The 57,671-nt window shown below is 63.7% G+C and carries 41 protein-coding genes and 2 pseudogenes (1 of these 43 running past the window's edge); 29 read left to right on the top strand and 14 right to left on the bottom strand.

Going from position 1 to position 57,671, the window contains the following annotated elements; all coding sequences use genetic code 11:
- Nucleotides 1-52: the 3' portion of a TenA family protein gene (locus M5G17_RS03055; protein ID WP_273891538.1), read on the top strand. Its footprint begins 596 nt before the window's first position; only the last 52 of its 648 coding nucleotides appear in the window; the start codon falls outside the window, past its left edge; the stop codon is at nucleotides 50-52.
- 3 nt (nucleotides 53-55) lie between these two features.
- Complete coding sequence (gene tenA / locus M5G17_RS03050; RefSeq protein WP_273891537.1) at nucleotides 56-718, top strand: thiaminase II; 663 nt, start codon at nucleotides 56-58, stop codon at nucleotides 716-718.
- Between the two features lie 311 nt (nucleotides 719-1,029).
- Here the strand turns inward: tenA and M5G17_RS03045 are convergent, their stop codons facing one another.
- The 5 genes from M5G17_RS03045 to M5G17_RS03025 form a co-directional block, all read right to left on the bottom strand.
- Nucleotides 1,030-2,454, bottom strand: a complete 1,425-nt coding sequence (locus M5G17_RS03045; protein WP_273891536.1) for a sigma-54-dependent transcriptional regulator — start codon at nucleotides 2,452-2,454, stop codon at nucleotides 1,030-1,032.
- Nucleotides 2,423-3,916, bottom strand: a complete 1,494-nt coding sequence (locus tag M5G17_RS03040; RefSeq protein ID WP_273891535.1) for a sensor histidine kinase — start codon at nucleotides 3,914-3,916, stop codon at nucleotides 2,423-2,425. The genes M5G17_RS03045 and M5G17_RS03040 overlap by 32 nt, the downstream gene beginning before the upstream one ends.
- A gap of 112 nt (nucleotides 3,917-4,028) precedes the next feature.
- Nucleotides 4,029-4,964: an SCO family protein gene (locus M5G17_RS03035; RefSeq protein WP_273891534.1), complete on the bottom strand. Its 936-nt coding sequence runs from the start codon at nucleotides 4,962-4,964 to the stop codon at nucleotides 4,029-4,031.
- 15 nt (nucleotides 4,965-4,979) lie between these two features.
- Nucleotides 4,980-7,760, bottom strand: coding sequence for a multicopper oxidase domain-containing protein (locus tag M5G17_RS03030; RefSeq protein ID WP_273891533.1), 2,781 nt, complete (start codon nucleotides 7,758-7,760; stop codon nucleotides 4,980-4,982).
- Nucleotides 7,761-7,967: 207 nt separating this feature from the next.
- Nucleotides 7,968-9,422 (bottom strand): sensor histidine kinase, encoded by a 1,455-nt coding sequence (locus M5G17_RS03025; protein WP_273891532.1) that lies wholly within the window; start codon nucleotides 9,420-9,422, stop codon nucleotides 7,968-7,970.
- Between the two features lie 248 nt (nucleotides 9,423-9,670).
- Here M5G17_RS03025 and M5G17_RS03020 point away from each other — a divergent pair, with 248 nt between their 5' ends.
- The 10 genes from M5G17_RS03020 (at nucleotide 9,671) to M5G17_RS02975 (ending at nucleotide 26,510) form a co-directional block, all read left to right on the top strand.
- A complete protein-coding gene (locus tag M5G17_RS03020; RefSeq protein WP_273891531.1) occupies nucleotides 9,671-11,017 on the top strand; it encodes a hypothetical protein in 1,347 nt (448 codons plus the stop codon).
- Between the two features lie 35 nt (nucleotides 11,018-11,052).
- Nucleotides 11,053-13,284: an Ig-like domain-containing protein gene (locus tag M5G17_RS03015; protein ID WP_273891530.1), complete on the top strand. Its 2,232-nt coding sequence runs from the start codon at nucleotides 11,053-11,055 to the stop codon at nucleotides 13,282-13,284.
- A gap of 16 nt (nucleotides 13,285-13,300) precedes the next feature.
- A complete protein-coding gene (locus M5G17_RS03010; protein WP_273891529.1) occupies nucleotides 13,301-13,771 on the top strand; it encodes a curlin in 471 nt (156 codons plus the stop codon).
- Between the two features lie 16 nt (nucleotides 13,772-13,787).
- The gene (locus tag M5G17_RS03005) at nucleotides 13,788-15,167 is read left to right on the top strand and encodes a curlin (RefSeq protein WP_273891528.1); all 1,380 of its coding nucleotides are present in this window, start codon (nucleotides 13,788-13,790) and stop codon (nucleotides 15,165-15,167) included.
- Between the two features lie 223 nt (nucleotides 15,168-15,390).
- Complete coding sequence (locus tag M5G17_RS03000; protein ID WP_273891527.1) at nucleotides 15,391-15,903, top strand: sigma-70 family RNA polymerase sigma factor; 513 nt, start codon at nucleotides 15,391-15,393, stop codon at nucleotides 15,901-15,903.
- Nucleotides 15,900-16,844 (top strand): FecR domain-containing protein, encoded by a 945-nt coding sequence (locus M5G17_RS02995; protein ID WP_273891526.1) that lies wholly within the window; start codon nucleotides 15,900-15,902, stop codon nucleotides 16,842-16,844. The genes M5G17_RS03000 and M5G17_RS02995 overlap by 4 nt, the downstream gene beginning before the upstream one ends.
- 114 nt (nucleotides 16,845-16,958) lie before the next feature.
- Nucleotides 16,959-19,883: a TonB-dependent receptor gene (locus M5G17_RS02990; protein ID WP_273891525.1), complete on the top strand. Its 2,925-nt coding sequence runs from the start codon at nucleotides 16,959-16,961 to the stop codon at nucleotides 19,881-19,883.
- 183 nt (nucleotides 19,884-20,066) lie between these two features.
- A complete protein-coding gene (locus M5G17_RS02985) occupies nucleotides 20,067-22,313 on the top strand; it encodes a FepA family TonB-dependent siderophore receptor (RefSeq protein WP_273891524.1) in 2,247 nt (748 codons plus the stop codon).
- A gap of 278 nt (nucleotides 22,314-22,591) precedes the next feature.
- Nucleotides 22,592-23,206 carry a response regulator gene (locus tag M5G17_RS02980; RefSeq protein ID WP_273891523.1) on the top strand — a complete coding sequence of 205 codons (615 nt, stop codon included), beginning with the start codon at nucleotides 22,592-22,594 and terminating at the stop codon, nucleotides 23,204-23,206.
- Between the two features lie 7 nt (nucleotides 23,207-23,213).
- A complete protein-coding gene (locus M5G17_RS02975) occupies nucleotides 23,214-26,510 on the top strand; it encodes a transporter substrate-binding domain-containing protein (protein WP_273891522.1) in 3,297 nt (1,098 codons plus the stop codon).
- On the opposite strand, the pseudogene M5G17_RS27520 reads toward M5G17_RS02975, so the two are convergent.
- The 3 genes and pseudogenes from M5G17_RS27520 to gntR form a co-directional block, all read right to left on the bottom strand.
- Nucleotides 26,485-26,916: pseudogene (locus tag M5G17_RS27520) on the bottom strand (methyl-accepting chemotaxis protein); the annotation flags it as partial. The gene M5G17_RS02975 and the pseudogene M5G17_RS27520 sit on opposite strands and share 26 nt — an antisense overlap.
- 105 nt (nucleotides 26,917-27,021) lie before the next feature.
- A pseudogene (locus M5G17_RS27515) lies at nucleotides 27,022-27,705 on the bottom strand (PAS domain-containing protein); the annotation flags it as partial.
- A gap of 198 nt (nucleotides 27,706-27,903) precedes the next feature.
- Nucleotides 27,904-28,923: an HTH-type transcriptional regulator GntR gene (gene gntR / locus M5G17_RS02965; RefSeq protein WP_273891520.1), complete on the bottom strand. Its 1,020-nt coding sequence runs from the start codon at nucleotides 28,921-28,923 to the stop codon at nucleotides 27,904-27,906.
- 206 nt (nucleotides 28,924-29,129) lie between these two features.
- Between gntR and M5G17_RS02960 the strand changes: the two genes are divergently transcribed.
- Both M5G17_RS02960 and M5G17_RS02955 read left to right on the top strand, forming a co-directional pair.
- The gene (locus M5G17_RS02960) at nucleotides 29,130-29,669 is read left to right on the top strand and encodes a gluconokinase (protein ID WP_273891519.1); all 540 of its coding nucleotides are present in this window, start codon (nucleotides 29,130-29,132) and stop codon (nucleotides 29,667-29,669) included.
- Nucleotides 29,670-29,768: 99 nt separating this feature from the next.
- A complete protein-coding gene (locus tag M5G17_RS02955; protein WP_273891518.1) occupies nucleotides 29,769-31,121 on the top strand; it encodes a GntP family permease in 1,353 nt (450 codons plus the stop codon).
- A 92-nt stretch (nucleotides 31,122-31,213) separates the two neighbouring features.
- On the opposite strand, the gene yiaY is transcribed toward M5G17_RS02955, so the two are convergent.
- From yiaY to M5G17_RS02940, 3 genes are all read right to left on the bottom strand, one after another.
- Nucleotides 31,214-32,362, bottom strand: coding sequence for an L-threonine dehydrogenase (yiaY, locus tag M5G17_RS02950; protein ID WP_273891517.1), 1,149 nt, complete (start codon nucleotides 32,360-32,362; stop codon nucleotides 31,214-31,216).
- Nucleotides 32,363-32,433: 71 nt separating this feature from the next.
- On the bottom strand, nucleotides 32,434-33,996 hold the full coding sequence (gene ilvA / locus M5G17_RS02945) for a threonine ammonia-lyase, biosynthetic (protein WP_273891516.1): 1,563 nt from the start codon (nucleotides 33,994-33,996) through the stop codon (nucleotides 32,434-32,436).
- A 180-nt stretch (nucleotides 33,997-34,176) separates the two neighbouring features.
- Nucleotides 34,177-34,605 carry a PACE efflux transporter gene (locus M5G17_RS02940; protein WP_273891515.1) on the bottom strand — a complete coding sequence of 143 codons (429 nt, stop codon included), beginning with the start codon at nucleotides 34,603-34,605 and terminating at the stop codon, nucleotides 34,177-34,179.
- Nucleotides 34,606-34,703: 98 nt separating this feature from the next.
- On the opposite strand from M5G17_RS02940, the gene M5G17_RS02935 reads away from it, so the two are divergent.
- The 6 genes from M5G17_RS02935 to M5G17_RS02910 all read left to right on the top strand — a co-directional run bounded on the left by M5G17_RS02935 (nucleotide 34,704) and on the right by M5G17_RS02910 (nucleotide 44,460).
- Nucleotides 34,704-35,588, top strand: a complete 885-nt coding sequence (locus M5G17_RS02935) for a LysR substrate-binding domain-containing protein (protein WP_273891514.1) — start codon at nucleotides 34,704-34,706, stop codon at nucleotides 35,586-35,588.
- A 614-nt stretch (nucleotides 35,589-36,202) separates the two neighbouring features.
- Nucleotides 36,203-37,357 (top strand): non-hydrolyzing UDP-N-acetylglucosamine 2-epimerase, encoded by a 1,155-nt coding sequence (gene wecB / locus M5G17_RS02930; RefSeq protein ID WP_273891513.1) that lies wholly within the window; start codon nucleotides 36,203-36,205, stop codon nucleotides 37,355-37,357.
- Nucleotides 37,354-39,528, top strand: coding sequence for a cyclic di-3',5'-guanylate-activated glycosyltransferase NfrB (nfrB, locus tag M5G17_RS02925; RefSeq protein ID WP_273891512.1), 2,175 nt, complete (start codon nucleotides 37,354-37,356; stop codon nucleotides 39,526-39,528). Before wecB ends, nfrB begins: the two co-directional genes overlap by 4 nt.
- Nucleotides 39,525-42,500, top strand: a complete 2,976-nt coding sequence (locus M5G17_RS02920; RefSeq protein WP_273891511.1) for an NfrA family protein — start codon at nucleotides 39,525-39,527, stop codon at nucleotides 42,498-42,500. The genes nfrB and M5G17_RS02920 overlap by 4 nt, the downstream gene beginning before the upstream one ends.
- Nucleotides 42,500-43,345, top strand: coding sequence for a DUF4434 family protein (locus tag M5G17_RS02915; RefSeq protein ID WP_273891510.1), 846 nt, complete (start codon nucleotides 42,500-42,502; stop codon nucleotides 43,343-43,345). Before M5G17_RS02920 ends, M5G17_RS02915 begins: the two co-directional genes overlap by 1 nt.
- A 29-nt stretch (nucleotides 43,346-43,374) precedes the next feature.
- Nucleotides 43,375-44,460, top strand: coding sequence for a GGDEF domain-containing protein (locus tag M5G17_RS02910; protein ID WP_273891509.1), 1,086 nt, complete (start codon nucleotides 43,375-43,377; stop codon nucleotides 44,458-44,460).
- A 116-nt stretch (nucleotides 44,461-44,576) separates the two neighbouring features.
- Here the strand turns inward: M5G17_RS02910 and paaX are convergent, their stop codons facing one another.
- A complete protein-coding gene (gene paaX / locus M5G17_RS02905; protein WP_273891508.1) occupies nucleotides 44,577-45,500 on the bottom strand; it encodes a phenylacetic acid degradation operon negative regulatory protein PaaX in 924 nt (307 codons plus the stop codon).
- Between the two features lie 140 nt (nucleotides 45,501-45,640).
- Here paaX and paaG point away from each other — a divergent pair, with 140 nt between their 5' ends.
- The 6 genes from paaG (at nucleotide 45,641) to paaE (ending at nucleotide 50,257) form a co-directional block, all read left to right on the top strand.
- The gene (paaG, locus tag M5G17_RS02900) at nucleotides 45,641-46,432 is read left to right on the top strand and encodes a 2-(1,2-epoxy-1,2-dihydrophenyl)acetyl-CoA isomerase PaaG (protein ID WP_273891507.1); all 792 of its coding nucleotides are present in this window, start codon (nucleotides 45,641-45,643) and stop codon (nucleotides 46,430-46,432) included.
- Between the two features lie 155 nt (nucleotides 46,433-46,587).
- Entirely contained in the window at nucleotides 46,588-47,577 is a 990-nt protein-coding gene (gene paaA, locus M5G17_RS02895; protein WP_273891506.1) for a 1,2-phenylacetyl-CoA epoxidase subunit PaaA, read from the top strand.
- Nucleotides 47,578-47,591: 14 nt separating this feature from the next.
- Nucleotides 47,592-47,873, top strand: coding sequence for a 1,2-phenylacetyl-CoA epoxidase subunit PaaB (gene paaB / locus M5G17_RS02890; protein WP_130264500.1), 282 nt, complete (start codon nucleotides 47,592-47,594; stop codon nucleotides 47,871-47,873).
- Nucleotides 47,873-48,628, top strand: coding sequence for a 1,2-phenylacetyl-CoA epoxidase subunit PaaC (gene paaC / locus M5G17_RS02885; protein ID WP_273891505.1), 756 nt, complete (start codon nucleotides 47,873-47,875; stop codon nucleotides 48,626-48,628). Before paaB ends, paaC begins: the two co-directional genes overlap by 1 nt.
- Nucleotides 48,615-49,148: a 1,2-phenylacetyl-CoA epoxidase subunit PaaD gene (gene paaD / locus M5G17_RS02880; RefSeq protein WP_273891504.1), complete on the top strand. Its 534-nt coding sequence runs from the start codon at nucleotides 48,615-48,617 to the stop codon at nucleotides 49,146-49,148. Before paaC ends, paaD begins: the two co-directional genes overlap by 14 nt.
- 32 nt (nucleotides 49,149-49,180) lie before the next feature.
- Nucleotides 49,181-50,257 carry a 1,2-phenylacetyl-CoA epoxidase subunit PaaE gene (gene paaE, locus M5G17_RS02875; RefSeq protein ID WP_273891503.1) on the top strand — a complete coding sequence of 359 codons (1,077 nt, stop codon included), beginning with the start codon at nucleotides 49,181-49,183 and terminating at the stop codon, nucleotides 50,255-50,257.
- A gap of 18 nt (nucleotides 50,258-50,275) precedes the next feature.
- Here the strand turns inward: paaE and M5G17_RS02870 are convergent, their stop codons facing one another.
- Nucleotides 50,276-51,574 carry an ATP-binding protein gene (locus tag M5G17_RS02870; protein ID WP_273891502.1) on the bottom strand — a complete coding sequence of 433 codons (1,299 nt, stop codon included), beginning with the start codon at nucleotides 51,572-51,574 and terminating at the stop codon, nucleotides 50,276-50,278.
- A 6-nt stretch (nucleotides 51,575-51,580) separates the two neighbouring features.
- On the bottom strand, nucleotides 51,581-52,282 hold the full coding sequence (locus M5G17_RS02865) for a response regulator (protein ID WP_130264495.1): 702 nt from the start codon (nucleotides 52,280-52,282) through the stop codon (nucleotides 51,581-51,583).
- Between the two features lie 156 nt (nucleotides 52,283-52,438).
- Here M5G17_RS02865 and M5G17_RS02860 point away from each other — a divergent pair, with 156 nt between their 5' ends.
- Genes M5G17_RS02860 through mobA form a run of 3 tightly spaced genes read left to right on the top strand, consistent with a single transcriptional unit; the run spans nucleotide 52,439 to nucleotide 57,393 of the window.
- Nucleotides 52,439-53,617, top strand: a complete 1,179-nt coding sequence (locus tag M5G17_RS02860; protein WP_273891501.1) for an efflux RND transporter periplasmic adaptor subunit — start codon at nucleotides 52,439-52,441, stop codon at nucleotides 53,615-53,617.
- 11 nt (nucleotides 53,618-53,628) lie between these two features.
- Nucleotides 53,629-56,757, top strand: coding sequence for an efflux RND transporter permease subunit (locus M5G17_RS02855; protein ID WP_273891500.1), 3,129 nt, complete (start codon nucleotides 53,629-53,631; stop codon nucleotides 56,755-56,757).
- A gap of 60 nt (nucleotides 56,758-56,817) precedes the next feature.
- Nucleotides 56,818-57,393, top strand: coding sequence for a molybdenum cofactor guanylyltransferase MobA (mobA, locus tag M5G17_RS02850; RefSeq protein ID WP_273891499.1), 576 nt, complete (start codon nucleotides 56,818-56,820; stop codon nucleotides 57,391-57,393).
- The last annotated feature ends 278 nt before the right edge of the window (nucleotides 57,394-57,671 follow it).

Here is a 57,671-nt window from a genome sequence, read left to right as displayed (position 1 = left end):
CGTTGCGCTGGAGCGGGCGTTCTTCGACGCCGCCTACGACCTCAAGGGGTAAGCCATGGATATCTTCGAGCGCCTGAAACAGGCCGCTGCCACCGACTGGCACAGCTACGTCGAGCACGACTTCGTCCGTCAGATGGGTGCCGGCACCTTGGCGCAACCGGCGTTTCGCCAGTACCTGGTACAGGACTACCTGTTCCTGATCCAGTTCGCCCGCTCCTGGGCCCTGGCCGCCTACAAGAGCCGCACCCTCGCCGATATCCGCGCCGCCCAGGCCGGGCTTGCGGCGATTCTCGACGAAACCGAGCTGCACGTGCGCCTGTGCCAGCGCTGGGGGCTGTCGGCTGAAGATCTGGCGGCGACGCCGGAGCACCAGGCGACCGTGGCCTACACCCGCTTCGTGCTCGACTGCGGCGCTGCGGGCGACCTGCTTGACCTGCACGTGGCACTGGCGCCGTGCGTGATCGGTTACGCCGAAATCGGCACCCGGCTGACGCCCAACGGTGTCCAGGCGCTGGGCGATCACCCGTATCGCGAGTGGATCGGCGAATACGCCGGCGCCGCTTACCAGGGCGTCGCCACTGCCGCCCGTGCGCACCTGGACGATCTGGCCGCGCGGAGCATGACCGAACGCCGCTTCGAGGACCTGGTCAAGATCTTCGCCCAGGCCTCGCGGCTGGAAGCGGACTTCTGGCAAATGGGGCTGGATGCTGTGGGGTAACCCTCATCGCGGCATAGGCAAAGGCTAACAACGCCGCTCCTTCAGGCCATGGCACGTTGCAACAAATGTGGGAGCGGGTCTTGCCCGCGATGCGCCGCGCGGGCGGCGCTCGATCTCGAGGACGCCACAACCCCTATGGCGTACACCTACCGGCCCTCCCTCATCTCAAGCCCCACACCTCACCGTCATCACGCAATCGCAAAATGTGTAGTGGCTCAAAGGCGCAGGCTTTGAGATGGGGTAAAGCCTGTCGGGTGTATGTCGTAAGGTTTTTTTAGAGCGGCGTTGTCAGCCTTGGTGCAAGGCCTGCACTACCACTGCCGTTTATCCGGCCGGGTCAGGCCGAGCTTCTCGATGCGGTAACGCAACATGTCGCGGCTCAAGCCCAGCAGCCGCGCCGACTTGGTCACGTTCCAGTCGGTGCGGTCGAGCATCTTGCGCACCATGTCGCGCTCCACTTCCGGCAGGCTCGCCGAGGCCATCTCGCCATTGCCATAGGCTTCATAGGCCACTGGCGTCGGCATCTCCAGGGGTTCATCCACCAGGCTCATGCACACATTGAGCTGATGCGGGGCAATCACCTCCCCCGGCGCGAGCAGTACCGTCTGTTCGAGCATGTTGCGCAACTCGCGTACGTTGCCCGGCCAGCTGTAGTTGAGCATCAACTCCTCGGCCTCATCGCTAAAGCGCAGGTTCGGCTTGCCGTAACGCTTGCCGTGCAAGGCCAGGAAGTGCCGGGCCAGTAGCAGGATGTCTTCGCCACGGGCATACAGCCTGGGCACTTTGATCGAGATGATGCGCAAGCGGAAAAACAGGTCGCGACGAAACTTGCCCTGCTGCACCATCTGTTCCAGGTTGCAGTTGGTGGCGCTGATGATGCGCAGGTCGACCTTGCGCTCCTTCACCGCGCCAATACGGCGAATGGTGCGGTCTTCCAGCAGTTTGAGCAGTTTGGCCTGGAGCAGCAGGTCCATCTCGCCGATTTCATCGAGGAACAAGGTGCCGCCGTCGGCCGCTTCGACCAGGCCGACCCGGCGGTCTTTGGCATCGGTAAAGGCGCCCTTCTCATGGCCGAACAACTCTGCCTCCAGCAGGTTGGCCGGGATCGACGCACAGTTGAACTCGATAAACGGCCCCTTGCTGCGCACGCCGTCAAAATGCAGGGCGCGGGCCACCAGCTCCTTGCCGGTGCCGGTCTCGCCCTCCACCAGCACCGGCGGCAGGTCGCCGCTGGCCATGCGCTGCTCGGCATCGAGCAGTTGGCCGATGGTGTGCTTGAGGCCAAGCATGGCCGGTGATTCGCCGATCAGAGCCTGGCCACCGGATTTTTGCGCCTCGCGCTCCTGGTAGAACGACAAGGTGCGCTCCATGCGCTCAGTGGCCAGGGCCTTTTCCAGCATCAGCTTGAGCTCGGCCAGCACCACCGGTTTGGTCAGGTAGTGGAAGGCGCCCTCTTTCATCGCCAGCACGGCGTCTTCGACGTTGCCGTAGCCAGTCATCATGATCACCTTGAGCTCCGGCGCACGCAGGCTCAAGGCCTTGAGCAGCTCGTGGCCGTTCATGCCCGGCAGCGAATTGTCGGTCAGCACCGCATCGGGCTGGCAGCGTGACAGTTGCTCCAGGGCCGCTTCGGCGCTGTGGCAGACGGTGACCTCGAAGCCTTTGCGCTCAAGGTAGGTCTGGATGTTCTCGGCGAGGATTTCATCATCCTCGACTACCAGAATGCTCTGCTCCATGTTCCCCTCCCACTGCAACGTTGAAGATCAGGCAAACACGGGTTCCTTCCTCTTCGCGGCTGGCCAGGCTCACCGAGCCGCCAAAACGTTCCATGATCCGCTTGACCAGTACCAGGCCGACGCCAAGGCCGCCCTGCTTGGTGGTGAAAAACGGCTTGAAGACCATCCGTTCCTGCTGCTGGGTCATGCCCTTGCCGGTGTCGCTCAAGGTCAGTTGCAGTTGCCGGCCGTCTTCAAGGGTGTGCACCGCCACCTCCAGGCGCCCACCGCTGGGCATGGCTTCCAGGGCGTTGGCGAACAGGCTGTTGAGAATCTGGGTGAGCAATACCGGCTGGCTGATCACCCAGGCCGCTTCAGGCGTGTCGACCTGCACCACGACCTTGTGCCGCTCCAGCTGCTGGGCGTAGGCATGGCGGGTGTCATCGATCGCCGCCACCAGCTCGACCGCTTCGGCATCGTCGTTCATTGGCCGCAGCGATACCAGCAAGTCGCGTACCCAACGCGACATGCGGTCAACCTGGCTGATGATGTCGCTGATGTTCTTTTGCGCAGGCGCGCTGGCAATGTCCTGGGCCAGTTCGGCGCTTGAGCGGATATTGGCCAACGGGTTGCGCAAGCTGTGGGCCACCGTCGAGGACATCTCGCCCAGGGCGACAAAGGTTTCGCTGGCCACAAGCTGAGCTTGTTGGGTCTGCAGCATGCTCGCTGCACGGCGCACGATCCAGAACAGGCCAAAGTAGATCAACGCCCCTCCTAGCAGGGTCGAGGCCCAGATCAACACGTAACCGCGCTGGATGCGCCGCACCAGGTCCTGGGGCTCCTTGTACACCTCGACCATCGACAGCACCTTCTGGCCCTGGCTGTCGAACATCGGGATGTAGTTCTCGATGAACAGGTACTGTGGCTCGCGCTGGAACTTCTGCTCTTCGCGGTCTTCGTCGGCCTTGTGGTAACTGGCCGACACCGCCACCTTCGATTCGAAGGACTCGTCCAGGTCGTCATCGCCTTCGATTTTCTTGCCGATCAGTTCCGGGTTGGTCGACCAGACGATGGTCCGGTCCAGCGCGTAGACGTTGGCCAGCAGGGTGTCGGGCAGGTGCTCGACATGGTCGAGAAATTCCACTCGGGTGGATTCGGCCAGGGTCGGGTTGACGCTTGGGTGGTGCTGGTCCAGGCGCGGGTCGAGCAACTCACCCATGGTGGTGCCCGGCGGGATACGCGAATGGCGCACTTCGGCCTGGGCCATGGCCTGGATGAACTGGGCGGTGAGCATGGCATCGCGCTCGACGCTGTCGGTGACTACAAAGCGCGTCGACACATAGCCCAGCCCGCCTGCCACCGAGGCGATGATCAACAGGCTGACCAACGAGAACCAGCGCAACAGGTTGAACTGGCGCAAGGGTCGGCGGGTAGCCTGGCTGTCGGGGCCCTCATCGGCCAGTTTCTTGTTGAGCATCTGCATCGGGTCTGATCCTGCCGTGGATGCTTTTTTTCTTAGAACTTATAGCCCAGCGCGCCGGCAGGCGTCGTATATCAAAACTAATGGCTCGGGATGCAGTGATAGTATTTTGCCTCTATTGCAGCTGGCGCACGGCCTCCTCCTCAAGAAACGTCAGCAGGGCCTGGGTATCGTCCTCGCCCAGGCGCAGGTTGGGCATGGCTATCGCGTTGAACTGCTGGTAGAGCGCCATGGCCTGGGGATCGTGCTCGGCGAGCATGCGGTCGGGCTCGCGAATCCAGCGGCTCAGCCAGCGGTGCTCGCGGCGCCGGGTTACCCCCAGCAGGTCGGGGCCGACCGCACGCAGGCCAGTGCTCTGGCCATCCTCCGGGCCAAGGCTGTGACAGGCCGCGCAACGGGTGCGAAACAGCTCCTCACCGCTGCTCGGCGGGCGGATTTGCGGGGCATCGGCGTAGCTTTGCTCGCTGCTGGGCTGTTTCCAGTTCTGCAGGCTGTTGGCCAACTGGTCGGCAAGAATCCACGGGTTTTCGAAAGGCGAGGCTTTCATCCAGCGCCCGGTGGCCTGGTTGCCGACAATCAGGCTGAGGTTATGGTCGCGGCTGCGGCCGTTGTCGACGCCTTCGATAAACAACCCCAGGGTGCGCCGCAGGGCGTCGATCTGCTGCTTGTCACCGGTCAGAAAACGCCAGCCGGGCCCGACCTTGAACTTGCCGGCGTAGGCCTTGAGCACCTCGGGGCTGTCGCTCAGTGGGTCGATGCTGATCGAGTAGAAGAACACCTCACGCCCGACCCGCTCGCCCAGCAACTGCTGGACCTGGCGCAGGCGCGCGGTTTCCAGCGGGCAGGAGTCGCCACAACCGGTGAAGATAAAGTTGATCACCACCACCTTGTCCTTGATCAGGTCGTCGAAAAACCGCAGGTGCTCACCGTCCTGGTCGATCAATTCGGTGTTGGGGAAGTACTGCGCCCCCCAGGGCGTCGCCTCCTCGGCCAGCCCCGGCAGGCTCAGGCACAACCACAGCAGCGCCAGGCAACTCGCTATAACGCCCATGGCGACCTCCCCCGGCTATTTGCCGACCTTGACTTGCGGGCCCTTGCCATCACCGCTGCGCCAGGTGGGCAGCGCTGCAGAGTTGACGTACTTGACCCCGTCCCAGCTGGGCAACGGCGTGGGCATCAACTGCAACTGCCCCGGGTGCTCGATGTCCCAGCGCAGCAGCATCGAGTTGTCCTCGTGCTGGGTGTTGTGGCAGTGCTCCATGTAGGTGCCGGCGAACTCGCGAAAATTGATCGCCACTTCGACGTTGTCCAGGCCGTCGGCCTCGCTGCCGATGCGGTAGACGTCCTTGCGCGCCCATTTTTCCCATTCCGGCGGAGCCTTGCCGCCGCGGCTGAGGATGATGCCCTCCTCGAAGTGCACGTGCACCGGGTGACTCCAGCCATTGCCGCCGTTCTGGATTTTCCAGATTTCCAGGGTACCGATGCCACTGGTGCCGGCATCGGTCGGGCCGCTGGCCAGTTGTGGCGCCGCATTGAGCCGGCGTGGGTCCATGTGGAAGCCAAAGCCGTTGTCGGTCTTGACCGTCCAGGGCGCCTGGTCGGTGCCGTCGGAGCGACCGAAAATGAACGTGCGGTGACGGGCCTGGGCCAGGCGGGCGATGTCCGCCGGGTCGTCACGGTGCAGCTTGAGCGGGATCATCACCTTACCGGCCGCCTTGCCAGGTTTGGCCGGCTCATAGGCGCCCGGGTCCATGGCCAGGTCCTGGCCGCTGTAGGCCTTGACGTTGAACTGCAAGACCTTGGTCACCGTCGGGTCGCCCTTGTCCCACTGCGGGCCCTTGCTGGTCTGCTTGATCACCGCCAGGTACTTTTCCGAAAGCACGTCGGCCAGGGCGATCTCCTCCTTGGGGCCCTTGCCGGTTTCGTGGGCCTGAAGGTTGACCAGGAACAGCTTGTCGCCGGGCTTGATCCCGTTCCTGGCGAAGTTGATCACGATGTCGAAGCGCTCGGCGATGCCCTGGGTCGGCAAGATGGCGTTGTGGTCCTGCCGGTCGCCGTCGGCGTCCAGGTCCATGCTGCCGTCGAACGGCACCGCATGCTCCATGATGTTGCCGTCGTTGGCGATCATGTGGAACGGCACCCGTGCATAGGAGAGCCCCGAGCCTTTGGGCCCGGCGAACTCGCCAGCGCCGCCCTTGACCTCGCGCACCAGCGCAAGCTTCAGGTAGCGCGACACCGAGCCATTGAGAATGCGCAAACGGTAGCTGCGCGCGCGTACATCGAGGTACGGCTTGTACTGCCAGTTGACCAGGATCTGGTCGCCCAGAAAGCCGTCGGTATTGAACGGGTTGAACCACAGTTGGCCGTTCTGGTTCCAGGCCTTGTCGGCAATCAACAGGTTGACGTCATAGTCGCGGTTGCCCCACGACAGCGCCGAACCGCTGGGCAGGCGCAGGTTGACGCCATCGTCAAAAGCCTCGTTGCCACGGTCCAGGGCGCTGTAGTAGTTCATCATCGCAGCGTTGCCCTTGTAGACGTTCTGCGCGGTGAAATCGAGCATATGGTCGTGAAACCAGTGGGTGCTCATGGTTTCGCGCCAATCGCCACGAATGCGGATGCTGCCGTTGTCACAGATTTTCAGCCCCGGGTTGGCATCGTTGACCCACAGGGTTTCGCCCGGCGTGCAGGGGAACGCTGCGCGCGGATCTTCGGCGCGGGTGTTGATACTGTCGTAGCCGGCCAGCTGGATCGGCCAGCGATAGTCGTAATACTGGCCGGGGAAGAAGAACGCATTGGCGTAGCCGTCGCTTTCAGCCGGGGAGTGGCCGTTGTGTTCGTGGGTGCTGATGGTGTGCAGGCCAAAGCCGTGGTTGGCTGCAGGATCAATCGGCAAGGCGTTGTAATGGCGCATCAACAGCGGCTGACCATAGCGCACCATCAGCAGCTTGGCTGGCAGGGTGCCGTCGAAGGTCCACAGCGACTTGTGGTCCTGCAGTGGCATGTTGGGGTGAAAACGGGTGTCGACACCCTTGGTAGTCCCCAAGGTGTTGGCCTGGCCCGCGGTGTTGTAGTACAGCCCGCCGGGACCGAATTCGCCGACACTGTAGTGGTGCATCTGCGTGGCATCGCGCAGCCCGCCGTTGATCCGCGCGCCGGCCTGTGCGGTCTTGTAGGCCGCTTGCGGGTAGAACTCGTTCCAGCGCTGGTGCGACCAGCCCTTGCCTGGCGGCCGGCCTTCGGCGGCAGAGCCGATATGCCGGTTGAGGAACTGCTCGATCTGCGCCTGCCAGGGGTTGCGGTCGACGACATTGGCGAACTGCCCGGGGAAAGGTGTCAGCCCCGGTTGTTTGAGAAAGGCATCAAGCAACGCCCCGGGCGGTGAACTGCGCGCAACATTCAGTGGGTCTTGCTGCGGCGCCGGGCCGCTGGCGGGTGCCGGGAACACCAGCAGCCCTGCCGGGGTGGTCGGGTCCAGCCGCGCCGGGCCGAACTCTTCGAACAGCAACAATTGCTGGCTGAACGGCTGGGCACCGAACAGTGGGCTGGGCACGCCGTTGGTGGGGTAATTGAAGCTGGTCTGCAAGGCCGGTGGACGCTCGTTCTCCTGGCGCGGAGTGTTGCGATCGCCCTCGCCTTCAGGCAAGTCAAAAGCGCCGATATTGGCCTCTGGTTGCTGCAAGATGGCGTTCAGGGCCGCAGCGGCATCGGCAGGCAGGTCGCTGAAGGCCGACGGATCGCCAGGCTCGGGCGGGTCGACGTCATCGATGGGGCTGGCGCTGGCGTCGGCGAGCAAGGCGATGGCCAGCGTGATGCACAGAACGCGTGGGGACAGGCATGGGGTTTTCATTATCTTCACCAGATTTGGGACCGGTAATGTCGTTGTGCAATTACTTGGCCATATCTGTATCAAGATATTTAGATGTTATTTTTCATATAGTTATTAGCAATACTTCATGTTGAGAACTCAAAAAAGACTCACCCAAAACCGGGGAAAATGGGAGTGGTCTCGACACGGGCTCTGGCCATGCAGGCGAGAGTCCATGTTGAGGCGCGCCTACACGGCCAGTTTGAATGTCAGCAGCACACAGGTTCCCTGGCCCTCTTCGCTGCTCAGTTTCACCGAGCCGCCAAAGCGCTCCATGATCCGCCGCACCAGCATCAGCCCGACCCCGAGCCCGCCCTGCTTGGTGGTGAAAAACGGCTTGAAGGCCATGCCTTGCTGCTCCTCGGTCATGCCTTTGCCGCTGTCGCATAGGCGCAGTGTCAGGCCCTGGCGGCTCTGGCGGACGCGCTCGATACGCAACTCGCCGCCTTCGGGCATGGCCTCCAGGGCATTGGCGATCAGGCTGGTGAAGATCTGCCCAAGCAGCACCGGCTGGCAGGTCACCTGAACCGAAGGTATCTCACCCAACTGCAGGCGCACGCCGCTGCGCAACAACTGCGGGGCAAAGCCCTGCAGGCTGTCCTGCAACACGCGCTGCAGGTCCACGGGCACCGCCGTGTCGTCGAGCGGCCGCAGAGACTGCAGCAACTCGCGCACCCAGTGCGACATGCGATCGACCTGGCTGATGATGTCGCCGATGTTCTTCTGCGCCGGGCCCTCTTCGATTTCCTGGGCCAGCTCGGCGCTTGAGCGAATGCTCGCCAGGGGGTTGCGCAGGCTGTGGGCCACCGCCGAGGACATCTCGCCCAGGGCCACGTAGGTCTCGTTGTTGACCAGGCGCTTTTGCTGCACCGCCAACTGCCGGGCGGCGCGGCGCATGATGCCGTACAGGCCGATGTACACCAGCCCCGCGCCGATGGCCGTGGCCAGCCAGATCAGCAGCAGCCCGCGCTCGATGCGCAGGATCAGGTCATGGGGCTCCTTGTAGATCTCGACCATGGCCGTGACGTTGTTGCCGTCAGCGTCGAACAACGGGATGTAGTTCTCGATGAACAGTTGCTCAGGCGGGGTGATGAACTTCTGCTCGGCACGCGCCTGGTCGACATTGTGGTAGCTGGCCGACACGCGCATTTTCTGATCGAAAGCCTGGTCGAGGTCGTCGTCGGCTTCGATCATCTTGCCCACCAATGCCGGGTTGCTCGACCAGATCACCAGGCGGTCCGGGGCGTAGATATTGGCCAGTAACACGTCTGGCAGGTGCGCGACATGGTCGAGAAACTCGCCCCGGGCGCTGCGTCGCGCCTCGGGGTCGACGTCGGGGAAGGCCTGGTCCAGCCGCGGGTCGAGCAGCTCGCCCATGGTGCGCACGTTGGGAATCGAGACATGGCGCACTTCGGCCTGGGCAATCGCCTGGATGAACTGGGCGGTGAGCAAGGCATCGCGCTCGACGCTTTCATTGATGACGAAGCGGCTGGAAATCAGCCCCAGGCCCACGGCCACCGAGAGAATGATCGCAAGGCTGACGAAGGCATACCAGCGCAGCAGGTCGAACGGCTTGCGCCCGCTGCCGGGCGCTGGACTGGCGATGCTGGCGGATGACGAATCGAGATGCGGCTGGCTGCTCATCACTGACTCCTGAATGAACACTCCATAGGTTATAGCCCAGCCCGGGGAATCCCCGCAGGCTTTCCCCACTTGCCCCCAACCCTGGGGCTCACACCCCGTGCCCTGGCCTGCCGGAAGGACCCTGGATTACCCAGGCAAGCCCTTGCCCACGGTGGTCTGCGGCGCTTTGCCAGGGTGTTGGTACGGATGTTGCCGATGCCTGTGCAGACGACCCAAGTCCATGGGCCCGATTGCAAGAGGGAAGACTCATGCACCGTCCAACGCCCCACCCACTGGCTGTGCTGATCCTGGCCAGCATTATCCAGGCACCGGCCCAGGCCGCACTGTTCGAAGTAGACCCCGGCCCTTACCTGCCGGCCACCGGTGGTTTTGCCGCCTGGTACCAGGACACCCATGGCCGGGTGCTGGACTTGTGCCTGACCAAGGCGGTCAGTTCACGGGTGCCCGGCGCCCCCGGCGCGCCCTCGTACATGTGCGTGCTCAACCCGGCTCCCGGGGTGTTCGACGACACCCAGCCGATCAGCTTCCCCAGCAACTACCCCGATGAAACCTTTTGGTTTACCGCCGATGCCGCCATCGTCGACGCCGCCCGTGGCATCGACCTGGGCTACGGTACCGCCATTGAGGCCGCCTTTGCCGCCGAGGATGTGGTCGACGGTGATCAGGTCAGCTTCGCCCGGGTGCGTATCCGTGTCGATGTGCCCACTGCCGGTACCTACATCGTCACCCACCCTTACGGCGTCGAAGTCTTCGATGTGCCGGCAGCCGGGCGGCGGGCGATCAACATGACCCGCGACATCGGTATCGGTTCGCCGAAAACCTACATCGGCGCGCTCAAGGGTGATGTCGGCCCGTTCCTGCGCGGTGTTGGCGGCCCGTACAACGAAACCAACCCGGCCACCGGCGCCAGCGAGCGCTTCATCGGCGACCCGAACCTGCAGGAGGCAGTGACCGGCAGCCCGTTCAACACCAACTTCGTGCGCATCGAGGGGCCCAATGGCCTGGACCTGCGCACCGAGCTGTTCTCAGTCTCGGGCAAGCTGTCGCAAGTGGTGCGGCCAACGCCGGTGATCGCCCAGCGCAGCACCTACTCGCGCCACAGCGAGAACGGCGACCTGCGCGCCCAGCAGGATGTGTTCGTGCAAGCGCCACCGCCGCCGGCCAGCGCCACCCTGAGCAGCCAGACACCCAGCCTTGAGCTCAGCGAGGCCAACAGCACTGGCGCCTGGTACGCCCAGTCGGTGCTCAACCCGGCGCTGCCGATGAACCTGCAGGTGACTGCCGACAACCACCTGGCGATCCCCAGCAGCACGCCCACCACCGTCACCCTGCCGCTGACCGACCTGGTGGTGATCCAGCGCGCCGAGTTCAGCCTGGCCTCCGGGCAGTTGACCCTGGTGGCCAGCACCAGCGACGAAACCAGCCCACCAGTGCTCAGCGCCAGCACCGGCAACGGCGCCGCGATCGGCACCTTGAGCGGCAATGGCGCGGTCAAGACCCTCACCACCGGCCTGTCGCCGATTCCGCCCGCCAAGGTCACGGTGACCAGCGCCAACGGCGGTAGCGACAGCGAAGAAGTGGTGCTCGTGCCATGAACACTCTTACGCCACGTCCCGTAGCAGGAGGCAGCATGAACAATTGGCCACGCCTGGCGCTCTGCGCAGCCGGGCTTTCCCTCTCGCTGGCCGGCACTGCCTGGGCCGGCCTCAAGGCGGTCGACCCCGGCCCCTACACCCTGGCCACCGGGCGTTACCCGATGTGGTACCAGGACCACGGCAACCTGTCGCTGGAACTGTGCCAGTCGCGGGCGGCAAGCTCGCGGGTACCGGTTTCGGTCCCCCCCAACTACATGTGCACACTGTTGCCCGAGCCTGGCATCTATGACGATGCCCTGCCGCTGGTATTCCCCGACAACTGGCCTCCAGAGATGTTCTGGTACCTGGCCGAAACCGCGATCCCGGCGGTGGGCAACAGTGGCTATGAACTGGACGTTTATGTCGCCGGCATCGAAGCCGCATTCGCCAGCGAAAACCCGGTGGACGGCGACCAGCAGAGCTTCGCCCGTATTCGCATCCGGGTCTCGGTGCCCCAGGCGGGCACCTATGTGATCACCCACCCCTATGGTGTGGAAACGGTCAATGTCACCGCGCCCGGGCGGCGGGCGATCAACATCACCCGTGACGTCGGCATCGGTGCCCCGGGCGACTTCAGCGGCGTGCTCAATGGCGCCGTCGGGCCGTTCCTGCGCGGGGTTGGCGGGCCTTACACCGAGATCAACCCGGATACCGGCGCCAGCGAAACCTACATCGGTGACCCGAACCTCACCGAAGCGGTCACCGGCAGCCCCAACAACACCAACTTTGTGCGGATCCAGGGCCCGGCCGGGACGATCCAGACCAACCTGTTCACCGTCTCCGGCAAGGTCCTAGATCCCCGCAAGCAAACCCCGGCCGAGCTGCAACGGGCCAGCTACCGCCGCACCAGCGCCGGCACCCGCGTCGAGGTGTTCGCCAAGGCCCCGAACAACGCCAGCCTGTGCCTGCGGCAAACCCTGGCGCTGGTGCCGGGCACACCGCCGTCGCCGTGCCAGTTCAACCTGCTGGCCGACAACAACGGCCTGTTCTTCACTCAGCACCTGAGCAACGCCGCACCGCCTGCGGTGGTGGTACTGACCGCCACCGACCCCACCGGCGCCACCCGCCCTACGGCGCTGTCAAGCAAGCTCAGCGACGTGGTCAAGGTGACCACCGCGCGCTATGACTGGGCCAACAAGCGCCTGCGCATCGAGGCCAGCTCCAGCGATGAAGTGCAGGTGCCCGACCTGGTCGCCCAGGGCTATGGCCGGCTATCGAAATCCGGCACCGTGCAGACCCTGACGGTCAACGACCTGACGCAACCACCGGCCATGGTCACGGTGAAGTCCGCCGCCGGTGGTAGCGACAGCGAGGCGGTGGTGGTGGTCGGCAACGCGCCGGTCGAGGCCGCCAACCGGCCACCGGTGGCCCAGGCCGACAGCGGCAGCACCAGCTTCGGTGTGCCACTGAGCCTGAGCCTGCTGGCCAACGACAGCGACCCGGATGGCGATGTCCCCCTGAGCATCAGCGACCTTACCCAGCCGGCCAGTGGCCAGGGCACGGTGCTGCTCAACGGCAGCGCTGCAGTCACCTACACCCCACCGGCAGTGGTCAATGCACCACTGGTGGCCACCTTCAGCTACCGCGCCCAGGACAGCAAGGGACTGAAATCGGCGCTGACCACGGTGACCGTCAACGTCGCCCCTAACCAGGCGCCAACCGCCGTCAACGACAACGCCGCGACCCTCGGGGTGGCCCTGCCGATCAACGTACTGGCCAACGATACGGACCCGGAAGGTAACGTGCCGCTGGCGGTCGCCAGTGTCGGCCAACCGGTCCCCGGACGCGGCACGGTGAGCACCGACGGCAGCCAGGTCACCTACACCCCGCCGGCCACCGTCACCAGCGCCTTCACCGCCACCTTCACCTACATCGCACGCGACAGCCTCGGTGCGTTGTCGGCACCGGCCACGGTGACCGTGCAGGTGTCGCCAAGGCCCGCAGCGGAAACCTTTGCAGTGACGGCGGCAACGGTCACCGCACGGTCCAACAACCGCTACAACTGGGACATCTCCGGCACCTCGTCGGTGACCACCGGCAACACCATCACGGTGCAGGTCACCACCCCGAGCGGGCTGGTCACCCTGGGCAGTACGCCGGTACCACTGACCGGACGCTGGCGGCTGACGGTGAGCAACAGCACCACGGTGATCCCGACGGCAGCGCCGACGGCGACTATCCGCAGCAGCCAGGGCACCGTGCGCAGCGTCCCGGTCACCGTGCAGTAGCTAAAGGAGAACGACCATGGCGCGCCTGACCCGCTTGTTGTTGAGCCTGACCCTGATCGGTCAGGCCGCCCTGGCCGACGATTTGATGGATAACGCTGACCTGGCCATGGGCAGCGACTTGGGCGAGCTGTCGATGCAGCCGCTGGCGCCTTCAAGCGGCCAGCTAGCCCAGGTCGAGCAGAACGGCCAGGCCAACCGTGCGGCCATTGGCCAGGACGGCCAGGCCCTGCTCGGGCGCATCGTCCAGCAAGGCGGCGCACAAGAGGCGTACATCCTGCAACAAGGCAACGACCTGATGGCCACGATCAACCAGCAGGGCTACGGCAACAGCGCCTCGATCAGCCAGAGCGGCAGCAACAACCGCGCGCAGATCGAACAGTACGGCAACAGCAACAGCGCCAGCATCGAACAAGCCGGCAGCGGGCTTTCAAGCTCGGTGATCCAGGCTGGCAACGGGCAGCGCGTGCAAGTCAACCAATACCGTTAAACCTGGAGGCACCACCATGTTCAAGCTCGCTCCTTTAAGCGCCGCCATTGTCCTGGCCGTTGCCGGCCAGGCCATGGCCGACGACAGCCAGTCGACCCAGAACCAGTTCGGCACCGAGAACATCGCCGAGGTCAAGCAGATCGCCGCGCCGCTCAGTACCACCACCCAAAACCAATTGGGCCTGGGCAACAACCACGCGGCCAAGCAGGAAGGCGGCAACAGCCAGATCCAGCAAAGTGGCGCCGGTGACTACAACGCAGGTTACGCCGAGCAACTGTTCGAATTCGGCAGCCAGATCAACCAGCAGAACGCCGGGGCCCTGAACAACACCCACGCCAGCCAGTCGCTGGGCGTCGAGAACAGCGCCCAGCAGCAGCAACAAGGCACGGGTAACTTCTCGTTCATCTACCAGGACAGCCAGACCGGCAGCCAGGGCACCACCCTGCAGTTCGGTGACAACAACCGTGCCTTCGTCGAGCAGCAATTTGGCGGTGGTGGCAACAACGCCTTGAGCATCCAGGCCGGTAGCGGCAACTACAGCGCGGCCGAGCACCTGAACTACAACAATGGCCAGATCGGCATCTACCAGGCCGGCGATGACAACTGGGCCTATGGCGACCAGCGCGAGGGCCAGGACGGCAGCGTGACCATCAACCAGAACGGCAGCGCCAACTCCAGCGAAGTCTGGCAGGACACCCAGCTTGGTAGCCAGACGGCGGTGACTCAGTACGGGCAGACCAACGAAAGCGTGGTTGACCAGAGCTTCGGTGAGGGCAACCTGGCCAGCATCACCCAGGCCGGCAGCCTCAACGCCAGCTATGCCGACCAGTACGAGTCGATGCAGTCGACCACCTCGCTCTACCAGCACGGCCAGAGCAACCTTGCCTACACCTACCAGCAAGGCGACAACCATGTGCTGACGGTGACCTCCACCGGCACGGGCAACAAGATCCTTGCCAGCAACTGGAAGGGTGACAAGCATGGTGGCCAGTTCGGCAGTGGCCAACGCGCCGAAATCAATCAGAACGGCACGGGCAACACCGCCAACCTGACCCAGGTCGACAGCAACAACGAGCTGTACTTCGAACAGAATGGTAGCGACAACCTGCTGATCGCCGACCAGCGCGGCACCGCCAACTACGCCACTGGCCTGAGCAACGGCGAGGCCAACAGCATCAAGGTCGAGCAATCGGGCAGCGGCAACCAGAGCCATACCTGGCAGCTGTACGGCGACAACAACCAGGCCACCATCAAACAGGCCGATGGTGTCAACGTCGCCTACGTGACCCAGGGCGGCTCGGGCAACCAGGCCATGGTCGACCAGAGCGGCGCGAGCATGACCGCCACCGTCCAGCAATTTGGTGCGGGTAACCAGGCGACGGTGTTGCAGCAGTAATTGCTTTAGGGCCGCTACGCGCCCCATCGCCGGCAACGCCGGCTCCCACAATAGATCTCTGTGCACTGAAACCTGTGGGAGCCGGCGTTGCCGGCGATGGGGCCCCCGCGATCTGATTCTCCCCAACTTGACCGTGACTCACCGCAGGGTGGTCACGGTTCTTTTTTTACCCGTATAATGCGAACAATTCGCAACTGCATCTTTCATGTTTCAGGATCTCCGGGTGCCCCCTACCTTCCCCGTCCCTCAGCAACAGCTCCATGGCCTTTATCGCGATCACCACGGCTGGCTCCAGGCCTGGCTGCGCAAGCGCCTGGGCGACCGCGAGCGTGCCGCCGATATTGCCCATGACACCTTCCTGCGCTTGCTGGTCAGCGGTCGCCTGCCCGGCCACGACGAAGGCCGCAGCTACCTGGTGCAACTGGCGCGCAACCTGATGATAGACCAGTGGCGTCGTCAACGTATCGAGCAGGCCTACCTGGCCAGCATCGCCCACCTGGACGAACCGCAGACACCTTCGCTGGAGGACCGCGCGATGATCCTGCAGACCTTGCAACAGATCGACCAGATGCTCGACAGCATGCCGGCCAAGGTCCGCAGCGCCTTCTTGCTGTCACGCTTCGAAGGCCTGGGCTACGCCGACATCGCCGAGCGCCTGGGGGTGACGGTCAGCTCGGTGCAGAAGTACATGATTCGCGCCATCCAGGCCTGCTACCAGGTGCTCTACAGCCAATGAACACGGCCAGCGATGCACCGATCGACGCGGCGATTGTCGAGCAGGCCAGCCACTGGCTGATGCTGCACTGGGACGGGCCTCTGGATGCGCAACAAGGCCTTGCGTTCGCCCACTGGCAAGCGGCGAATGCCGAGCACCAACGCGCCTGGCAACGCCTGCAGGCCCTGCAGCAGACCCTCGCGGCAGTGCCTGTGCATACCGCGCGCAGCGTGCTCGAAGAGCGCCAGGGCCGACGCACCCTGCTCCGGCAACTGTGCCTGGTGCTGCTGGTGGGTGGCAGTGGCTACCTGGGCCAACGCCATCTGCCGTGGCACGAAGCCATGGCCGATCAACGCAGCGCACCCGGTGAAGTGCGTCGCCTGCAATTGGCCGATGGCAGCCAGTTGCTGCTTAACAGCCGCAGCAGCGTGAATATCCAGTTCAATGCACAGGAGCGGCGCATCCACCTGCTTGAAGGCGAACTGCTGTTGAACAGTGCCAAGGACCCAAGGCCGCTCAAGGTTTTGACCACTGCCGGTGAAGTACAGGCCCTGGGCACGCGCTTTGCCGTGCGCGAGCTGCAAGGCGGCAGCCGTGTCGAACTGTTCGAAGGCGCTGTGATGATCCGCCCCAGCTCTGGCACTGAGCAGTTGCTCAAGGCAGGCAACGGCCTGTGGTTCAACGCGCAAGGCTGCGGCCCGCAGCACGCGGCCGATCGCAATAGCATCGCCTGGGAACACGGCCGGTTGATCGCCGAGCGTCAGCCCCTGGGGCAGTTCCTCGATGAGCTCAACCGCCATCGGCGCGGTGTCATCCGCTGTGAGCCTGCCGTCGCCCAATGGCCGATTACCGGCGTGTTTGCCCTGACCGACAGCGACCGCACCCTTGCCGCCCTGCAGGACAGCCTGCCGATCCAGGTGCACTACCTGAGCCGTTACTGGGTGACCGTCAAGGCGCGTTGAACACCCTCCCATGCTGGTTTGAAAATTATTTGCACAGGCCGTTGTCGGTTTGCGGCGCTCGTTCGGGTTAGTCATCAACGCTAACCAATTCGCATTCTCAAAGGAGCCTTCGGGATGCCGAACCTGCTGCCACCCTGCCCGTCCACCCTGAGCCTGGCGATCCGCAACGGATTGTTCGGCAGCCTGCTCAGCGCCGCCTGCTGCAGCCTGGCAATGCCAGCCCAAGCCGAACCTGCCCACCTGGAACAACGCCTGTACCAGATTCCTGCTGGCAACCTCGACCAGGCCCTGACCCAGTTTGCCGCCAGCGCCGGCCTGCTGCTGTCAGTGGATGCCCGCCTGACCGCAGGCAAGCCATCGCTGGGCCTGCAGGGCCACTACTCGCCCGCCCAGGCTCTGAGCAAACTGCTGGCCGGCAGCGGCCTGAGCGCCTACTTCAGCGACGACGGCCGGGTACTGATTGAGCAGGCCGTGCAAGCCAGCGATGCCCTGGAACTCGGCGCGACCCGGGTCAAGGACCAGGCTGACGAGGACGGGCTCAAGGACTACGGCGTGCCGCGCTCCATCGAAACCCGTAACCTGGAACAACTGGAGCGTTTTCGCGGGCGCTCCAATGCTGACCTGCTCGCCGGTATCGCCGGTGTGCAGACCTCCGACGGGCGCAATGGCGGTGGCATCGAGGTCAACATCCGCGGTATCCAGGGCCAGGGCCGGGTGCCGGTCAAGGTCGATGGCAGTCAGCAATCGCTGGATGTCTATCGCGGTTACGCCGGTACCGCGCAACGGGCCTACATCGACCCGGACCTGATCAGCAGCGTCACCGTCAACAAGGGGCCGAGCCTGGACGCCGCTGCCTCCGGGGCCATTGGCGGTTCGGTAGAGATGCAGACACTGACCGTCGAGGACATCCTCATGCCCGGCGAAACCACAGGCTGGCGCCTGCGCGGCTCGCTGGCGGACAACAGCACAGCCGATGTGCCCAGCGATTACCGGGTACGCCCGCGCACCGAGCGCAACGACCTGCTGCACGCCCACGACTGGTCACGCAGCCTGGCGTTTGCCCACAAGGATGAAGCCTTCGACCTGGTGGCCGCCTATGCCGAACGGCGCAACAACAACTACTTTGCCGGCAAGCACGGCTACTCGCGCTACGACACCTCAGAGATCAGCGGCGGCGCCCTGGTCGATGCCAACACCGTGGCGCGCAACTATTGGCCCGGTGAAGAAGTGTTGAACTCCAGCACCCATAACAAGTCCTTCATGCTCAAGGGCACCCTGTACCGGGAAAACGGCATGGAGCTGGCCCTGGGCTACCGCTACATGGATTCGAGTTTCGGTGAAATCATGCCCTCGCAGATTGGCCGCACCGGCCCGTCGATGACCTGGCCACTGGGCGACTTCAAAAAGGACATCGACCGCTACGACGAAGAGTTCTGGATGCGCGCCGACCCCGAGTACTACCAGCAGTGTTTGGGCATCGACGCACCGGTGCCGGACGGCGACAACATGTGGGACAGCACCGGCTGCTACGTGCGCGAGACCCTGGACCCGGTCTACGACTACAGCGGCGCCAACCGGATGGTCCAGTTCAAGCCCGGCAACATGAAGCTGCACACCCTTACCAGCGAGTTCAAGTGGCGCCCGGAGGATGACAGCCTGGCGCGCTATATCGACCTTAACGGCCATGCCTGGGCGACCTTCGGGCGCAGCATCATGTACAACAACATCGGCTTTACCGCGCCGCAACGGGGCCAGGGTTACCAGGACGAACAAAGCGAGAAGTACCGCAAATCGCTCGAGTCGGACCTGACCAACCTCAAAATCGGCGGCGATATCAGCAACACCAGCCGCTGGATCACCGGCGTCGGCGACTATGCCCTGACCTATGGCGCCTCCTACCTCTATGAGACCATCGACCCTAGCCGCAAGCCCTGGCAGGACGACCTGGAAAACAACCGCATCGAACGCAACGCCTACCGCCACGAGTACAGCCTGAGCAGCGCCCTGGAATACAAGCCGACCCCGGAACTGACCTTCACCGCCGGTGGACGCTACAGCGCCTATCGCATCCACGACCGCAACCGCCAGGCGCTGTATGCCGCACCCGCTGGCGCCGACCCCGACGCGCCGTGGTGGAACGCCGAGTTTGCCGGTTTCGCCGACAACGCCGAGTTGTCTGGCCACGGTTTCGCCCCGGCCTACAGTGTCAGCTACGCCTTTACCCCGAACCTTATGGCGTACGCCCTGTACAACCAGGGCATGCGCATGCCATCGCTGTTCGAGACCACCCTCGGTGCCTGGTCGGCGCAACCCAACTACGACCTGCGCCCGGAGCGGATGAAAACCTTCGAGGTCGGTGCCTCGCTCAAGGGCAGCAACCTGTTGCTGGACAACGACCAGGCCGGGATCAAGCTGGCCTACTTCAACAACACCATCGACGACATGGTCACCCGCAACTACCGCTACAACCCCTACGGCCGCCCCGGCTTCAACGGCGAGCTGAAGATCCGCAACGTCGACAGTTTCACCACCCAGGGCGTCGAGCTGCAGAGCCACTACGACAGCCACTGGTGGTTCGCTGACGCCTCGTACGTCTACAACATCAAGGCCGAAACCTGCGACCGCGCCTTTGCCCAGGCCCTGCGCGACGGCGGCAAGAGCGAAACGCCAGACTGCACCACCGGCGGCTTCCAGGGCTCCTACACCAACACCCAGAACCCGCCACGCTACAGCGTCAACCTGGTGCTGGGCGCCAAGGCCTTCGAGCAGAAACTGGCAACCGGAATACGCATGCGCTACACCAGCGGGCCGATGTATGTGCTGGACAAGAGCTGGCACGTGGGCACCACCACACCGCAGCAGCATTACCTGGAAGCGCGTATCTACGACTACTTCGCCGACTACCAGGTCAGCGACGAACTCAAGGTCAGTTTCAATGTTTACAACTTCACCGATCAGTACTACCTCGACCCGATGTCACAAAGCATGATGCCGGCGCCCGGCCGAACCTCAAGCCTGGCAGCATCCCTACAGTTCTAGTGGCTTTTAGCCTCTATCACATTCCAGTGCGCATAGCAGGGTTTTTCCGCCCTGCTTCGTTAATATTTTATTTTTCTTCTGAAGGGTTTACTCACGAATGGTAATTCTTATCATTCTCGACTTCCGAGCTGACCTGGCCTTTCCGTCCAGCCCGCTCACCCTTTGTTTCAGGAGAGATCTGACATGGCGTCGCGCTTCAAACTCAGCCGCATAAGCATTGCCTTGCTGGCGACCCTGGGCTCCACGGCACTTGCCGCGGCCCCGCTGGAGCTGCAGCCGGACGAAGTCCAGGTGCAGCCCACCGACCTGCCAGTGGCCGGCAGCCGGCAGGCCATCGAGCTTGAGAACACCCGGGTGCTGGGGACCGCCGAGGAGGAGCTCAAGCAAGCGCCCGGCGTGTCGATCATCACCGCTGAAGACATCAAGAAGCGCCCACCGGTCAATGACCTCTCCGATATCATCCGCCGCGAGCCCGGGGTCAACCTCACCGGCAACAGCAGCAGCGGCGCCCGGGGCAACAACCGCCAGATCGACCTGCGCGGCATGGGCCCGGAAAACACCCTGATCCTCATCGACGGCAAGCCGTCCACTTCGCGCAACGCCGTGCGCTACGGCTGGAGCGGCGACCGCGACACCCGCGGGGAAACCAACTGGGTACCGGCCGAAGAAGTCGAACGCATCGAAATCCTTCGCGGCCCGGCCGCCGCGCGCTATGGCTCTGGCGCCATGGGCGGGGTGGTCAACATCATCACCAAGCGTCCGACCCAGGACCTGCGCGGCTCCATGACCCTGTACACCATGCTGCCCGAGGACGATTCCGAAGGCACCGGCAAGCGGGTCAACTTCAGCCTCAGCGGGCCGCTCACCGACAGCCTGATCTTTCGCGTGTATGGCAACCTGAACAAGACCGACGCCGATGACATGAAGATCAACACGGCGCACCAGGCCACTGAAGGGTCGCTGATGGCCGGCCGCGAAGGCGTACGCAACAAAGATATCAACGGCATGTTGAGCTGGAAGATCGACCCGGCCAACACCGTCGACCTGGAATCGAGCTACAGCCGCCAGGGCAATATCTTCGCCGGCGACACCATGCTCAACGCCGGCGGCGAGTTCGTCGAAAGCCAGGTGGGCAAGGAAACCAACGTGATGCAGCGCTCAAGCTTCGCCGTCACCCACCGCGGCGACTACGACTGGGGCACCTCCACCGCATCCTTGTCCTACGACTTGACCCGCAACGGCCGCCTCAACGAAGGCCTGGCCGGCTGGGGTGAAGGCGCGCCATCGGGCAGTGCCGGGCGCTTCGAGTCGCGCCTGCGCAACACCCGCGCCACCGCCGAAGTCAACCTGCCCCTGAGCATGGGCCTTGAGCAGGTGCTGACCCTGGGCGGCGAGTACCTCTACGAGTCGCTCAACGACCCGGGCTCACTGCGCCCGCAAAGCTATGACCCGGGCGCGGAACTGCCGAACTTCGACCGCACCCAGACCAAGTCCACGGCGCGCAGCTTTGCCCTGTACGCCGAAGACAACATCGAGGTTGGCGAGAACACCATCATCACCCCCGGCCTGCGCCTGGATCACCATGAAGACTACGGCGACAACTGGAGCCCGAGCCTGAACGCTTCGCATCAGATCACCGAGGCCCTGAGCATCAAGGGCGGTATCGCCCGCGCCTACAAGACCCCGAACCTGTACCAGGCCAACCCCAACTACCTGCTGTACAGCCGTGGTGCCGGCTGCAACTCCAGCGAAGCCAACAATGGCGGCTGCTACCTGCTGGGCAACGCCAACCTCGATCCGGAAACCAGCGTCAACAAGGAACTGGGCCTGGCCTACGACAAGGGCACCTGGCGTACCAGTGCGACCTACTTCCGCAACGACTACAAGAACAAGATCGAGGCCGGCAACGACACCTTGTTCCGCCTGCCTAACGGCCGTCGCATCCTGCGTTGGGAGAATACCGGCAAGGCGGTGGTGCAAGGCGTCGAGGGCAACCTGTTCGTCGAGCTGACCCCGGCCCTGGACTGGAACACCAACTTCACCTACATGATCGAGTCCGAGGACAAGAAAACCGGCGAGCCGCTGAGCATCATCCCCGAGTACACGGTCAACTCGACCCTGGACTGGAATGTCACTGACAAGCTGTCGTTCCAGCTCAACGGCACCTACTACGGCAAGCAGGAAGCACCGACCTACAATTCCCGGGCCAACGAAACCCTGGACAAGAACGTGCAGAAGGACGTCGATCCCTACGGCATTGTCGGCATCAGCGGTGGTTATGAGTTCACCAAGAACCTGAGCATGCGCGTGGGTGTGAACAACCTGTTCGACAAGCGCCTGTACCGCGAAGGCAACTCGGATGAAGCCGGGGCCTTGACCTACAACGAAGCGGGCCGGGCGTACTTCGCCTCGTTTACGACGTCGTTCTGATGTAAAAAATGTGGGCAACTCGCTCGGTGGGAGCGGGCTTGCCCCGCGATAGCGTTGTGTCAGTCACATCGCTATCGCGGGGCAAGCCCGCTCCCACCGGAAGGATTGTCGAGCGTAGGAATTTTCGACAACTTCTACCACAATTTTCAACGCCTCTATACTTCCCATACTTTTGTACCCTGATTCGACGTATCGTTGGCGGCTCGCCGGCTCCGGCCCGACTCGTCTTCCTGAATGACTTAGGAAACGGCTTACCTCTTCGTCAAGGAGTTGCGAAAATGCCTACGGTACTCATCGTCGATGATCACCCCACGATTCGTCTTGCGGTACGCATGCTGCTCGAGCGCGAACGCTACGAGATCGTCGGTGAAACCGGTGATGGCGCCGCCGCCGTGCAACTGGCCCGCGAGCTTAGCCCGGACGTGGTCATTCTCGATATCGGCCTGCCAGGCCTTGATGGCCTGAGCGTGATCAAACGCCTGCACCTGCTCGACCACACCCCCAAGATCATGGTGCTCACCGGCCAACCCGCGCCGTTGTTCGCCCGACGTTGCCTGGATGCGGGCAGTTCGGCATTCGTGCACAAGGACGAAGACCTGGAAGCCTTGGTCTTCGCCTTGAAAGCCATGATCAAGGGCTACTCGACCTTCCCCGACATGTCGGCCAACCGTGGCCCGCTGGGCAGTGAAGAGCTGCGCCTGGCCAGCCTGTCTTCGCGCGAGATGGAAGTGTTGCGCCGCCTCGCCGCAGGTCGCTCCAACAATGACATCGGTGCACACATGCACCTCAGTCCCAAGACCATAAGCACCTATAAAAGCCGGATCATGGAGAAACTGCAGGTTGAGTCCTTCGTCGACCTGATGGGGCTGGCCCATCGCAATGACGTGATCTGAGCCCCCCATGAACCTTCGCGCCGTGCTTGTAGCCTTGTTGCTGAGCTGCCTGCCGGCTGCGCATGCCATCGACCCTGGCGAGCCGCGCAACCTACTAGCCCGCTCACTCAGCGGTGGCGAAGGCGTCGCGCTGTCAGACCAAGACCGGCACTGGCTGACAGAAAAAGGCGTACTGCACCTGGGCACTTCAAACCCGGATTACCCACCCTTTGATATCAATGCCAGCCAATCCGACTATGAAGGCCTGACGGCCGACTACGCCGGGCTGATCAGCGAGCTGCTGGGCATCCCCCTTGAAGTCCGGCGCTACAGTAGCCGCAAAGCGGCGATCGATGCCCTGCACGCCGGGGCCATCGACCTGCTCGGCAGCTCCAACGGCTTCGAGGCCGCCGATGCCCAATTGGTGCTCAGCCAACCCTATGCCGATGACCTGCCGGTGATCGTCACGCCCCAGGGCAGGACTCGCGCACTCGACGACGAACTGGACGGCGTGCGCTTGGCCATGGTCGACCACTACCTGCCCGATGATGAGGTCAAGCATCTCTATCCCAAGGCCCACTTGCAGTTGTACTCATCGACCATGGCCGGCCTCTCGGCGGTCGCCCTTGGCCAGGCCGATGCCTTTCTTGGCGACGCGATCAGCAGCGATTACCTGATCGGCAAGAGTTTTCAGGACAGCGTGCAGATTTCCCACTTCGTCAAACACGAGCGCGAAACCTTCGCCTTCGCCCTGACCCGCGACAACCCGGTGCTGTTGCGCTTGCTCGACCATTCATTGAGTGTCACCAGTGAAACCGAACGCCTGAACATCCTGCGCCGCTGGAGCAGCGGCAGCACCAGCATGTTGCTCGATCGCGGCGCCCTGAACCTGAGCGCCGACGAACGCCGCTGGATCGATCAGCACCCGGTTGTTCGGGTGTTGGTCAACAAGTACTTCGCACCTTTGAACTTCAACGATGACCAGCAACAGCCGCGGGGTATTACCGTCGACGTGCTGGAACAGATCAGCCTGCGCACAGGCCTTAAGTTCGAATTTGTCGAGGCCGATGCCGGGGCCGGCATGATCAGCCTGCTGCAACAGGGCAAAGCCGAGCTGGCCAGCACCCTGATCTACAGCCCCGAGCGGGCGACCCAGGTCAATTTCACCCGGCCCTACCTGGTCGATCCGTGGGTCCTGGTCAGCCGCAGTGACAGTGACCCAAGTCAGCCACTCGAGCAACTGGCCGGTAAACGTCTGGCGGTGATTCGCGATTCACCCCTCAAAACGCAGTTGCTGCAACGCTACCCATCGCTGAGCCTGGTCGAGGTCGATAACCCGCTGGCGTTGATGGAGGCGCTGGTGCAGAAACAGGTCGACCTGGTGCTCAGTTCGCGGATCAACGCCGCCTATTTCATCAGCCGCCTGTTCAAGGACCGCCTGCGCATTGCCTCGCTGTACGGCGACCAGCCGGTCACCTCGTCCTTTGCCACGCCTCTGAATGAGCCGGTATTGCACGCGATCATCGACAAGGCCTTGCTCAGTATCGCACCCGATGAACTGGCGAAGCTGACCAACCGCTGGCGCACCAATGCCCTGATCAGCGACAGCCCCTGGTACAACTACCGCTCGCTGATCTGGCAGATTCTCATCGTCGCAAGCCTGGTGCTGGCCGCAGCGGTGTTCTGGAACCGCTACCTGCGCCACCTGATCCGCCAGCGCAGCAAGGCCGAGCAGGCGTTGCAGCATGAGCTTGGATTCAGCAAGCGGCTGCTCGAAGAGCTGCGCCTGGCCAAGGATCAAGCTGAAGATGCCAACCGGGCCAAAAGCACCTTCCTGGCGACCATGAGCCATGAGATCCGCACGCCGATGAACGCGGTGATCGGCCTGCTTGAACTGGCGGTCAAGGATGCCGAACAAGGCCGTGCCGACCGTGCTTCGTTGCAGGTCGCGTTCGACTCGGCCAACGGCTTGCTGGCGCTGATCGGCGACATCCTCGACATTGCCCGGATCGAGTCCGGGCATGTGGAGCTCAACAGTGAAGCCTGCGACCTGAGCGCCCTGGTCAGCGCCACGGTGCGGGTGTTCGAAGGCAATGCCCGGCTCAAGGGCCTGGAACTGCGCACCGACCTTCAGGCCGTGCCGGGTGCGCTGATGCTCGACCCGCTGCGGCTCAAGCAAGTGCTGTCGAACCTGCTGGGCAATGCCATCAAGTTCACCGAGCAGGGCCAGGTCAAGGTGACGTTGCGTGTGGGCGCCGAACAGGCCGGGCAGTTGTACCGGGTGTTGCTGACGGTGCAGGACAGCGGTATCGGCATCAGTGAACAAGACCAGGCGCTACTGTTCCACAGTTTTGCCCAGGTCGGCGAGCAGCCGGTGCGCCAAGGCACAGGCCTGGGCCTGGTGATCAGCCGTACCCTGTGCGAACTGATGGGCGGACGCCTGAGCCTGAGCAGCACCCCGGGTTTCGGCACCCGGGTCGATGTCGAGTTGCAACTGCCGCTGGCAACCCAGGCGCCACCCGCTTCGGTAGCTGTCGAGCCGCTCGCCAGTGGCCCGAGCCTGAACATCCTGGTGGTGGACGACTACCCGGCCAACCTGATGCTGCTCGAGCGCCAGCTCAGCATCCTTGGCCATCAGGTCGCCCAGGCCGCTGATGGCCAGGCAGCCCTGGCACTGTGGCGCCAAGGCAGCTTCGATGTGGTGATCAGCGACTGCCATATGCCTGGCATGGACGGCCATCAACTGACCCGCCGCTTGCGCCACGAAGAACAGCAACAACAGCGCCCGGCCTGCCTGATCCTGGGCCTGACCGCCAATGCCCAGGCCGAAGAACGCCAGCGCTGCCTGGCCAGCGGCATGGACGATTGCCTGTTCAAGCCGATCGGGCTCAACGAGTTGCGTCGTCACCTGGTCGGCCTGGGCCGCCCGGCGCCAACCTCGACCGCCTCGGACAGCGGCCAAAACAATGCCAGCGGCTTTGATGTCGACAACCTCAGGTACCTGACCCTGGGCGACCCGAACCTGGTGGAGCGCTTGCTACGGGAGCTGGCCCACAGCAACAGCGAAGACCTCAAGGCCTTGCGCGCGCGGGGCCCCACACCTGCACGCGAGGCCCTGCGTGGCCTCGCCCACCGGATCAAGGGCGGGGCGAAGATGCTCAAGGCCCGCGGCGTGGTACAGCATTGCGAAGCACTTGAGCATGCCTGTGTCGGCGAGGCCAGCGCCGAGCACCTGCAGGCACTGGCCAACGCCCTGGAGCAGAGCCTGCAAACCCTAGACGAGCAACTCCAGCAGGGCCTCAGTGCAACTGCAAAGTCGAGTTGATCTGGCTGATCGCATCGACCACGTGCTGCGAACCCTGCTGGATCTCCAGGATCACTTCACCGGCCTCGTTGGCCAGCTCCACACCCAGGCCGGTACGGCTCAGGCTGGACTGCATGCTGGCCACCGCAGTCAGCGACAGGTCGTGGTTCTGGCGCACCACTTCGACAATCTCCAGGGTCGCTTTGCTGGTGCGCGCCGCCAGGTTGCGCACTTCATCGGCAACCACGGCAAAGCCGCGCCCATGCTCGCCCGCCCGGGCCGCCTCAATAGCGGCATTGAGTGCCAGCAGGTTGGTCTGGTCGGCAATGCCGCGGATGGTCTGGACAATCTGCCCGATCAGCTCCGACTGCTTGCTCACCGCATCGATGCTGCGCGCAGCGGCGTTGAGGTCCTGGGAGATTTCCTCGATGACCTGCACCGTCTGCTGCACCACCTGCGAGCCTTTGCGCGCGCATGCATCGTTCTGCACTGAGGTGGCGTGGGCCGATTCGGCGGCGGTCTGTTGCGTGCTGACCTGTTGGGTGATGTCACTGGCGAACTTGACGACCTTGTACAGCCGCCCTCGGGTGTCGAAGATCGGGTTATAGGAGGCTTCCAGATACACCATCTGCCCCAGTTTGTTGACCCGCTCGAAGCGATGGGAATGGTACTCGCCGCGATTGAGCGAGGCCCAGAATGCCTTGTAGGCCGCTGATTCGCTCTCGCTCTTATGGCAGAACAGGCTGTGATGCTTGCCCACCACCTCGTCGAGGCGATAGTGCATGGTATTGAGAAAGTTCTGGTTGGCGGTGAGGACCTTGCCGTCGGGGCTGAACTCGATCATCGCCATAGAGCGGCTGATGGCGTTGATCAGGCTTTCGGTCTCATGCTCGTGCACCACCCGCTGGGTGATGTCCGAGGCCACCTTGATCACGCTGGTGACGTGCTGTTGGGCGCCGTACACCGGCATGTAGCTGGCTTCGAGCCAGATCTCATGGCCCTGTCGGTCGATGCGGGCGAAGGTGCCACTGCGCGGTTCGCCACGGCCCAGGTCACGCCATAGCTGGCGGTACTCCTCGCTGTTGCTGAACTTCTCTTCGCAGAAGATCCGGTGGTGTTTGCCACGGATTTCCTCGACGCCGTAGCCCATCGCCTTGCAGAAGTGCTCGTTGGCGTCGAGGATGATCCCCTCGGGGCTGAACTCGATCATCGCCATGGAGCGGCTGATCGCTGCGAGCTTGGCGGTCATCTGGCCCAGGGCCTGGGTGCAACGCTCGATTTCGGCCAGATCGGACTTGCGATGCAAATCAAACATTTTGCAACACTCCATGCTCGGGATTTGCTGAGCATAGATGGCCACGGGTGCCATGCAAGCACTCTGACATTACCGCATTGAGCCCGCCGACTGACGGTTTCAGCTGCTTTCGCGGACAACCAGTTCAAAACCCAGGTCCTGGCATTTTGGCTGCCCACGCTTGCCATCGAGCAGGCCGAGCAACGCCTGGGCGGCACAGCGACCGATGGCGGCGCGCGGGGTACGAATCGAGGTCAGGCGCGGAACCATGTGCGCTGACGCCGGCAGGTCGTTGAAGCCGACCATGGCCACCTGCTGCGGCACCTTGATGCCCTGGCGCATGGCTTCAAGGATGGCGCCCTGGGCCAGGTCGTCGTTGCAGAAGAAGATGCCGTCAACCTCCGGGTGGCGGCCCAGCATCTGGCCAAACAGCTCGCCCCCCAGTTCGATCGAAGACGGCTGCGGGGCGAGCACTTCCCGGCCGTAGGCGTTCAGGCCGGCCTCGGCCAGGGCCTGGCGAAAGCCTTCGGCACGCTGCATCACTCGCGGATCGAGTTGGGCTGCGATAAAGCCTGGGCGCTTGCAACCGCGCTCAAGCAAATGCCGCGCTGCCGCCCTGCCCGCTTGCTGTTGGGAAAACCCCACCGACATCGCCTGGGCTTCCCCGCCCAGTTCCATCATGTGCACGCACGGCACACCACTGCTCGCCAGCAGTTGCTTGGCGGCGTCGCTGCGGTCGAAACCGGTAAGCAGGATGCCACGCGGCTGATAGGCCAGATAGTTGCGGATCAGGTTCTCTTCTTCGGCGATATCGTAGTGATAGTTACCGATCAGCACTTCAAGGCCACGCGGACGCATGACGTCGTGGATCGCTTCGAGGGTGTCGATGAACAAGTGGTTGGACAGCGACGGGATGAGCACCACGATCGACTGGCTCTGCTTGGAGGCCAGGGCCCGCGCCGCCGGGTTGGCGACGTAGCCAAGGCTTGCAGCAGCGACCTGGACCTTTTCCACCAGCTCCGGGGCAACCGTGCTGATCCCGCGCAATGCTCGGGAGGCAGTGATCGGGGAAACCCCGGAAAGCCTGGCCACTTCAGCCAGGGTAGGACGTCCGGTAGTACGAGAGCCGATGCGGGTCATGACGGGTTTTATTTTCGACTTGCAAAGAATGGGGAACGGGCACTAAGGTAGCGCTGTCTCAGACCACAGGCAATGCAAAACTGCATGAGGCCAGGAATGAGCATCCAGACTGCTTTTACAAAATCAATAACATCTGGGTGGGAAGCGCCCGAGGCTCTAGCCGCCTCGCTTCAAGATAGCGCTATCTTGCCCTGCAGGAGGTACCGATGAACCCACCCCTATCCGCGATTGTGGTCATGGGCGTCGCTGGCTGTGGCAAGAGCTACGTCGGTGCCGCCATTGCAGGCTTGAGCGGCGGTCGCCTGATCGAAGGCGACGACTTCCACCCCGCTGCCAATATCCAGAAAATGAGTGCCGGCATCCCTCTGGACGACGACGACCGTGCCGGTTGGCTGATTCGCCTGGGTGAAGAGCTGCAAGCGTGCCTTACGGCCGGCGAACGTCCCATTCTCACCTGCTCCGCCCTGAAAAAGCGCTACCGCGATGCCCTGCGGCATGCCGTGCCGGACCTGGGCTTCGTATTTCTCGACCTCACCCCCGCAGAAGCCAGCCGCCGCGTGCGCGCCCGTCCTGGCCACTTCATGCCCGCCAGCCTGATCGACAGCCAGTTCGCTGCCCTCGAACGGCCCAATGGCGAGGCGCTGACCCTGCCCCTGGACGCCACCTTGCCGGTGGACAAGCTGGCCATCGAGGTAGACCAGTGGCTAAAGCCCTGCGGTGAGCCGCTGCTGGCGCGAACGGCCTGACCCTGGCTGTTTTCTCGGCTCACCCAAGATAGCGCTATCTCAAGCCGTAAACACTGTAAACGTTCCGCCCACAAAAATGACAATACGAGGCACTGAACCATGTTTGGTTTGGCAACTGATACCTACCTGCTGCTCGATGCAGTGGTCACCATCATCGGCCTGGTGCTGCTGATCACCCACTTCAAGGTCCACCCTTTTGTCGCCCTGACCCTGGCGGCCGGTTTCCTCGGCCTGACCTCGGGCATGCCGGTGGCCAAGGTGATGAAATCGTTCCAGGACGGCTTTGGCGGGGTGCTCGGTTTTGTCGGCATCGTCCTCGCCCTGGGCACCATGCTCGGCAAGCTGATGGCCGATTCCGGCGGCGCCGACCAGATCGCCCAGACGCTGATCCGCGCCTTCGGCAAGCAGAAGGTGCACTGGGCGATGATGTTCGCCGCCTTCCTGGTCGGTATTCCATTGTTCTTCGAAATCGGCTTCGTCTTGCTGATTCCACTGGTGTTCATCGTCGCCCGGCGCTCCGGGGTGTCGCTGATCAAGATCGGCATCCCGCTGCTGGCCGGACTGTCGGTGGTTCATGGCCTGGTGCCGCCGCACCCGGGGCCGCTGCTGGCCATCGGCATCTTCAATGCCGACATCGGCAAGACCATTTTCTACGGGCTGATCGTCGCCCTGCCCACGGCCATCATCGCCGGTCCCTTGTATGGCAACTTCATTTCCAAGTACATCCCAGGCAACCCGAACAAGGAACTGATGGACCAGATCGCCCGCGAGTCTGACCAGCAGAACCTGCCCAGCTTCAGCATCACCCTGATCACCGTGCTGCTGCCGGTGTTCCTGATGCTGCTGAAAACCTTCGCCGACGTGGTCCTGCCGGCCGAGCACATCGTGCGCCAGTGGATGGATCTGATCGGCCACCCGATCAGCGCCCTGCTCGCCGCCCTGCTCCTGGCCTTCTACACCTTTGGCGCCGCCCGCGGGTTCTCCCGTCAGCAGATCATGAAACTGCTCGACCAGAGCCTGGCGCCAACCGCGGCGATTGTCCTGATCGTCGGTGCTGGCGGTGGCTTCAAGCAGATGCTGGTGGATACCGGGGTCGGCAACGTGATCGGGCAGATGGCCGTGCAGGCCGAGATATCGCCGATAATGCTGGCCTGGCTGGTGGCGGCAGTGATTCGCATCGCCACAGGTTCCGCGACAGTGGCGACCATCACCGGCGCCGGGATCGTTGCGCCAGTGATCGGCATGATGCCGGGGGTCAACCGTGAGTTGCTGGTGCTGGCAACCGGTGCCGGCTCGTTGATTCTGTCCCACGTCAACGATGCCGGCTTCTGGCTGGTGAAGCAGTACTTCAATATGACCGTGGCCGAGACCTTCAAGACCTGGAGCATGATGGAGACCATCCTTTCGGTGGTCGGGATCATCTTTATCATGCTGTTGTCGCTGGTGGTTTGAAAGTTTCGGGGCTGCTCTGCAGCCCATCGCTGGCAAGCCAGCTCCCACAGGTTGGGTGTAGGAGCTGGCTTGAGCCTTGCTAGCTCATCAAATCAAAAGGCTGCTTTGAAGATTGCCTCGATCTCGCCCTGACTGGCCACCCGCGGGTTGGTCAGGCCGCAAGCATCCTTCAGGGCGTTGCTGGCCAAGGTCGGAATATCCGCCTCCTTGGCCCCCAGTACCGCCAACCCCGGCGGGATATCAATGGCCTGGGACAGCTGCTCGATGGCCGCCAACGCTGCGTCGCTGCCTTGCTCGGCACTCATGCCGCTGACGTCCACCCCCAGGGCCTTGGCCACATCGCGCAATCGCGCCGCGCTGACGCTTGCGTTGAAACGCTGCACATGGGGCAACAACACCGCGTTGCAGACACCATGGGGCAAGTCGTAGAAGCCGCCCAACTGGTGCGCCATGGCGTGCACGTAACCCAGGGAGGCATTGTTGAAGGCCATACCGGCAAGGAACTGGGCATAGGCCATGTTCTCCCGGGCCTTGAGGTCGCTGCCGTCGGCCACGGCCTGGCACAGGTTGGCGCTGATCAGCTCGATGGCCTTGATCGCGCAAGCGTCGGTGATCGGTGTGGCAGCCGTCGATACATAGGCCTCGATGGCGTGGGTCAACGCATCCATGCCGGTGGCGGCGGTCAGGCCCTTGGGCATGCCGACCATCAGCGCCGGGTCATTGACCGACAACAGTGGCGTGACGTTGCGGTCGACGATGGCCATTTTCACGTGGCGCGCCTCGTCGGTGATGATGCAGAAGCGGGTCATTTCACTGGCGGTGCCGGCGGTGGTGTTGATGGCAATCAACGGCAGTTGCGGCTTGGCCGAACGGTCGACACCTTCGTAGTCGCGGATATGCCCGCCGTTGGTGGCGCACAGGGCAATGCCCTTGGCGCAGTCATGGGGCGAGCCGCCGCCCAGGGAGATCACGCAATCGCAACGCTCGCGCTGCAACAACGCCAGACCCTGCTCGACGTTGGCAATGCTCGGGTTGGGCTTGGCGCCGTCGAAGATTGCCGAATCGATGTCGCGCATCGCCAGCATTTCGGCAATGCGCTCGGCGATCCCGGCCCTGGCAAGGCCGGCGTCAGTGACGATCAAGGCCTTACGCAAGCCGTATCCGGCAATGGCAGCCATCGCCTCTTCGAGGCAATCGATGCCCATGATGTTGACGGCGGGGATGAAAAACGTGCTGCTCATGGCGAGATCCTCATGCAATGTACCTGTGCTTTGAGGATCCGCCTGTCAGCCCTACTGCGTGTTGATCTGAGTCAGCCGAGGAACAGCCGGTAGGCCGGGTTGTCGGTTTCGTCCCAGTAACGATAGCCCATGGCGTCCAGCGCTGCGGGCAAGCTGGCCTGTTCCTCGTGCGGCACTTCCAGTGCGGCAAATACCCGCGCCTCGGCAGCGCCGTGGTTGCGGTAGTGGAACAAGCTGATGTTCCAGCGCTTGCCCAGACGTTCGAGAAAGCCCAGCAAGGCGCCCGGGCGCTCCGGGAATTCGAAGCGCAGCACCCGCTCGTCCGCCCCGGGCCCGGCATGCCCGCCCACGGTATGGCGCACATGCAGCTTGGCCAGCTCGTTGTCGGTCAGGTCCAGCACGTTGTAGCCCTGCTCGCGCAGGCCGGCCAGCAACTGCTCGCGTGGATCGGTCTGCGGGTGGGTCTGCACGCCCACGAACAAGCGCGCTTCCTTACCCGGGTAGTAGCGGTAGTTGAACTCAGTGATCTGCCGCCGGCCCAGGGCCTGGCAAAAAGCACGAAAACTGCCCGGTTGCTCGGGGATGGTCACGGCGATGATCGCCTCGCGCTGCTCGCCCAGTTCGGCGCGCTCGGCGACATGGCGCAGGCGATCGAAATTGACGTTGGCTCCGGAGTCGATCGCCACCAGGGTCTGGCCTTGCACGCCGTCACGTGCCACGTACTTCTTGATCCCGGCCACCGCCAGGGCGCCGGAGGGTTCGGTGATCGAACGGGTGTCGTCATAGATGTCCTTGATCGCCGCGCAGAGCTCGTCGCTGCTGACCGTGATTACCTCATCCACATAGTGCCGGCACAGCTCAAAACAGTGGGCACCGATCTGCGCCACCGCCACGCCTTCGGCAAAGCTGCCGACCTGGGCCAGCACCACCCGCTCGCCGGCGGCCATGGCCGCTTGCAGGCAGTTGGAGTCCTGTGGCTCGACGCCGATCACCTTGACCTCGGGACGCAGGTATTTGACGTAGGCAGCAATGCCGGCGATCAAGCCGCCACCTCCGACCGGCACGAAGATCGCATTCAATTCGCCCGGTTGCTGGCGGAGGATTTCCATGGCCACGGTGCCTTGCCCGGCGATTACATCCGGGTCATCGAAGGGCGGCACGAAGGTCGCCCCTGCGCTGTCCGCAAGCTTCAGGGCATGGGCCAGAGCGTGGGGGAAGCTTTCGCCGTGCAGCACCACCTCGCCACCGCGCGAACGCACACCCTGGATCTTGAGCTCCGGGGTGGTGGTCGGCATGACGATGGTGGCGCGCATGCCCAGTTCACGGGCGGCCAGGGCGACACCTTGCGCATGGTTGCCGGCCGAGGCGGTGATCACCCCGCGCTGACGCTGGGCCGGGGTCAGGCGGCTGAGGCGGGTATAGGCGCCGCGGATCTTGAAGGAAAAGGTCGGTTGCAGGTCTTCACGCTTGAGCAGCACCTGGTTGCCCAGGCTGCGCGACAAGGCCGGCGCCACTTGCAGGGGCGTTTCGATCGCCAGGTCGTACACCGGGGCGGCAAGGATACGCCGCACGTAATCAGACAGCAGATTCAACGCAGCGGACGGTGTGCGAGGGCTAACGGCAAGGCTGGTCATCGGTGACTCCTGGTTTTTTTAAGTGCCCAGGAGAGAGAGAGAGAAAACCCGCCTCCAGGGCGGGTTAGGTGCAAGTGCCAGCTAGCCCGCCAAAACGATAATGGCGGTAATAATGCTGTGCTGAGGCAACTGCAGGAAAGTCTTCATGCCAGTGAAACTAGCGCAGCCGGCCTGGCAAAGTCAAGCCGGCTCGCGTGCCGAGTCCGGCACATCGAACAGCCGGTCGAAGGCCCACTGGAACACGAAGGCATAGACGAAGAAGAAGGCGAACAAACCAAGGTTGGTCAGCAGTGCCACCCACAGACTGATCTGCAGCCAGCCGGCGACCACCGGCAGGAGGATCAGGACCAGGCCGCCTTCAAAGCCCAGGGCGTGGATCAAGCGCCGCCAAAACGTGCGTGTGCGCAAGGCCTGGCGGGCTTCCCAGTACTCGAATGCCCAGTTGTAGAACATGTTCCAGGCCAGGGCCACGGCCGAGAGGATCAGCGACAGCGCGGTGGAATGGGCCATGCTGGCATCGAAAACCCAGGACAGTACCGGCGCTACACACAGCACGGCGATGGTTTCGTAGAGAATGGCCTGAACGACCTTGCGCGTCTTGCCTTGCATGAAAGGCTCCCGGTGATTGAACCAAGCCCTACCCTAGCGGCGTTGAGGCAGGGCATCAATTGAGCTAAATTGAGCCTCCCTCAATTGGCTTGAGCACCGTGTTCGCCAAACTGCCGCTGACGGCTCTGCGCACCTTCGAATCGGCGGCCCGCCTGGGCGGCTTCAAGGCTGCCAGCGACGAACTGGCAGTCACACCGGCGGCTGTGTCGCATCAGATCAAACGCCTGGAAACCCATCTGGGCCTGCGCTTGTTCGAACGTAGCGCACAGGGTGTCAGGCTCAGCGAAGCCGGTGAGCGCCTGTACATCCAGGTGCATCAGGGCCTGGCAAACCTGCAGCGCAGCCTGGCTGCCCTGCAACCGCCCTGCGATCGTAAGCAATTGACCCTGACCACGACTCCGGCGTTTGCCAGCTTGTGGCTGATCCCGCGGCTGGGTGCCTTCCATCGCCAGCACGGCGATATCCAGGTACGGGTGCTGACCGGCAGTGACGTGGTCGACCTGCACCGCGACCAGCGTTTCGACCTGGCCTTGCGCGCCGAATTCAATCCCGACCCCCAGTTGCAGCGCCTGCCGTTGCTGGCGGAGCATTTTTCGGTTTATGCCCCACCCGGTTGGCAGGAACCGCCTGCCCACCTGCCACTGTCGTTGCTTGCGGTGCCATGGACGGCAGGCAATGGCGTGGTCATCGACTGGGCCCGCTGGTGTGCCCTGGCCGGATGCCAGGAGTGGCTGCAACGCGCGCGCATTCATCATTATGACGATGAACACTATGCCCTGCAGGCGGCAACCGCCGGCTATGGGCTGGTGCTGGCCAGCAATGTGCTGGCGGCCGGCAGCGTCCACCAGGGCCTGCTGCAACCCTGGCGCGAAGACGTGCGCCTGGCAGCGGCGCAGTACAGCGCAGTGTGGTTGCCGGGGCGTGAGCGTGAGCCTGCTCTGCGGGCATTTCTGGACTGGCTTGAACATCAGCTGAGGCCTTGAGCAATCGCGGTATCGGTATCTACACATCTCGCGATTGCATGTTAGCCGCCAGGTTTTTGGCCTCGACACAGGCTTCCGCCTGGCACCAAGGCTGACAACGCCGCTTTCACAGGCCATGGCACGTTGCAACAAATGTAGGAGCGGGTCTTGCCCGCGATGCGCCGCGCGGGCGGCGCTCGATCTCAAGGACGCCACAACCCCCACGGCGTACACCTACTGGCCCTCACCTCATCTCAAGCCCCACACCTCACTGTCATCATGCAATCGCAAGAATGTGTAGTGGTTCAACTGTGCAGGCTTTGAGATGGGCTAAAGCCTGCCTGGTGTATGTCGTAAGGTTTTTTGCGCTCTTGAGATCGAGCGCCGCCCGCGCGGCGCATCGGCGGCGTTGTCAGCCTGGGTGCACGCCGAGAGTACGTATCGAGACCAAAAAGTCTGGCGGCTCACACGCAATCGCGAGATGTGTAGATACCTACGGCAATCACGGGGCAAGCCCGCCCCCACAGGTTTGTGCCGGCGATTGGACAACCCCGCCTTCTGCTGCTTGTATCTAAATCCTACAAGTTCGGCACAACGTACAACTTCTCTCTAAAGGACGGACGAGGAGCGGAACTATGGCGTACACAGTCATGATGGTGTTTGGCACACGGCCCGAAGCGATCAAGATGGCTCCGCTCGCTCGAGTGCTGCGCCAGTGGCCAGGCATCGAGCTGAATATCTGCTCCAGCGGCCAGCACCGGGAAATGCTCCAGCAGATCCTGCAGGACTTCGGCCTGAGCGTCGATGAAGACCTGCAGGTGATGACCCAGAACCAGACCCTCAACGGCTTGTCGCGCCAGTTGCTCGATCAACTGGACGACGCTTACGCCCGCGTGCAGCCTGACATCGTCCTGGTCCACGGCGACACCACCACCAGTTTCATCGCAGCGCTGGCTGCCTTCAACCGGCAGATCCCCATTGGCCACGTCGAAGCGGGCTTGCGCACCGGCAACCTCAAGGCGCCCTGGCCCGAAGAAGCCAATCGGCGCCTGACCGGGGTGATCGCCGACCTGCATTTCCCGCCCACCACCAAATCCCGTGACAACCTGTTGCGCGAAGGCGTGGTGCTGGAAAACATCGAAGTCACCGGCAACACGGTGATCGACGCCTTGCTGTGGATGCGAGAGCACCTGCACAACAGCCAATGGCACCCGGCGCCCGAGTCGCCCCTGGCGCAGTTGCGCAACGACCAGCGTATGGTGCTGATCACCGGCCACCGCCGGGAGAATTTCGGCCAGGGCTTCGAGCGTATCTGCCTGGCCCTGGCCGAGCTGGCCCTGCGCTACCCCGACGTGCAGTTCGTCTACCCGGTGCACCTCAACCCGCAGGTGCAAAAGGCCGTGTACGGGCTGCTCTCGCACCAGTCGAACATCCTGCTGGTCGCCCCTCAGGATTATCAGCACTTTGTCTGGCTGATGAGCCGCGCCTACCTGATCCTCACCGACTCGGGCGGGGTCCAGGAAGAAGCGCCGGCCTTGGGCAAACCCTTGCTGGTGCTGCGCAAGGTCACCGAACGGCCTTCGGTTCTGGAAGGCGGAACGGTACTGCTGGTGGGCACCCAGACCGAACGCATCGTCAAGGAAACCAGCCGCCTGCTCGATGACAACGACGCCTACCAGCGCATGAGCCGGGTGTTCAGTCCCTACGGTGACGGGCATGCCAGCGAACGCATCGCCGAGCGTTTGAGCCGCTGGCTGGAGGAGAACGCCAGCGAGCCTGCGCAAACATGAGCCTGGCCTGGGTCGACCTTCTTACCTATGTGCTGTTCGGCCTCAAGCTGCTGGCCATCACCCTTGCCTGCCTGATGTTCCTGCTCGGCTTGGATGACTTGTTCATCGACATCGTCTATTGGGGCCGCAAGCTGATCCGCCGTTTTCGCATCTACGACAAGTATGAGAAGGCCGACGAGAAACGCCTGTTCGAGGTCAAGGAAAAGCCCCTGGCGATCATGGTCCCGGCCTGGAACGAGGTCGGCGTGGTTGGCGAGATGGCGCGTCTGGCGGCCTCGACCATCGACTACGAGAACTATCAGATTTTCGTCGGCACCTACCCCAATGACCCGCAGACCCAGGCCGACGTCGATGCCGTGTGCCTGCACTACCCCAACGTGCACAAGGTGGTGTGCGCGCGACCCGGGCCAACCAGCAAGGCCGACTGCCTGAACAACATCATCGACGCCATCTTGCGTTTTCAACAGGATGCACGCATCGAGTTTGCCGGCTTCATCCTGCATGACGCCGAAGACGTGATCTCGCCCATGGAACTGCGGCTGTACAACTACCTGCTGCCCAACAAGGACATGATCCAGATCCCGGTGTACCCGTTCGCCCCCAGCTGGCACGGCTTCACTGCCGGCCACTATGTCGACGAGTTCGCCGAGAACCATGGCAAGGACGTCATCGTCCGTGAGGCCCTCACCGGCCAGGTTCCCAGCGCCGGCGTCGGCACCTGCTTCAGCCGCCGGGCGATCAGCGCCCTGCTTGAAGATGGCGACGGTATTGCCTTTGATGTGCAGAGCCTGACCGAAGACTACGACATCGGCTTTCGCCTCAAGCAGAAGGGCATGAAGTGCATTTTCGCCCGCTACTCGATGACCGACCCTCAGCTGGCGCTCAAACGCGACTGGCACTGGGGCATGAGCCGCGAGTTCGCCCAGGTGATTTGTGTGCGCGAGCACTTTCCCCGCGACTGGCAGCATGCAATCCGGCAAAAGTCGCGGTGGATTGTCGGCATCGTTTTCCAGGGCACCCGCAATCTGGGCTGGAGCCGCACGGGCGCACTCAATTACTTTCTCTGGCGCGACCGCCGCGGGCTGTTCGCCTACCTGCTGAGCTTTCTGGTCAACCTGCTGTTGCTGGTGCTGATTGCCATGTGGCTGGTCACCCTGATCGCCCCGGATGCCTGGCGTTTTGCGTCGATCCTCAGTGACAGCCCGCTGCTGACCACACTGCTCTGGCTCAACGGCCTGCTGTTGATCAATCGCCTGTTCCAGCGCGGCTTTTTCGTCACCCGCTACTACGGCATCGGCGAAGGGCTGCTGTCGGCGCCACGGATGATGTGGAGCAACTTCGTCAACTTCTTCGCCAACCTGCGCGCCCTGCGCCAGGTCATGGAAATGGGCGACTCGCGGCGCGTGGCCTGGGACAAGACCACACATGAATTCCCGGCATTGGGTACGCCGATACGCACGCCATTGGGCCAGCGCCTGGTGGCCAAGGGGCTGATCACTGACGAGCAACTTCAGGCGGCCATCACCAGCCCGGTGCACCGGCGCCTAGGCCGTCAGTTGCTGCTGCGGGGGCTGCTCAACAGCGAACAACTGGTGCAAAACCTGGCCGATCAGCTCGATTTACCCTGGGCCCCGTTAAATCCATTCAAACTTGAGCGCAAATTGATTACCCTGCTGCCCCGCCGCCTGGCCGTGCACTACGGGGTGCTGCCGGTAGCGGAAAACGGCGATACGTTGATCCTGGCCAGTGAGACCCCGGTCAGCCAGGTGTCCCTCGGGGTCATCAGCCGTCAACTCAAGCGCCCGGTGCAATACCGCCTGGCGCCCCAGGGCCGGGTTACCCTCGGCTTGCGTTACCACTATCCCAGCCCCTGGCAGAAGGAGGAGACCCGGCACATGCTCGCGGTTCTCGAAAAGCATCAGGACGATGCCGCGTTGCTTGAGCGGGTCAGTCATCACCAAATCATGCTCGGCACCCTGTTGCAGGTGCGCGGCATAATCCCCAGCACCTTGTTCAACCAGGCGTTGATTGATTTCAACCCTGAGCACATGTCCCTGGGCGAGCACCTGATCGCCCGCGGCATCATCAGCGAAAACGTGCTGCAGCGCGCCCTCGCCGACCAGGTCATTGAACAGCAAGCCGCCTATGACCTGACCCGGGAGGTGGCATGAGCTTGCGCCCGCCACTGACGCTGGCCAGCCTGCTGTTGTCGTTGTACACCGTGCACGGCCTGGCCGCGCCGCTGACCGACTTTGAACGCTTTCGCAGCTACCCTTACCTTGAACGCAGCTACCGCGAGGCCAAGGCCGACAACTGGAAAGAGGTCGAGCGCCTGACCCGCCACCTGCTCGAACGGGTGCCCAACAACAGCGAAGCCCGCGCCCTGCTGATCCAGGCCCTGGCCGATCAGCGGCGTTACCGCGAGGCCGAACAACTGGCCGAAACGGCTGACAGCCGCGATAGCGATGCCTTGCTGGAACTGCGCCTGACCTGGATCGAACAGGACCCGCCCGCCGCCAGCCGGGTTGAAAACTGGATTGCCAACAGCGGCCTTAACCAGCGCATCCGCCTGTGGCAGGCGTACAGTTTGAGCCTGGCCAAGTTTGGCGGTGCAGCCAAGGCCCTGGACTGGCTTAACCACCTGCCGGCCCAGGGCGACGACAACATCCTGCGCATGGCCCGGGCCACCTGGGCCGAGCAGTTGCACAACTGGACCCAGACCATCGCCGCCCTGGCGCCGCTGGCCGAGCGCGGCGAACTGCCGGCGCAAGACTGGCAACGCCTGGCCAATGCCTATGTGCAGCGCCTGGACGAAGCACCGCTGCAGCAATTGCTCAAGCAAGCACCCTCGCCCGAGATCGCCCGCCAGACCCGCCTGGCCATGACCAACCGGGCGATCGCCATGGGCCATGCTGGGCTGGCCCAGCGCTGGCTGCAGTCGCTGCCGGAACAGGACCTGCAAGACCCCGCCAGTCGCCAGCAACTCTGGGAGCTGGCTCGCCAGGGTGATGATGCCGAGCTGGTCCGGCGCCTGAGCAACGACTTACAGCGGCCCTGCCTGGAAACCACCGACTGGCTCTCGCGCCACGACCCCCAGGCGGCCCGCGCCCAGTTCAAAGGCTGCCGCGCCGATGAAGACCGCAAAGCCTGGCTGGTGCTCGAACAACGCCTGCACGGCGCCAGTGACGAGGCCCTTACCGGGCCGATGTGGGAGCGTCTGTACCTTCAGAGCGGCGACCTGCAGGCCCTTGAGCAAGCAAGTTTCCTGCAGCTCAAGCAAGGCCGCGACGCCCATGTGCGGCAGTTGCTCGAACAGGCCTATGACCGCCATCAGGGCCGCCTGCCACAACCTTTGCTGCAACGCCTGGCCGGGCTCTACAGCCAGGCCGACGCACCGCTGGACAGCCGGCGCATGAGTGGCCTGCTCCCGCGGATCGACGCGGCCAATCGCGCCCTGCTGCTGGCGCGCCTGGCCGAAAGCGGCCAATGTGATGCCGTTCGCCAGGCAATTCCCGCCACCCCCACCGAGGTCGGCCAACTGCGCGCCCTGGGCCGCTGCGCCATGCCCGAGCGTCCCGGTGAAGCGGTGGTCTATTACCAGGCAGCCGAGGGCCTGGGCGATACGGGCAGCCGCCTGCCGCTGGCCTATGCCCTGGAAGCCTCAGGCGACTCCTATGCCGCGCAACCGCTGTGGAAGAGCCTGGCCGACAGCGAGTGGACCAACAACGCCCGCCTCACCGCCGCGCGCAGCGCCCTTAACGCCGACAATCCGTACCTGGCCGAAGAGTACTGGAAAAAGGCGCAGCACCTGAGCGCCGATGACTGGGCCCTGGGTGCGGCCATCGCCCAGCGCAATAGCCAGATCAGCGAAGCCATGAACTTCCAGCGCGAGGCCCTCAAGCACCAACCCCGCGCCGACCATTACTACGCCGCTGCAGTGACGGCCGCCCAGTATGGCGACCTGACACAAAGTACCGCCTGGTTGGCCGAAGCGGTGCGCAGGGCGCCGGATCAGCCGCGCTACCGCGCCGACTACGGCATGCGCCTGGCCGGTTCGCAGGAGGCAGCCACCCGCGCCCGTTCGATTCCCCACCTTGAACGCGCCACCCACGACTTCCCCGAGGATTACCGCCTGGGCGAAACCCTGGCCTGGCGTTATGCCGAGGATGAGAACAGCGCAGCGGCGCGCAAGGAGCTGCGCCGGGTACTGGATGTCGAGCAGGACCTGGTCGACGGAGATGACCAGTTCGGCAGCCTGGAGGCGCGCAAGTACCGCCAGCGCCGCGCCCACGAGGCCTTGTCGCGGCGTGACAGCTTCACCCTGGCCAGCACCTGGTCGCCGGCCGGGGTGTCGACCAACGACAACTTCCGCGACGAGCGCAAGGATCGCCGCGCCGCCTCGCAGAACGTGCAACTGGCGATGTGGGACCACGCCCTGGGTGAAGAACCGAGCCGCAATGGCAGCACCTTTTCGGTCTATGGCCGGGTGCTGTTTGGCGGCAGTGGCCGCAACGACTACGCGCAAAGCATGGGCACAGGTGTCGGCTTGCGCTACAAGCCATTGGGCACCAGCAACCTGAACCTGTACACCGAGCTGTATCACCAGCGCCAGATCGACGACGCCCACTACGGTGGCTTGAGCCTGGGCCAGTTGCTCAGCCCCAGTAAAGTTGGCGACAACTATGGCGACCTGCGCGGCCACGCCGAGTCGAGCAACGATTTGCTGCTGCGCGCTACCGCCTCCTATCTTGATCAAGGCAAATGGCGCAACGACTGGCGGGTTGATGAAGACGAGTGGGACGAGCGCTTCCTCTACCTCGACGCCGCCTGGTGGACCCGCGCCGGCGATCACCAGTGGCTGTCGCGCTACCAGCGCGGGCATACCTGGAAGCTGTCCGGCAACTCGCCGCAAACCCTGATGCCTTACGGGTTTTTCGAGTTCTCAAGCCAGGACCCGAGCAACGACTGGCGCCAGGACCTGCGCACCGGCCTGGGCCTGCGCTGGCAGTGGTGGTTCGACGACGACCGCTACAACGCTTATCGCGGTTCGCTGAAAGTACGTGCCGAATACCAGCAGTCGCTGGGCGGCAATCTTTATGAACACGCCAATGGTGTGTTGCTGGGTGCGGAGTTGAACTTCTGATGCGCCGCTTGATCGCTGTGATGCTTTTACTTCTGAGCCTGCCGGCAACGGCCGATGAACGCCTGTTCTATCAGCCCCTGAACCGTGACGCGCAACTGAGCCAGGCGCAATGGCAGGCGCTGTGGCAAGCCACCCGCGCCCAGGGCGGAAAAGCCCTGATCGTGCAATGGACCGCCTACGGCGACAGCGACTTCGGTGGCGCCCGGGGCTGGCTGGCCAACAGCCTGCGCCTGGCTCACGAACAAGGCCTGCAACTGGTGCTGGGGCTGCACATGGATGCCGCCTACTACCAACGCATCGACGAGTTGGACGGTACCGGCCTTGCCGCCTACTGGAAAGCGCAGCTCGGCAATTCCCTGGCCCAGCAACGCAAGCTGCGCCAGGACTGGCAATTGCCAGTGGCCGGCTGGTACCTGCCGATGGAACTCGATGACCTGCACTTTCACAGTGCCGACCGCCGCCAGGCGCTGTATACCCAGTTGCAAGATTTCAACCGCCGCCTGGATGCGCCCTTGCACCTGAGCGCCTTCAGCGCCGGACGCCTGAGCCCGGCCGTCAATGCCCGCTGGCTGGAGCAACTGGCCAGCCTCAAGCTGCAGGTCTGGTGGCAGGACGGTGCCGGTACCGCCCGCCTGACCCCGCTGGTGCGCCAAAGCTACCTCGACGCCCTGCCCTGCAGTATTGGCATCGTCAACGAAGCCTTTCGCCAGACCAGCGCCGCCGACCAGCCCTTCACGGCAATGCCAGCGCCGCCCGCTGCCGGCGACGATTGTCATGCGCGGGCGATTTTCTCCCTGCGCTATCGCCCCTGGGCCCAGGGAGTATTGCCCCTGGCAGGTCACTGAAACCGTCCTATCGAGCAAGCAGGGGTGCCATGTACAAAACCATCGAACAGCAGGTGCGCCGGCACATCGCACCGCCTGAACTGCGCCAGGAGTTTCGCCAGCACGACTTCGAGCACCTCAAGTCGTTTTGCATACTGGTGTTTGCGGTCAGCCTTGGGATCTGGATTCTCTTCGACCTGATCGTCAGCTTTCAGGGCCACCAGGGCTTCACCTACCTCTCGGCGCTGTTCATTGCGGTGATGGGCATGCTCACCGTCATCCTGGGCTTTGTGCAAAAAGCCGCCCATTTCGATGTGCTCAACCTGATTTTCATCGCCGTGATCACCCTGGCCGTGCGCCTGGTGATCGACGGCCTGCCGCAAGAGCTACGCCCGGCCTGGATGGTGCTCGGCGCCTCCAGCCTGCTCTACAGCGTGTCGGTGTTGCCGGTGCGGCGCTGGTCGTTCTTTGCCACGATGCTGGTTATCTGGATCAACCTGAACCCTTACCAGGTGCCGGACGTGCACCTGTTCGAGCTGCGCGGCAGCCTGTTCTTGTGCTACGCGGTGTTTCTCAACGGCCTGACCCTGTACACCTACCTGAAGATGCGCCAGGCCAAGCTGCACAACTTCTACATGGCCAAGCTGCTGCTGGAGCAAGCCTACGTCGATGCCCTGACCGACATCCCCAACCGCCGCGCGTTCATGGCCACGGCGCAAAAGCGCTTGCAGGACGACTCGCCCGGCGCACGCTACCTGGCGATGCTCGACATCGACAACTTCAAGAAGGTCAACGACCAGTTCGGCCACGACATTGGTGATGTGGTGCTCAAGCGCATCGCCGGCAACATCAGGGCGTCAATGGCCGAGTTCGAGTACGCACGGCTGGGTGGCGAAGAGTTTGTGATCTATCTGTGGGGCCCGGACGAGGCCGACATCACCCAACGCGTCGACGCCCTGTGCCGGCGGGTGCGCGAAGACGTGGCCCAGCACCCGGTGACCGTCAGCATTGGCCTGGCGCAGATCCAGCGCCAAGACAGCCTGAACCACGCCCTGGTCAAGGCCGACGAGGCACTGTACGAAGCCAAGCGCAGCGGCAAGGACCGCTATGTGCTGTGGCAGGGCAAGCCCCTGTAACGGCTTGCACCAAGGCTGACAACGCCGATCACACAGGCCATGGCCTGTTAGAGCGGTGTTGTCAGCCTGGGTGCATGGCGGGAGTGCTTGTCGAGGCTGAAAACCGACGGTCAGAATTAGCTCAGGCCGCCAAAGCGCTTGTGGAAGCTTTCTGCGGCATCCGGCAGCGGTCCATCGGCCGTTTCCATGGCGCTTTCCAGCCATTGCTCGGCCGCCGTGACGATCAATCGATAGAGGTTGCGGCACAGCTGCCGGGCCGCGCGCCCTTCCCAATCCCCCGGCAGCAGTTCGTCAGGCAGTTGCGGGTCGCGCAGCAACAGCTTGCGGTACTCGTGAATCAACAGGATACGGGCCAGAAAACAGGCCTGGGGATCGAGCACAGGCTGCTCGCGCAGGCTCTGCCAGAGGGGGCGGAACAGCTGGATGAACTCGCTGTACTGCGCCGCCAGCGCCTCCAGGTTCCAGCTTTCGCGCACTTGCAGGCGCAATGCCTGCGAGGCCAGGACCTCTTCGGCGGTGGTCTGGAAGACGATGGTGTCGTCCTGGGCCCCCAGCTCCAGCAAGGTGGCATTGACGTCGCCGCGATCAAAGCGTGGCGAGGCCAGTAGCATCGGTGCCAGCGCAGCAAACCCCTGCCATTCGAGCTCTTCGCGAACCTGCTTGCGCTTGTCGGCGCTCAGTTGGCTGAGCATTGCCAGGCACCAGGAGCCATCCCAGGCCGGCAGGTTGGCGCTGTAGACACGCTTGAAGGCCTTGTCGAAACGTCGCCGGCCGGTACCGGTCAGGCTGTAGTAGCTGCGCCGGCCGACCTTTTCCGCGCTCAGCCAGTTTTCCTTGGTCAGGCGAAAGATCGAAGTCCGGATCAACCGCTCGTTGATCCCCATGGGTTCGAGCAACTGAATCAGGCTGCCCAGCCACACCGTGCCGCCATGGGGTTCGATGGCATCGCCGTACAGGGTAATGATCAACGAGCTGGCGCGGATGGGTGTCTGCTGCTGAAAACGGCTGATCAGGTGGTTGAGCGGTGTCAGCTGCGACATAGGCGGTCCATCGAAAAGTTGAAATATACCCCGGCGACCCAGGTGAGTGGAGAAAATTTAAGACACGCATTATCAACTTTATAGCTATATTTGCGTATCACATTAAACCTACCACTCACCTGCAGCCAAAGGCACACGCCATGCACTACCAGCACATCCTGTTTTCCATCGACGCCGGCATCGCCCAGCTCAGCCTCAACCGCCCCGCGCAACTGAACAGCTTCACCGGCCCCATGCACGAAGAAGTCCAGCAGGCGCTGGGCCAGGTTCGCCAGGATGACAGCGCGCGGGTGTTGCTGCTGCGCGCCGAAGGTCGTGGCTTCTGTGCCGGCCAGGACCTGGCCGACAGCAGCGTGGTGCCCGGCGCCGAGGCACCTGATCTGGGCCTGGCCATCGAGCGCTACTACAACCCGCTGGTGCGCAGCCTGCGCGACCTGCCGATCCCGGTCATCTGCGCGGTCAACGGTGTTGCCGCCGGGGCTGGCGCCAATATCGCACTGGCCTGCGACCTGGTCCTGGCCGCGCGTTCGGCAAACTTCATCCAGGCCTTTTGCAAGATCGGCCTGATCCCCGACTCCGGTGGCACCTATGCCCTGCCGCGCCTGGTCGGCATGGCCCGGGCCAAGGCCCTGGCCCTGCTTGGCGAGCGACTGAGCGCCGAACAAGCCGAACAGTGGGGGTTGATCTATCGCTGTGTCGAGGACAACGAACTGCATGACCAGGCCATGCTCCTGGCCCGCCACCTGGCCAATCAGCCCACCTACGGCCTGGGCCTGATCAAGCGCAGCCTGCACGCCAGCCTGGACAACAGCTTCGAGGAGCAACTGAGCCTTGAGCTCGACCTGCAACGCCAGGCCGGGCGCAGCGAGGATTACCGCGAGGGGATCAGCGCTTTCATGGCCAAGCGCAGCGCCCAGTTCAAGGGGCGCTGAAGCACGGTTGGGGAGCGGAGTGGCGCTTTCACGGGGCAAGCCCGCTCCTACCCTCCACCGATACGATACACGTATCTGTATTTGATATTTATTGATGTATCGCATATAAATATCTCCAGCCTCAAAGCCCCCTTCATAAAAGGCTGGAGAACCCCATGTACGCACAACTGGTTGAAACCGGCGTCAAGCGCCTCAAGACCGAAGATGAGATGTCTGCGCAAGAGCGCGACTTCCAGCAACGCATCGACGCCGAGATCAAGATCGAAGCCAAGAACTGGATGCCCGACGCCTACCGCCAGACCCTGATCCGGCAGATCTCGCAACACGCACACTCGGAAATCGTCGGCATGCTGCCCGAGGGCAACTGGGTCACCCGCGCCCCGACCCTCAAGCGCAAGCTGCAACTGATGGCCAAGATCCAGGACGAAGCCGGCCACGGCCTGTACCTGTACAGCGCCATGGAAACCCTGGGCGCCGACCGCGACAGCGAAATCGCCAAACTGCACAGCGGCAAGGCCAAGTACTCGAGCATCTTCAACTACCCGACCCTGACCTGGGCCGACGTCGGTGCGGTGGGCTGGCTGGTGGACGGCGCGGCGATCGTCAACCAGGTGGTGCTGCAACGCACCAGCTACGGCCCTTACTCGCGGGCGATGATCCGCATCTGCAAGGAAGAGAGTTTCCACCAGCGCCAGGGCTACGAAATGCTCCTGACCATGATGCGCCACGGTACCCAGGTGCAGAAGGACATGGTCCAGGACGCCATCAACCGCCTGTGGTGGCCATCCTTGATGATGTTCGGCCCAAGCGATGAACACTCGCCCAACAGCGCCCAGTCCATGGCCTGGAAAATCAAGCGCCAGAGCAACGACGAACTGCGCCAGCGCTTCATCGACCAGACCATCCCGCAACTCCAGGTGCTCGGTTGCAGTGTCCCTGACCCGGCCTTGCAGTGGAACGCCGAGCGCGGCCATTACGACTTCGGTGAGATCCAGTGGGAGGAGTTCTACCAGGTGCTCAAGGGCAACGGCCCGTGCAACCAGGAACGCGTCGCCACCCGCCGCCAGGCCATCGAGGACGGTGCCTGGGTACGCGCCGCCGCCGTCGCCCACGCGCGCAAAAAACACCTCAAGAACGTCGCCTGACCGGAGAACCCGTCATGTCCGAATGGACCCTTTACGAAGTGTTCGTGCGCAGCAAGCACGGCCTGAACCACAAGCATGTCGGTAGCGTCCACGCCGCCGACGCGACCATGGCGATCGAGAACGCCCGCGAGCTGTACACCCGGCGCAACGAAGGGGTCAGCCTCTGGGTCGTGCCCTCGGCGCTGATCATCGCCTCGTCCCCGGACGAAAAAGAGCCGCTGTTCGACCCGTCCCACGACAAAGTCTACCGCCACGCCAGCTTCTATGAGCTGCCGCCAGAAGTGGGGCATATGTAATGCACCAGCCACTGATCCCCTTCCTCTTGCGCCTGGGCGACAGCGCCATGGTCCAGGGCCAGCGCCTGTGCGAATGGTGTGGCCATGCGCCGGCGCTGGAAGAAGAACTGGCGCTGATGAACGTCGGCCTCGACCTGGTCGGCCAGGCCCGCAACTGGCTGGAATACGCCGCAGAGCTTGCCGATGACGGCCGCGATGCCGATCACCTGGTGTTTCGCCGCGACCAGCGCGACTACCGCAACCTGCTCTTGGTCGAGCAACCCAATGGCGATTTCGCCGTGACCATGCTCAAGCAATTTCTCTACGACGCCTGGCATTTCCAGGTACTGGAGCATCTGAGCCAGTCGCTTGACCCACGTATCCAGGGCATTGCCGCCAAGGCGCTGAAGGAAGTCACCTACCACCTGCGCCGCTCCAGCGAGTGGATCGAGCGCCTGGGCGATGGCACTGAAGAAAGCCACCAACGCATGCTTGCCGCCATCCCTCAGGTGTGGCGCTTCACCGTCGAACTGCTCGACAGCGACGCCCTTGAGCAAGGCCTGTTCGAGGCCGGCATCATCGGCGATCCACAAGCCATCGCCGCGGCCTGGCAGCAACAGGTCGCCGCCACCTTCGCCAGCGCCACCCTGCCCTTGCCGCCAGCGGCCAGCCCGTTCTACCTGGACAGCCGCCGCGGTGTGCACAGCGAACACCTGGGCCTGCTGCTGGCCGAAATGCAGTTCCTGCCGCGAGCCTACCCTGATGCCACTTGGTGAGCTGATTGTCAGCGATGGCGGCGCCCGGGATCTGCGCAGCGATGACCTGGGCCTGGCCTGGAACATCCTGGACCAGGTCATGGACCCGGAGGTACCGGTGCTCAGCGTCGTGGAGCTTGGGATCGTGCGTGACCTGAACTGGCACGCCGGCCACCTTCAGGTGGTGCTCACCCCCACCTACTCCGGCTGCCCGGCCACCGAGGTGATCGAGCAGGACATCTGCCAGGCCCTGGAAGCTGCAGGCTTTGTCAGCCCACGGCTCAAGCGTCAGCTGCATCCGGCCTGGACCACCGACTGGATCAGCGACAGCGGCCGCCAACGCCTGCAGGCCTATGGCATCGCCGCGCCGCAAGGCAGCGCCAGCAAGCGCAGCCTGCTCGGAGAAAGCCCGCAGGTGTGTTGCCCGCAGTGCGCCAGCAGCCACACCGAGCTGCTCAGCCAGTTCGGTTCCACCGCTTGCAAGGCGCTGTACCGCTGCTGCGACTGTCGTGAACCCTTCGACTATTTCAAATGCATCTGAGCGCCCTTTACCGCGCCTGATCGAGAGTGACCATGAGCCAGTTCCATAGCCTGACCGTCAAGCAAGTCCGCCCTGAAACCCGCGACGCCGTCTCGATCCTGTTCGAGGTGCCGGTTGACCTGCGCGATCAGTTTCGCTTTGTCCAAGGCCAGTACCTGGTAATGCGCACGCACCTGGACGATGAAGAAGTACGCCGCTCCTATTCGATCTGCACCGGGGTCGACGATGACGAGTTGCGGGTGGCGGTCAAACGCGTTGCCGGTGGCCGCTTCTCGGCGTTTGCCAACGATGTTCTGGCGGCCGGTGACCGGCTCGAGGTCATGCCGCCGGCTGGCCGCTTCAATGTTCCGCTCGACCCGGCACGCCACGGCAACTACCTGGCAGTGGCGGCCGGCAGTGGTATCACGCCGATCCTGTCGATCATCAAGACCACCCTGGAGCACGAGCCGCACAGCCGCTTCACCCTGCTCTATGGCAACCGCGCCAGTACCTCGGCGCTGTTTCGCGAACAGCTTGAAGACCTGAAGAACCGCTACCTGCAGCGCCTCAACCTGATCTTTGTGTTCAGCCGTGAACAACAGGACATCGACCTGTACAACGGCCGCATCGATGGCGACAAATGCCAGCTGCTGTTCAGCCGCTGGGTGGACGCGCCGCGCCTGGAGGCCGCCTTTATCTGCGGGCCGCAGAGCATGACTGAGATGGTCCGCGACAGCCTCAAGGCCAATGGCCTTGCACCTGAGCGCATCCATTTCGAGCTGTTCGCCGCCGCCGGCAATCAACAGCGCCGCCAGCAACGCGAAGCCGCCCGGGAGCAAGACCTGCAAAGTAGCCAGGTCACCGTGATCAGCGATGGCCGGGCCCTGGCGTTCGACCTGCCGCGCAATACCCTGAGCGTACTGGACGCCGGCAACGCCATCGGCGCCGAACTGCCCTACTCGTGCAAGGCGGGGGTGTGTTCGACCTGCAAGTGCAAGGTCATCGAGGGCGAAGTGGAAATGGACAGCAACCATGCCCTGGAAGACTACGAAGTGGCCGCCGGCTACGTGTTGTCGTGCCAGAGCTATCCGCTGAGCGCCAAGGTGGTGCTGGACTTCGACCAGTTGTAAAGGCAGCGCTTCCTGCCGTCAGCCTCGCGGCAACCTGATCTTGAACTGCGCCCCGCCCAGCGCCGACTGCCCCACCGTCAGCGTGCCGCCCTGGCCTTCGATGGCCCGGCGGCTGATCGCAAGGCCCAGGCCGAAGCCGCCCGTGGTGCGGTCGCGGCTGCGGTCCAGGCGGTAGAACGGCTGGAAGATCAGTTCGCGCTGGTCGTGGGGAATGCCGATGCCGTCGTCTTCCACGGTGAGCAGGCAGTGGCCCTGGGGGTCCAGGCTCAAGCGCAGGAGGATCTGCCCATCGCAGTAGCGCATGGCATTGCGCACCAGGTTCTGCAAGGCCCGGGCGGTCAGCCGGGGGTCGAGGATAAAGCGCGGCAGGTGCTCGTCGGCGCGCACCTGCCATTCAATACCGTGGCCATCAAGCTCCTCGGCAAAGCTGCCAAGGATACTGTCGACCAGCTCCAGCAATGACACCTCGACCCGCTCGCGGGCCTGATCGGCATTCTGCAGACGGCTGTAGGACAACAGTTCAAGCACCAGTTCGTCCAGCTCGCGCACATGGCCAACCAGTTGCAGCAAGCGCTTGCGGCAGTCTGGCGGCACTTCGTCGAACAGCAGCACCAGGCCAAAATCCAGGCGCGTCAGCGGCGTGCGCAACTCGTGGGACACGGCATTGAGCAGTTCACGCTGCTGAGTCAGCAGGCGCTCGACGTCCTGGGCCATGGTATCGAAGACCTGGGCCAGTTCGCCGATGTTCGAGCGCGGCGGTATTTGCGTGCGCTCCGACAACTGCCCCTGGCCCAGGCGCCGGGCGGTTTCCTTGAGCCGCTCAAGATCTCGCCAGTGCGGCCAGACCCAGAACAGCAGGCAGCCGAGCAAGGCCGCACCAATCAATACCGTCACCCCCCAGGACAACAGGCTGATGTCCATCGGGTCAGGCGGGGTGGTCAGCGCCACCAGCCAGGTGTCGTCCAGCGGCGCCAATGCGGTTTCGTAGTAGCCCCAGTCGCCCAGGCGCACCACGTTCAGACCGGCCTTGAGGCGATCACGTTCTTCATAACTCAGGCCGATCTGGTCCTGGCGGCGCAACTCGATGTGCAGCGGGGCAAACTCCGCCGCCAGTTCATTGGCCTTGGCCGGCCATTCACTGGGCGGCAGCGCTTCGAACTGCTTGACGATCAGCCGTTGCACGCCCCGCGCCTGGTCCAGGTTGTAGGCGACAAAGCGCTGGTGGAACGCCGCGACAATGGCATCGGGGATCAGGAAGATCGCCCCGGCGTAGGCGACGATGGTGATCAGGTACAAACGGATGAGGATCTTCAGCATGAGCCGCTAGAACTCCCACTCAACCCGGCTGAACAGGTAACCCTTGCCCCACACGGTCTTGATCTTGCGCGCCTCGCCTGCGCTGTCGTCGAACTTGCGCCGCAACTTGGAGATGGCCACATCCACCGAGCGGTCGGTGCCGTTGAACTCGATGCCGCGCAGTTGCTGCAGGATCCGGTCGCGGCTGAGCACCACCCCGGCGTTGCGCGCCAGCACCACCAGCAGGTTGAACTCGCCGCTGGACAGCTCCACCGGTTGTTCGCGCCAGAACACGTTGCGCTCGGCCAGATCGATGCGCAGGCCGCCGACCACGATCAGCTCGCTGTCAAGGCGCGGCTCGTTGATGCAACTGCGGCGCAGCAAGGTACGCACCCGGGCCAGCAGCACCCGTGGCTCACAGGGTTTGGTCACGTAGTCGTCGGCGCCCATCTCCAGGCCCAGCACCTGGTCGTGGCTGTCGTCGCGTGCGGTCAGCATCAGGATCGGCAGGGCCTGGGATTCGGCACGCAACAAGCGGCACACCTGCAAGCCATCGAGGCCCGGCAGCATCAGGTCGAGGATCACCAGGTCCGGCTTGCTGCGCCGGGCTTCGGCCATCACGTGATCGCCACGGGCAATCACGCTGACGCAGAAGTCATTGCGTTGCAGGTAGCTTGCGATCAGTTCGGACAGGGCGCAGTCGTCTTCGACCAGGAGAATGTTGGGCATGGGCAGTTTGACAGGCTGGGAAAGTCAGGCAGGATATAAGAGCTCACGCATTGGCTGGGAAAAGCTTCACACTTTTTTACACATGGCCTACACAGCTTAACTGTTGCCCGTCGGTCGCCTGCCTTAGCATTGCCGGGTCATTTTCGGAAGATCCGCATGTCCAGTTCAAGTCCCGCCCGTCTGCGCGCCCTGCTGCCGCTGTTTCTGATCACCTTTGCCCTGAGTGCCTGCGACGATAAATCGCCGGCCGAAGAGAAGGCTCCGCCGAGCGCAGTGCGGGTCGAGACCGTGCGCGTGCAGCCGCTGGCGATCACCACCGAACTCAATGGCCGCATCCTCGCCCCGCGCACCGCCGAGGTACGCGCGAGGGTCGCCGGCGTGGTGCTCAAGCGGGTGTACCGTGAAGGCAGCGACGTCAAACAGGGTGATGTGCTGTTTCGCATCGACCCGGCGCCGTTCCAGGCCGACTATGACAGTGCCCGCGCAAGCCTGGCCCGCGCCGAAGCCACGCTGTTCCAGGCCCGTCTGCAAGACCAGCGCTACCGCGAGCTGATCGGCATCAATGCGATCAGCCGCCAGGAGCATGACAACGCCCGTGCCGCCTTTCTGCAAGCTGACGCCGATGTAGCCGCAGCCAAGGCTGCGCTCGAGCGTGCCAAGCTCAACCTCGGCTACGCCACCGTCACTGCGCCGATTTCCGGGCGCATCGGCCGTGCCCTGGTCACCGAAGGCGCCCTGGTGGGGCAGAACGAAAGCACGCCGCTGGCAACCATCCAGCAGCTCGACCCGATCCACGCCGACGTCACCCAGTCGACCCGCGAGCTCAATGCCCTGCGCCGCGCCTTGCGCGCCGGCGAGTTGCAACAGGTCGGCCAGGACCAGGCCAGCGCCACCCTGATCCAGGATGACGGCACGCCTTACCCACTGCCGGGCAAACTGCTGTTCTCGGACATCAGCGTTGACCCCAGCACCGGGCAGATCACCCTGCGCAGCGAATTCCCCAACCCGGACCTTGACCTGTTGCCGGGCAGTTTCATCCGCGTGCGCCTGGAGCAGGCGGTCAAGCAGCAAGGCATCAGCGTGCCGCAACGGGCCATCGTGCGTGACAGCGCCGGTAACCCGAAGGTCATGCTGGTGGATGCCGAGCAGCGTGTCAGCGAACGCACGGTAGTGCTGGGTAGCGTTCAGAACGACCGCTGGATCGTCAGCCAGGGCCTTGCTCCCGGCGACCGGGTAGTGGTCGAAGGCCTGCAGCACATCAGCCCAGGCGACCAGGTAGAGGTCGACAATGCGGGCAAGAGCGCCCTCCCCATCGTTCAGTCCACCGGCCAGTGAGGGCCTGATTCATGCCGCAATTTTTCATTGACCGCCCGATCTTCGCTTGGGTGGTCGCCTTGTTCATCCTGCTTGCCGGCGCCCTGGCCATCCCGCAACTGCCGGTGGCCCAGTACCCCGACGTAGCGCCGCCGCAGGTGGAAATCTACGCCGTGTACCCGGGCGCCTCGGCGCAGACCATCGACGACAGCGTGGTCAGCCTGATCGAGGAAGAGCTCAACGGTGCCGACAACCTACTCTACTTCAGCTCGCAGAGCAGCCTGGGCAGCGCCACCGTCACCGCCACCTTCGAGCCGGGCACCAACCCGGACCTGGCCCAGGTCGATGTGCAGAACCGCCTGAAAGTGGTCGAGTCGCGCCTGCCGCGCCCGGTCACCCAGCAAGGCCTGCAGGTGGAGAAAGTCTCCACCGGCTTCCTGCTGATGGTAACCCTCACCGCCATGGACGGCAGCCTCGACGAAGTCACCCTGAGCGATTTTCTCGCCCGTAACGTGATGAACGAGATCCGCCGCCTCAAGGGTGTCGGCAAGGCGCAGTTGTATGGCTCGGAACGGGCCATGCGCATCTGGATCGACCCGGCCAAGCTGATCGGTTTCAACCTCACCCCGGATGACGTCAACGAGGCCATTGCTGCGCAGAACGCCCAGGTGGCGCCGGGCAGCATCGGCGATCTGCCGGGCACCGGCAGCCAGGAAATCACCGCCAACGTAGTGATCAAGGGCCAGCTCAGCACCGTCCAGGAGTTCCAGGACATCGTCCTGCGCGCCAACCCCGATGGCTCGACCGTGACCGTCGGCGATGTCGCCCGGGTCGAGATCGGCAGCCAGGAATACCAGTACGGCACGCGCCTCAACGGCAAGCCCACCAGTGCCTTCAGCGTCCAGCTGTCGCCCGGTGCCAATGCCATGGAGACCGCGACCCTGGTCCAGGCCAAGCTCAACGAGCTGTCGCGCTACCTGCCGCCGGGCGCCAAGTTCGACATCCCCTACGACACCTCGCCGTTCGTCAAGGTCTCGATCCAGCAGGTGATCACCACCCTGCTCGAAGCCATGGCCCTGGTGTTCGCGGTGATGTTCCTGTTCCTGCAGAACATCCGCTACACCCTGATCCCGACCCTGGTGGTGCCGGTGGCGCTGATGGGCACCTTCGCAGTGATGCTGTCGCTGGGTTTCTCGGTCAACGTGCTGACCCTGTTCGGCATGGTCCTGGCCATCGGCATCCTGGTCGATGACGCCATCGTCGTGGTCGAGAACGTCGAGCGGATCATGAGCGAGGAAGGCCTGGAGCCGCGAGAGGCGACGAAAAAGGCCATGAGCCAGATCAGCGGCGCAATCGTCGGCATCACCGTGGTGCTGGTCGCGGTGTTCCTGCCGATGGCCTTCATGCAAGGCTCGGTGGGGGTGATCTACCAGCAGTTCTCGGTGTCGATGGCGGTGTCGATCCTGTTCTCGGCGTTCCTCGCCCTGAGCTTGACCCCGGCCCTCTGCGCGACCTTGCTCAAGCCGATCGCCCAGGGCTCGCACCAAGAAAAAGCCGGTTTCTTTGGCTGGTTCAACCGCCGCTTCGAAAGCCTGACCAATGGATACCAGCGCTGGGTGATCCAGGCGCTCAAGCGCAGCGGTCGCTACTTGCTGGTCTACGTGGTGCTGGTGGCCGGGCTGGTATACGGCTTCAGCCAACTGCCCTCCTCGTTCCTGCCCACCGAAGACCAGGGCTACACCATTACCGACATCCAGTTGCCGCCAGGGGCCAGCCGCGCCCGCACCGAACAAGTGGCGGCGCAGATCGAGGCGCATAACGCCAGCGAACCCGGCGTGGGCAACAGCACCCTGATTCTTGGCTTCAGCTTCTCCGGCAACGGCCAGAACGCAGCCTTGGCCTTCACCACCCTCAAGGACTGGTCCGAGCGCGGTAGCGATGACAGTGCACAGTCAATTGCCGACCGTGCCAACGCCGCCTTCAGCCAGCTCAAGGACGCCATTGCCTATTCGATTCTGCCACCACCGGTGGATGGCCTGGGCACCTCCAGCGGCTTCGAGTTCCGCCTGCAGGACCGTGGCGGTCTGGGCCATGCCGGGCTGATGGCCGCGCGTGACCAGTTGCTGGCCGCTGCCGAAAAGAGCCCGGTGCTGGTCAACGTGCGCGAAAGCGCCCTGGCCGAAAGCCCGCAGGTGCAGTTGGAAGTCGACCGCAAACAGGCCAACGCCCTGGGCGTGTCGTTTGCCGATATCGGCAATGTGCTCAATACCGCCGTGGGCTCCAACTACGTCAACGACTTCCCCAACCAGGGGCGTATGCAACGGGTGGTGGTACAAGCCGAAGGCGATCAGCGCAGCCAGGTTGACGACCTGCTGAAGATCCACGTGCGCAACAGCAGCGGCAAGATGGTGCCCCTGTCGGCGTTCGTCCAGGCCAAGTGGATCAGCGGCCCCGTGCAACTGACCCGCTACAACGGCTACCCGGCCATTGCCGTGTCGGGCGAGCCGGCGCCGGGCTACAGCTCCGGTGAGGCGATGAACGAAGTCCAGCGCCTGGTCGACCAGTTGCCACTGGGAATGGGCCTGGAATGGACCGGCCTGTCGCTGCAGGAGCGCCTGTCCGGCGCCCAGGCACCGATCCTCATGGGCCTCTCGCTGCTGGTGGTGTTCCTTTGCCTGGCGGCGTTGTATGAGAGCTGGTCGATCCCGACCTCGGTGCTGCTGGTGGTGCCACTGGGCGTGCTCGGCGCGGTGATTGCGGTGAGCCTGCGCGGCATGCCCAACGATGTGTTCTTCAAGGTCGGCCTGATCACCCTGATCGGTCTGTCGGCGAAGAACGCCATCCTGATCATCGAGTTCGCCAAGAGCCTGGTCGATGAAGGCCATGACCTGGTCGATGCTACCGTCCAGGCCGCGCGCCTGCGCTTGCGTCCGATCGTCATGACCTCGCTGGCGTTCATCCTCGGCGTGGTGCCACTGGCCATTGCCAGCGGCGCCAGTTCCGCCAGCCAGCAGGCAATCGGCACCGGGGTGATTGGCGGCATGCTCAGCGCTACCCTGGCGGTGGTGTTCGTACCGGTGTTCTTCGTCGTGGTGATGCGCCTGACCGGCAAGCGCCGGGCCAAGGCCCAGGCCTCTGCGCCGGTCGCCAGCGACAGCTGATCTGGACAGACCGCGGTGTGCATGGGAAGGTGATCGGCTGATACCGCCAGGACCCTGCCCATGCCCGCCGCCTCCGCCCCTTGCTCCATCCTCATCCTCGCCGGCGGTCGCGGCCAGCGCATGGGCGGCCAGGACAAAGGCCTGCTCGACTGGCAGGGCCAGCCGCTGGTTGCCCACATCCACGCCGTGGTGCGCCCGCTGAGCGACGACCTGATCATTTCCTGCAACCGCAACCAGGACCGTTACCGGCCCTATGCCGATCAACTGGTGGGTGATGCCGAAGCGGACTTTCCCGGGCCGCTGGCCGGGGTATTGGCCGCTCTTGCGGTGGCGCGGCATGACTGGCTGCTGGTGCTGGCCTGCGATGCGCCGTTGATCGACCAGGCACTGATCCTTGAGCTGATGAACCTGGCCAATGACCGGCAGGAGCCGGCGATGGTCCGCCAGGGCGGTTACTGGCAGCCGATGTTCAGCCTGATTCCCTGTACCCTGCGCGCTGACTTTCAGCAGGCCTGGGATGAAGGCGACAGAGGCGTGCAACGGACCTTGCGCAAACACCCGGTGCGGGCGCTGGAGTGTGCCGAGGGGGATCGGCGTTTGAGCAATTTCAATACCCCGGATCTGCTGCAACCCTGAGGGCCTCATCGCGGGCTCCCACCGGATGCATGTGCACCGAAACCTGTGGGAGCTGGCCTTGCCAGCGATCGAGCGCGTAGCGATCGCAATCCAGACAACACCTGATGTGCTGACTCTACCGGCCTCATCGCGGTATAGGTACCTGCACATCTCTCGATTGGGCGACGGCGCAAAAGCACAGGACTTGGGATGGGGTGATGCCTACCAGGTGTACGCCGCAAGGCTTGTAGCGCCCTTGAGATCGAGCGCCGCCCTCGCGGCGCATCGCCGGCAAGGCC

The organism is Pseudomonas rubra (assembly GCF_028656935.1).
GTDB lineage: Bacteria > Pseudomonadota > Gammaproteobacteria > Pseudomonadales > Pseudomonadaceae > Aquipseudomonas > Aquipseudomonas rubra.
This window is presented reverse-complemented; position numbering and strand designations above follow the sequence as displayed.

Bases quoted from the DNA above. Each gene is read 5' to 3' on its own strand.
- tenA (WP_273891537.1), top strand. From the start codon at position 56: ATGGATATCTTCGAGCGCCTGAAACAGGCCGCTGCCACCGACTGGCAC.
- M5G17_RS03045 (WP_273891536.1), bottom strand. From the start codon at position 2,454: ATGGAGCAGAGCATTCTGGTAGTCGAGGATGATGAAATCCTCGCCGAG.
- M5G17_RS03040 (WP_273891535.1), bottom strand. From the start codon at position 3,916: ATGCAGATGCTCAACAAGAAACTGGCCGATGAGGGCCCCGACAGCCAG.
- M5G17_RS03035 (WP_273891534.1), bottom strand. From the start codon at position 4,964: ATGGGCGTTATAGCGAGTTGCCTGGCGCTGCTGTGGTTGTGCCTGAGC.
- M5G17_RS03030 (WP_273891533.1), bottom strand. From the start codon at position 7,760: ATGAAAACCCCATGCCTGTCCCCACGCGTTCTGTGCATCACGCTGGCC.
- M5G17_RS03025 (WP_273891532.1), bottom strand. From the start codon at position 9,422: ATGAGCAGCCAGCCGCATCTCGATTCGTCATCCGCCAGCATCGCCAGT.
- M5G17_RS03020 (WP_273891531.1), top strand. From the start codon at position 9,671: ATGCACCGTCCAACGCCCCACCCACTGGCTGTGCTGATCCTGGCCAGC.
- M5G17_RS03015 (WP_273891530.1), top strand. From the start codon at position 11,053: ATGAACAATTGGCCACGCCTGGCGCTCTGCGCAGCCGGGCTTTCCCTC.
- M5G17_RS03010 (WP_273891529.1), top strand. From the start codon at position 13,301: ATGGCGCGCCTGACCCGCTTGTTGTTGAGCCTGACCCTGATCGGTCAG.
- M5G17_RS03005 (WP_273891528.1), top strand. From the start codon at position 13,788: ATGTTCAAGCTCGCTCCTTTAAGCGCCGCCATTGTCCTGGCCGTTGCC.
- M5G17_RS02995 (WP_273891526.1), top strand. From the start codon at position 15,900: ATGAACACGGCCAGCGATGCACCGATCGACGCGGCGATTGTCGAGCAG.
- M5G17_RS02990 (WP_273891525.1), top strand. From the start codon at position 16,959: ATGCCGAACCTGCTGCCACCCTGCCCGTCCACCCTGAGCCTGGCGATC.
- M5G17_RS02985 (WP_273891524.1), top strand. From the start codon at position 20,067: ATGGCGTCGCGCTTCAAACTCAGCCGCATAAGCATTGCCTTGCTGGCG.
- M5G17_RS02980 (WP_273891523.1), top strand. From the start codon at position 22,592: ATGCCTACGGTACTCATCGTCGATGATCACCCCACGATTCGTCTTGCG.
- M5G17_RS02975 (WP_273891522.1), top strand. From the start codon at position 23,214: ATGAACCTTCGCGCCGTGCTTGTAGCCTTGTTGCTGAGCTGCCTGCCG.
- gntR (WP_273891520.1), bottom strand. From the start codon at position 28,923: ATGACCCGCATCGGCTCTCGTACTACCGGACGTCCTACCCTGGCTGAA.
- M5G17_RS02960 (WP_273891519.1), top strand. From the start codon at position 29,130: ATGAACCCACCCCTATCCGCGATTGTGGTCATGGGCGTCGCTGGCTGT.
- M5G17_RS02955 (WP_273891518.1), top strand. From the start codon at position 29,769: ATGTTTGGTTTGGCAACTGATACCTACCTGCTGCTCGATGCAGTGGTC.
- yiaY (WP_273891517.1), bottom strand. From the start codon at position 32,362: ATGAGCAGCACGTTTTTCATCCCCGCCGTCAACATCATGGGCATCGAT.
- ilvA (WP_273891516.1), bottom strand. From the start codon at position 33,996: ATGACCAGCCTTGCCGTTAGCCCTCGCACACCGTCCGCTGCGTTGAAT.
- M5G17_RS02940 (WP_273891515.1), bottom strand. From the start codon at position 34,605: ATGCAAGGCAAGACGCGCAAGGTCGTTCAGGCCATTCTCTACGAAACC.
- wecB (WP_273891513.1), top strand. From the start codon at position 36,203: ATGGCGTACACAGTCATGATGGTGTTTGGCACACGGCCCGAAGCGATC.
- nfrB (WP_273891512.1), top strand. From the start codon at position 37,354: ATGAGCCTGGCCTGGGTCGACCTTCTTACCTATGTGCTGTTCGGCCTC.
- M5G17_RS02920 (WP_273891511.1), top strand. From the start codon at position 39,525: ATGAGCTTGCGCCCGCCACTGACGCTGGCCAGCCTGCTGTTGTCGTTG.
- M5G17_RS02915 (WP_273891510.1), top strand. From the start codon at position 42,500: ATGCGCCGCTTGATCGCTGTGATGCTTTTACTTCTGAGCCTGCCGGCA.
- M5G17_RS02910 (WP_273891509.1), top strand. From the start codon at position 43,375: ATGTACAAAACCATCGAACAGCAGGTGCGCCGGCACATCGCACCGCCT.
- paaX (WP_273891508.1), bottom strand. From the start codon at position 45,500: ATGTCGCAGCTGACACCGCTCAACCACCTGATCAGCCGTTTTCAGCAG.
- paaG (WP_273891507.1), top strand. From the start codon at position 45,641: ATGCACTACCAGCACATCCTGTTTTCCATCGACGCCGGCATCGCCCAG.
- paaA (WP_273891506.1), top strand. From the start codon at position 46,588: ATGTACGCACAACTGGTTGAAACCGGCGTCAAGCGCCTCAAGACCGAA.
- paaB (WP_130264500.1), top strand. From the start codon at position 47,592: ATGTCCGAATGGACCCTTTACGAAGTGTTCGTGCGCAGCAAGCACGGC.
- paaC (WP_273891505.1), top strand. From the start codon at position 47,873: ATGCACCAGCCACTGATCCCCTTCCTCTTGCGCCTGGGCGACAGCGCC.
- paaD (WP_273891504.1), top strand. From the start codon at position 48,615: ATGCCACTTGGTGAGCTGATTGTCAGCGATGGCGGCGCCCGGGATCTG.
- paaE (WP_273891503.1), top strand. From the start codon at position 49,181: ATGAGCCAGTTCCATAGCCTGACCGTCAAGCAAGTCCGCCCTGAAACC.
- M5G17_RS02870 (WP_273891502.1), bottom strand. From the start codon at position 51,574: ATGCTGAAGATCCTCATCCGTTTGTACCTGATCACCATCGTCGCCTAC.
- M5G17_RS02865 (WP_130264495.1), bottom strand. From the start codon at position 52,282: ATGCCCAACATTCTCCTGGTCGAAGACGACTGCGCCCTGTCCGAACTG.
- M5G17_RS02860 (WP_273891501.1), top strand. From the start codon at position 52,439: ATGTCCAGTTCAAGTCCCGCCCGTCTGCGCGCCCTGCTGCCGCTGTTT.
- M5G17_RS02855 (WP_273891500.1), top strand. From the start codon at position 53,629: ATGCCGCAATTTTTCATTGACCGCCCGATCTTCGCTTGGGTGGTCGCC.
- mobA (WP_273891499.1), top strand. From the start codon at position 56,818: ATGCCCGCCGCCTCCGCCCCTTGCTCCATCCTCATCCTCGCCGGCGGT.